The organism is Clostridium sp. AM29-11AC (assembly GCF_003480545.1).
Taxonomy (GTDB): Bacteria; Bacillota; Clostridia; order Lachnospirales; family Lachnospiraceae; genus Otoolea; species Otoolea saccharolyticum_A.
The window spans coordinates 115,343-173,013 of sequence record NZ_QUJI01000001.1 but is presented as its reverse complement, the minus strand read 5'-3'; the positions used below and the strand labels follow the sequence as shown (position 1 = coordinate 173,013).

Sequence of the window (57,671 nt, the reverse complement as noted above, 5' to 3'; positions counted from 1 at the left end):
TGTAGCCGTCCCTGTTTAACAGGCCCAGCATCATTTCCGTGTCCACCAGGTTTTTGTCGCAGCCAAGGGAAACACAAAGTATTTTCATAGTTCATCTCCTGATTCTGTTTGATAGGTTCCTAGGGAAACTTTTCCAGAAACTTTTCCCATAGTAAAAACGCCATCTCACGACCTGAAGCCATGAGACGGCCCTCTTTTCCTTAAAATTGAATATCATCCTCAGAGCTGTCGTCCTCGCTGACAATCTTTACCTTGGAATTGTAAAGCTCATCGATGGCAACAGACAGAGGCTTTCTGCTGGCAGATGCAATAGACGGATCCTCCTTGGCAATAAGCTGTCTGGCACGCTTTGCCGTGGCAATCACGATAGAATAGCGGCTCTGGATAATCGGATCAGCGCCCTCCTCCACTCCGCTGTTTACAACCTCCATCAGGTCGGTATAGGATGGTTTTAACATCATAATTATCATACTCCTTTTACTGTTTCATACTGTTTATTTATATAGATTACTGCTGTCTCTCTGAATAACCGAAAGTCAGGCCCAGGGCCGTGACTCTTCTTCTCAGCCCTCATCCGATGTGAGATGCTTTACATCCTTCTGGACTCTGTTGATAAACTCCCTGTGGTTTCCCACCCGCGCCCTCTGACTCTGGATGAGGGTGTGAAGTTCCTCCACACAGCGGTCAACTGTGTCATTCACAATGACATAGTCGTACTTTGGAATATCCTCGGCTTCCTCCCCGGCTCTCTTCAAGCGGGCGTTGATGGTGTCCATATCCTCTGTACCCCGTCCGATCAGCCGTCTCTTTAACTCCTCTGCACTCGGCGGCATGATGAACACAAGCATCGTCTCCGGGAATTTTTCCTTCACCTTCAGAGCACCCTGAATCTCAATCTCCAGCAGCACGTCCTTTCCTGCCTGGATATTGGAAAATACATACTCCTTCGGAGTCCCGTAATAATTATTCACATACTGGGCGTACTCAATCAGCTCATCCCGCTCAATCATGTCCTCAAAGGCCTGGTGCGTTTTGAAGAAATACTCTTTCCCGTCCGTCTCTCCCTCTCTGGGAGCCCTGGTAGTGGCGGAAACGGACAGCGCATAATTATCATATCTGGAAATGAGCGCCTTCATCACAGTTCCCTTGCCCGCGCCTGAAAAGCCGGACACTACCACTAATGATCCCTGATTGTCCATAGCAACTCTCCTGTCTGTTCTTTATGGTTAAAGCCTTTTTGGGGCTTCTCTATTCAATGTTCTGAATCTGCTCCCTGACCTTTTCGATCTCTGTCTTAAGGGCAATGGCCCTGTCGGAAACCTCCAGATCGTTGGCCTTGGAGAGTATGGTGTTTGCCTCCCGGTTCATCTCCTGGGCGATGAAATCCAGCTTCCGGCCCACACTGCCTCCGGAAAGAAGCTCTGCCCTTGTCGCCTCAATGTGGCTTTTTAAGCGCACCGTCTCCTCATCCGTACAGATCTTGTCTGCAAAGATCGTCACCTCCGTGGCAATTCTCGCCTCATCGATAGCTGAGCCCTGAAGAAGCTCCTTCACCTTATCCTCCAGCTTCGCGCGGTATTCAGCTACAATCTTCGGAGATCTCTCTTCTATCTCCGCCACAAGTCTGTCCATATAGTCAAGTTTTCCCAGAAGATCTGCCTTCAGATTTTCCCCTTCTGTGACCCTCGTCTCCACAAACCGTGATGCTGCCTCCTCGACCGCTCCCTTAAGAATCGCCCACATATGTTCCTCATCCTCAGGGACCTGCTCCATCACCAGCACATCCGGGTATCTGGCCAGATCGGAAACCGTTATGTCATTTTCGATGTGAAACTGCTCTGCCATTTTTGCAAAGTACTCCATGTATTCGGATGCCAGGGAACGGTTGTACTTGAGAGCCATCTTCTCTTCTGTGTAGTCCTCATAGGTAATAAATAAATCTACCTTGCCCCTCTGAATGTACTGCTTGAGCAGGCTTCGGATTGAGGCCTCAAAATAGTTGAACTTCTTGGGCATCTTGATGCCCAGATCCAGATAACGGTGGTTCACCGCCTTCATTTCTACGGAAATTCTGTACTCTTCCGTAGTGATCTCGCAGCGTCCGAAACCCGTCATACTTCTTAACATGGCTGTACCTTCCTTTGTCCATAGATAATGGTATTATAATCCATATAAAAAATCTAGTCAACAATAAATCAGGAGGGCGCTGTCATCAGCCGGCATCCCATTGTAATTTTGCCCGTAAGATAGTATGATAAATACAATGCTGAAACAGCAAAGATAAGGAAACCGTCAGACATTCAAAGGAGGCTTTCGTGAATCTGAAGCACGCACAGTACATTATGACCATATTGCAGGAGGGCAGCATCACCGCAGCGGCGAAGAAGCTTTTTATCTCCCAGCCCTCCCTGAGCCAGGTGGTGAAGCTGGCCGAGACAAACCTGGGAGCCCCGGTCTTTAACCGCTCCACAGATCCTATCTCTCTCACTCCGGCCGGGGAAAAATACGTGGAGGCCGCCAAGCAGATCCTCGCCATCCAGCAGAATCTGGAAAGGGAAATCGAGGAAATAAGGACGGAGGAGCACGGAAAAATCCGGTTCGGCATTCCGGTCCAGAGGGGGATGCAGCTTCTGCCCCTGGCCCTCCCTCCTTTTTTTGAGAAATACCCCCATGTGGACATCGAAATTCTGGAACAGGGCTCCAGCCGCATGGAGGATCTGGTTCTGAACGGAAGCGTGGATCTGGCCTGTATGACAACTGTGGCCCGACGTGAGGAGCTTTCCTACCACCTGCTGGAGAGCGAGGAGCTGGTGCTTCTGGCCGCAGGGACAACTGATCTGGCAAAGCGGATTCCAAGCGGAACCCCCATCTCCATCACCGAGGCCGGACACGAGCGTTTTATCTCCAATAAGCCGGGCCACAACGTGCGGACCATTCAGGACAGTCTGTTTATCGCAAGCGGCATCCATCCGAAGATCCTGCTGGAAACCGGCAGCATTGAGGTGGAAAAGAAGGTGTGCCTGGCCTGCGGCGCCGTGATGCTCTGTCCCAGAAGCTATCTCGACGACATCAGAGCGTCCGGATGCCAGGCAAGCATCTATCCCGTTTTAAACTCCGCGACGGAGCGGCACTGCTATATCTGCCACAAAAAAGAACTGTACCTGACGAAATATATGCGTGATTTCATCGGGATCCTTCTCTCCTGCGTAAAGAGGGAGCAGGAAGTCCAGGACTCAAAGCCCGGCACTGTTTCTGCAGTCTGAACGTCCCGGCCAGGAGCGTTCCGGGAAACTTTTCCGGAAATGTTTCCGGAAAAACTGCAGAAATTTTTTCAGACGGACTGAAAAAGAAACAAACTGGAAAAAGAAACGAGCTAGAAAAAAGACGGACTGGAAAAAGCCGGAAAGCAGAAAAGCACTCCCTCGAAAATCCGGAGAAAATCTCCGACCTTTCCGGGGAATGCCCTCTTTCAGGCTTCTGTCCTCAGGCTCTGGCCCTGGACGTACCTTCTTATCTTCTTTATTTATATTTATTTATAATTCAAATTCTGTTTAAAATTCAAATTCTTTAACCTTTCTCACCACATCCATAATGGTGCCGTCCCGGCTCTCGATAATTCCCACCACACGATCGTCAAACTGAACCGGCTCCGGCTTTCCGGTGATGGCGTAGGCTCTGTCCCGCAGCTCCTCGATGGTGCAGAACGGCAGCTTTACCCTGCTCTCCCTCATGCAGTCGATGAGATCCTGGCGCCTTGGGTTAATGGCAATTCCGTAATCAGTGATTACCACATCCACCGTTTCCCCGGGAGTCGTAACCGTCGTCACATCCGTGCAGACAGCCGGTATTCTGCCCTGTAAAAGAGGAGTGATGACAATGGTGCACTTGGCCCCTGCTGCCGTATCGGGATGTCCTCCCTGGGCCCCTGTAATGACTCCGTCGGAGCCGGTCACCACGTTGCAGTTGAAATTCACATCCACCTCAAGGGCAGCCAGGATCACAAAATCCAGCTTGTTGACATAGGCCCCCTTGTTAAAGGGATTGGCATACTCAGACGCGGAGATCTCCACATGGTTCGGATTTTTCTTGATGGACTCGATGGCTCCCAGATCAAAGTCCTGGGTGTCCACCAGCGTCTTTATGAGCCCCTTTTCCAGAAGCTCACACATGGGGGTTGTAATTCCTCCCAGGCCAAGTCCCATGGTGATCCCTCTCTCCTCCATGATTTTTCCCAGAGAAATCGTGGAGGCGATGGACGCTCCCCCCACTCCCGTCTGATAGGAAAAGCCGTCCCTGAAATAGGGCGTGTGGATGACAAACTGGGTGCAGTAGTCGGCCATCATCAGCTTTCTCACATCTGTGGTGGGCTTGGCCGCTCCCGTGGCGATCTTAGCCGGATTTCCAATGGCATCCACCACGCAGACATAGTCCACATTTGTCATGGAAATGCTGGCCGGAATGTTGGGGAAGGGCACCAGACAGTCTGTAACTGCCACAACCTTGTCCGCATACTGGGCGTCCACCATGGCATAGGAAAGCACGCCGCAGTCGCTCTTTCCCCCGTTTGGCCTGCAGTTTCCGTACTCATCGCAGGTGGGCGCGCCGATGAAGGCAATGTCAATGTGCACCTCGCCGGACTCAATGGCCCGCACACGGCCGCCGTGGGAGCGCATAATCGCCAGATCTCTGAGCTTTCCCGAAGATATGGCCTGTCCGATTTTTCCCCGCACGCCGGAGGACTGAATGCCTGTCACCGTCCCGTCCTCGATGTAGGGCACAATCGCATCATTGGCCTTACCCATGGAGCTGGCGCAGATGGTGATGCCCTTTACTCCCATCCGGTGAACCTCTTCCATGACCATGTTCAGCACATAGTCGCCTTCACGGAAATGATGGTGAAAGGAAAGTGTCATATTGTCACGAAGCCCGCATTTTTCCAGGGCCTCACGGATGGAGTCCACCATCTTCGACCGCTTCGGATCTGACAGGGCCCGCACTGTGGGAGCCGCTTTTTTGTACTCATAATTGTCGTAGGCATATGCGCCTTCAAAGGGCTTCTTTCCAGTAGCCTTTAAGATTTCTTCCGGTATCTCTCTGCCTGCTTTATTGATCATCTTACAAATCCCCCTCATAAACGCCTGACGCCTTTGCCAGGGCCAGAGTCCTCCTTGCCCCGTCATAGAAGGCAATGTCTATCATCTTTCCGTCAACGGTAAACACGCCGATTCCCTTTGCTTTCTTCTCGTCAATCTCCCTGACTACCTTTTCGGCAAAGATGATCTCTTTCTGGGTCGGAGTAAAAATCTGGTGAACGACTGCTATCTGCCGCGGATTGACCAGCGATTTCCCGTCAAAGCCCATGCGCTTAATCATCTCCGTCTCCCTTGCAAACCCTTCCATATCGTCCAGGTTCGTGAATACGGTGTCAAAGCACTGGACGCCTGCAGCCCGGGCGGCCATGATCATGTGCTGTCTGGCCCCCATAAGTTCCACGCCCGTGCCGGTGATCACTGTCTGCAGATCCTTTGTGTAATCGCCGCCGGACAGGGCAATTCCGATCAGGCGGTCGGAAGCCTCGCAGATCTCCAGGGCATTCAGCACACCCCTGCAGGATTCCAGAGCGGCCATCAGAAGGGTGCTCCCCTCCGGCCGTCCAAATTCTCTCTCTGCCGCCAGCACATGCTCCTCCACTGCCCGGACGTCCTCTGCCCGCTCTGTCTTGGCAATCCGGATCGTGTCAGCCCCTCCGGCCACGCAGACGCGGATATCCTCCTTCCAGTGGGGAGTGTCCAGTCCATTAATGCGGACGACCCGCTCCACACCGCGGTAGTCGATCTCCTTCAGGGCGTGAAACAGGGAATATCTGGCCGCGTCCTTCTGGTTTTCCGCCACTGCGTCCTCCAGATCCAGCATAATGGAATCAGGGCCGTAAATGTACGGATCCTTGATAAGTCCCGGCTTCTGGCAGTTTAAAAACATCATGGAACGCCTCAGGCGTTTTTTATTCGGATGACTCATTACCGGATCACACCTCCCCATGGAAGATTTTCCGAGATACCGTTTGCCCGGTATACGGCGCACTCTACCCTGGCCTTGAGGGTACAGTCTAAAGCCCCCTTATCCACTACCGTCACGCGGGCGTTTGTCACCTCCAGCCGTTCCAGGGTTTCCAGAACCACCGCCCTGATCTGCTTTCCAAACTGATGAATCACGCTGCTCTCAATGGTCAGCTCAATTCCTTCCGTTCCCGGTTCTACTGTAATCTGCGCGTCGCTGGACTCCAGGGTTCCGGCAACTGCTGCTCTCTCAATTTTCATGGCATTTCCTCCTTTGCAGAGCCAATCTGTACAGTTTTCGCTGTATCTGATACTGCTATGGTATCACCGGCCTTCCCTAAGGGCAAATACATAAAGGCCTATGAAGCACATAGGGAAAATCCTATCTGCGCCCGCACAAAAGCAGCCGGAAAAAGGTTGTACTTCTCTGAAAGTTTCATTATAATAGGGGAGATTGATCTTAACGGGCGGGTATTTCCCGCATCTTTCACTTTCAGGAGATTTTATGAAAACAGACCATACAAGCGCGGAGAAAACACTCCGCTTTTATGAAGTTACCGTCGAGGATATGATGAATGCCAGAGAGCGGAGGGCCGCCGTCCAGGAAAGGCTCATCGGCCTGTACGGCCTTCCGGTAGTGAGCTTTACCCTGAACATACCGGGGCCTGTCAAGGTGTTTCGCGGGGTTCCCGGCTTTTTTGAGCGGGGTGTGCAGGCTGTGAAGCAGGCCCTCTCTGACGCCGGGATCTCCATCCTGTCACAGGAGAGCATAGAGGAACACACAGGACTTGAGCTGATCTTCTGCGCAGACGGGACACCGGAGGAGCTAAAGCGCATTACCTCGGTCGTGGAGGAGGCAGAGCCGGCCGGAAGGCTTTATGACATCGACATCATCCGGACAGACCGAAGCAAGGTTTCCAGGGAGGACATCGGACTTCCCGGGCGCCGCTGCCTCCTCTGCTCAGAGCCGGCCCAGGCCTGCGCCAGAAGCCGCCGCCACTCGCTAGAAGAGCTGACAGCCTGCGTCAGACGGCTCATTCTCGAGGACAGCTTTCTGAACCGCATTCTCCAGTCTGCCAGGATGGCCCTCATTGACGAGGTTTCAGCCACTCCCAAGCCAGGTCTTGTGGATCTCCGTGACAACGGCTCCCACAGGGACATGTGTTTTCAGACCTTTCTTGACAGCACAGAGGCCGTCGTCCCCTATATCCGGGAAATGGCTTCTGAGGGACTGCACTGTGAGGATCCCTCCCTCCTGTTTGGGCGCATCCGCAGAACAGGGCTGCAGGCAGAGAAAGCCATGTTCCGGGCTACAGGCGGAGTCAATACCCACAAGGGAATGATCTTCTCCATGGGACTTCTGGCGGCTGCAGCCGGATATCAGTACGGCAGGCAGCTCTCAGAGAGGATTTCCGGGCAGCTTCCTCCATCTGCTTCAGGAGAGTGGGACCTTTCTGTCCCGGACCTTCTCTCCCTGGCAGGAGAGCTCTGCAGAGAGGAGGCAGAAAGAGACTTTGAGGCGCTGAATAAGTGGGCAGAAAGCAGAGGGGAAGACCCCCTTTGTCTCTCCCACGGGGAACGGCTCTATCTGAAATATGGCTGCCGGGGCATCCGGGGAGAGGCAGCTGACGGCTTTCCTTCTCTCAGTCAGATTGCCTGCCCCGCTCTTACAGGTGCGGCCGCGTATGCAGGGCTTCTGCGTCCCTTTCCAAAGCCTTCCCTCTCCCTTTCGGACAGAGTCTCACAGCCGGACCGCGGCTCTCTTTCTGACAGCGGACTGGACGGGAAGTGGAATCTTGTAAGACTCCAGACCCTTCTTCACCTGATGGCCCGGGCAGAAGACACCAACGTGCTTCACCGGGGAGGCCCTGAGGCTGCCGCCTATGTGAGGGAGGAGGCTGCCGCCCTCCTGTCCGGCGGCGGCGTGTTTGCAGAGGGCGGGCTTTGCAGACTGGCACAGCTGAACCGTGATTTTATCTCCAGGAACATCAGCCCCGGAGGGTGTGCGGATCTGCTGGCCCTCGCCGTCTTCCTCCTTCGCCTTTCGGATCCCGGGGAGGACAGCTTCCAGGTTCTAAAAAGTGTCCGGCACAGTAAAACAGCTATAAACGAAACGGAAAGGAGACTCTTTTATGGCATTTGACGGAATTGTCATCGCATCTTTGGTGCATGAGTTTAACCGCACCATTGCCGGCGGAAAGATCGCCAAGATTGCCCAGCCGGAAAAGGACGAACTTTTATTTACCATAAAAAATAACAGAGAAAACTACAGACTGCTTCTGTCTGTCAACGCAAGCCTTCCTCTGGCATACCTGACGGACGGGAATAAGAACAGCCCTCTCACAGCCCCGAATTTCTGCATGCTTTTGAGAAAGCACATCGGAAACGGGCGTATTGTCTCTGTGACCCAGCCGGGACTTGAGAGGGTCATTGAATTTGAAATTGAACATCTGGACGAGATGGGAGATCTCTGCCGCAAAAGGCTCATGGTAGAGCTGATGGGAAAACACAGCAACATCATTTTCTGCACCATGGACGGGGTCATTATCGACAGCATTAAGCATATCTCTGCCCAGGTAAGCTCTGTGCGGGAGGTCCTGCCGGGCAGAGAATATTTTATCCCCCAGACCACCGACAAGCTCAATCCCCTGGCCGTGGACGAGGAGGAGATCCGGGCTGCCCTCTCAGGGTTTGCAGGTCCTGTGGGAAAGGCCGTTTACTGCCGCCTGACAGGAATCAGCCCCGTAATGGCAGAGGAATTCTGTCATCTGGCAAGCATTGACTCCTCCGTCCCCGCTGCTGACCTGTCTGAGGCAGAGCAGATCCATCTGAGCCATACCATTGCGCTTGCCATGGATTCGGTGAGGGAGGGACAGTTCTCCCCCTGCATTCTCTTTAAGGGAGACGAGCCTTCCGAATTCTCTGCCCTGCCCTTTACAGCTCTGGCGCCGGGATTTTCCCTCAGAGAGTATCCTTCCATGAGCCAGGTACTTGAAACCTACTACGCTTCCAGGAGCACCATCACCAGAATCCGCCAGAAATCCTCTGATCTCAGGCGCATCGTCCAGACCGCCCTGGAGCGAAACTACAAAAAATACGATCTTCAGCAAAAGCAGCTGAAGGATACGGAAAAGCGGGATAAATTCCGCATTTACGGGGAACTCTTAAACACCTACGGCTATGAGCTGTCCGGCGGGGAAAAGGAGCTGTCCTGTCTCAACTACTACACAAATGAGACCATAAGGATCCCTCTGGATGAGACGAAAACGGCTCAGGAGAACGCCAGAAAATATTTTGAGAAGTACAATAAGCAGAAGCGCACCTTTGAGGCACTGACGGAGCTCATACAGGAGACGAAGCGGGAGATCGACCATCTGGAATCCATCAGCGCCTCCCTGGACATCGCTCTGAAGGAGGAGGATCTGACGCAGATCAAGATGGAGCTGACCGAATACGGCTTCATAAAAAAACACGGCCCCAACATGAAAAAGCAAAAAATCACAAGCCGTCCCTTCCACTACCTCTCCTCCGACGGCTTCCACATCTATGTGGGAAAGAACAATTACCAGAATGAAGAGCTGACCTTTAAGTTCGCCACGGGAAACGACTGGTGGTTCCACGCAAAGGGGATCCCCGGTTCCCATGTCATCGTAAAGAGCGAGGGCAGAGAGCTCCCTGACCGGGTATTTGAGGAGGCCGGGGCTCTGGCAGCCTTCTACTCCAAGGGACGGGAAAATGAGAAGGTGGAGATCGACTACATTCAGAAAAAAAATATCAAAAAGGTGGCAGGAGCCGCCCCAGGCTTTGTCATCTACCACACCAACTATTCCCTGATCGCCGAGCCGAGCAACCATTTCACAGAGCTTTAATCAATGGGAAAGCCGGGCGCGGCTGTAAAGCAGGTGCTTTCCTGTCAGGCAAAAAACAGAGCAGACGAAGTTCCTTCCCGAAACCTCGTCTGCTCTTTTGCTGTTTATGGCTCTGTTTCTTCCCTTCTGCCACAGAGCTTCCTCTGCTTCCACAGGAAACGAACCAAATAGAGGGCGAGAAGCAGAATCCAGGAAATTCCCTCTGCATAGGCAATCACCATATTTCCCCAGACGGAAACGCACAGGTAAGAGATGAGAATTCTCGAAGCCAGGGCTGCTATGCCTGCAATACTTGAATACAGTACATCCCCGCAGCCTTCCAGAAATCCCCGGAAAGCCATGGCAAAGCCGTAGACAGTGTAGAAGCCTGCAATACTCCTGAAAAAGGACGCCCCGATGGCCGTGGACTCCTCTGTCACACCGAACAGGGCAATCAGAGGCCCTCCCGCAGAAAGGATCAGAAAAGTCAGGCAGATGGACACGCAGAGCATCATGACGGAGCCTGCAAAAAGCACCTTCTTTGCGCGGGCTCTGTTTCCGGCCCCCATATTCTGGGCTGTCACAGTGGAAATCCCGGAGCCGAGATTGATGATGGGAAGCAGAAGGATGGAATCTACCCGGTAGGCAGTTGTGATGGCAGCCACCGTCTGGGTGCCGAAGCTGTTCATAAAATTCTGCAGCAGCAGGTTTCCGCAGGAGTTGACACTGGACTGGATTGCCGGCGGCAGTCCCAGCTGGAATCCCTGCACAAGAATCTTTTTATCCACCAGCTTCTCTTCCCTGGAAAAGCGCAGAATCTCATATTTCCTGCCGGCATAGCACACAATGAACACAGTCATCAGAGCCTGTGAGATAACCGTGGCAGCGGCAGCTCCCGGCGCTCCCATCCTGAGTCCTCCCACAAAGGCCAGATCTAAGATCACATTGGCCGCCGCTGACACCAGCACAGACAAAAACGGCGCCCGGCTGTCGCCAAGGCCTCTCAGGACGGCAGAATACACGTTATAGATGGTGATAAAAGGAATTCCCGTGAGAATAATCCGAAGATACCCCTCTGAAATATCGAAAATATCCTCCGGCGTGTGGAGCAGCCGGAGAATCCCGTCTGAGAGCCAGAGCCCTGCGGCGGCAGTCAGAAGAAAGAGAACCCCCAGGACAATGGAGAAGGTGGAGAGAATCCTCCTCAGGGACTCCCGCTCCCCTCTCCCGTACTTCTGGGCCGCCAGAATGGAAAGTCCCAGCGTCAGTCCGGTGATCACCATAACAAACAGATTTGTGATGGTTCCCGTGGCTCCCACTGCGGCCAGCGCCAGCTCCCCCTCAATATTTCCCACAATGAAGGCATCCGCCCAGTTGTAGAGCTGCTGCAGCACTCCGCTCAAAATCAGCGGAAGACTGAAGCCTGCCAGCGTAAACACAATATTTCCCTTCGTCAGATCTCGTTCCACCTGCTTCCTCCCAAATGTAAGCGGCGCCCTTCCTGCGGCTGTCGTTTCTTTCTTATGCTGTTTCTTCCTTATGCTGTATCTTTCTCATGCCGTTCCTTTCCTTTGCGCCGCGGCTGTATATGGAATTTTAGCACAGAGGGACGGAAACGGTCAAGCAGTCAGCAGTCCCTGCAGGAGGGGAGCCCCGGGGCCCGCAAAAAAATCGGTACAGAGGGGCATGATTTTTTTTACAGAATGTGGTATGATGAAAGAAAAAGAAAAACAGAAACGCAATCATATTGAACGCAGAAAGAGGCTTCCCCTCCGAACGTCTTGCCTAGTAAATGACTTCCTATCCGTCGTCAGGCTGGCAGTCTCATACAAAAGTGAAATACTGAAATTTGAGGAGAAAATTATGAGAAAAATTCCGTTAAAATATGTGTGTATCATCTCCTGGATTTCCTGGGCGCTGGGAATTATACTGATTCTTTTGGGCTGCTGGCTGAAACTGCTTTGGCTGGTTATCGCTGCCATCTTTGAATTACTGGCTGCCATTGTTTTTATCGCCGTTTTCAACCGCTGTCCCCATTGCGGCTGCTTTTTAGGACACTCCGGCGGCTGCTCATTCTGCCCCCATTGCGGCGGGCCGCTGAGAGGGCAGCATTGAGATGAGAAGGCAGCATTGAGATATAAATAGATTAATATCCGAAAATGCCGGCAGGCAGGACAGCTTACCCAGCCATAAGCCCTATCAGAAAAGCTGCCGCCGTAAGCGCCGCCAGAAATATCACATTCCACTTGGTAAATACCTTCAGAAACTCTCCCTTCTGCTGCGCAAATTCCCTCGTATAAAACTTATATGTAATCAGACTTGCCAGGGAGGCAATCAGCGTCCCGAGCCCTCCCAGATTCACTGCAGTGAGCAGAGGCACAATCTGCTCCGTAAACCCGGAGAGCAAAATAGCCGCAGGCACGTTGCTGATAATCTGGCTGACCAGAATGCCTGTGAGGAGCTCCCTGCCCTGGATCATGGACATCAGAAGGGAGCTCACCTGGTCAATGCGCTTTACGTTTCCGATGAATACGAAGAAGCAGAGAAAGGTCAGAAGGAGCATATAGTCGATCTCCTTCAAAATTTTCCGGTCGCACAGGTACACGGCCGCGGCCACGACACCCAGAACCGGCAGGTAGGGAAGCACCCGAAAGACTACAAGGAAGCAGAGAATCAGAAGTCCCAGATACAGCCCCAGCCGGCGAAAGAAGATCTTTACCGGAAGATTCAGGGCCCCCATGCTCACCTCCACCCGGATTCTCTCCTTCTTTTCAAAAAAGAGAACGGCGCAGAGCAGGGCTGCCGCCAGAACCGTGTAGGGGAGCACCGCCCCCAGAAACTCGCTCATGGAGATGCCGGAGATGGAGTACAGGTACAGATTCTGCGGGTTTCCCACCGGCGTGGCCATGCTTCCCAGATTGGCCGCGATGGTTTCCAGTACCGTGATCTTTAACAGGTTTTTCTCCTTTCCCGTCATCCGGAACACCAGAATGGTGAAGGGTACGAAGGTGATAAGCGCCACATCGTTTGTGATGATCATGCTGGAAAAGAAGCACAGAAACACCAGCACAGAGGAAAGCCTCCTCACGTTCCCTGCCCCGGCCAGGAGCTTCTGGCCAAGGAGGGTGAAGACTCCGATGGACTGGAAGCCTCCCACCACCGCCATCAGACAGAACAGGAGAGCCAGAGTCCTGTAGTCCGGGTAGGACAGGTACACCGCGTCCGGCGGCACGAAGGCCATGGATGCCAGGGCCAGGACAGCCGCGCAGCAGAGAACCGTTTCTTTTTTGAAAAATTCAAGACACGCTTTCATATATTTTCCTCATTTTCTGAATTTCCCTTGTTTAAGTTTAGTTATTTTTTTGGGGGCCTTATTTTTTGAAATATCTGATTCAGGCAAAGTTCAGCCTGGATTCAGCCAGTTTTACGCCGAAAAGGACTGCCGAAGCTTCACTCCGGACAGTCCTCCTAATGTTTGTATCGAATTGTAATGTCTTATCTCAGCTCTGTCTTTCCGCCCATGTACGGTCTTAAAACCTCCGGGATTCTCACAGAACCGTCAGCCTGCAGATTGTTCTCCAGGAATGCAATCAGCATACGCGGCGGAGCCACTACCGTATTATTCAGAGTGTGGGCAAAGTATTTGCCGTTCTCTCCGTTTACACGGATCTTTAGCCTGCGCGCCTGAGCGTCTCCCAGGTTGGAGCAGCTTCCCACCTCAAAGTATTTCTTCTGTCTTGGGGACCATGCCTCCACGTCCACGGATTTCACCTTCAGATCAGCCAGATCGCCGGAGCAACACTCCAGTGTCCGCACAGGAATATCCAGAGAGCGGAACAGATCGACAGTATTCTGCCACAGCCTGTCAAACCACATCTTGCTGTCCTCCGGCTTGCAGACAACGATCATCTCCTGCTTTTCAAACTGATGGATTCTGTATACGCCTCTCTCCTCGATTCCGTGGGCGCCCTTCTCCTTTCTGAAGCATGGGGAATAGCTTGTCAGCGTCTTTGGAAGCTCTTCCTCCTTCAGAACCGTGTCGATAAACTTTCCGATCATGGAGTGCTCGCTGGTTCCGATCAGGTAGAGATCCTCTCCCTCGATCTTATACATCATGGCATCCATCTCTGCAAAGCTCATAACGCCTGTCACCACATTGCTGCGGATCATGAAAGGCGGAACGCAGTAGGTGAAGCCTCTGTCGATCATGAAATCCCTTGCATAGGAGATCACGGCAGAGTGGAGTCTTGCAATATCCCCCATCAGGTAGTAGAAGCCGTTTCCGGCAACCTTTCTGGCGCTGTCCAGATCGATTCCGTTGAAGCGCTCCATAATCTCTGTATGGTATGGAATCTCAAAATCCGGCACAACCGGCTCGCCGTACTTCTGAACCTCCACATTCTCGCTGTCATCCTTTCCGATCGGAACAGACGGATCGATAATGTTCGGGATCGTCATCATGATCTTTGTGATTCTCTCGGAGAGCTCCTTCTCCTTCTCCTCAAGCTCAGCCAGACGTGCCGCGTCCTCGCCCACCTTCTTTTTGAGCTCCTCGGCCTCCTCTTTCTTTCCCTGAGCCATCATGGCTCCGATCTGTTTTGCAATCTTGTTCTTTCCTGCGCGCAGATCGTCTGCCTCCTTCTTGGCAGCGCGGTTTTCCGCATCCAGGGCAATCACCTCATCCACTAACGGCAGCTTGCTGTCCTGAAATTTATTCCTGATGTTCTGCTTTACAATCTCAGGATTTTCTCTGACAAATCTTAAATCTAACATATTTTCCTCCTGCGGCGGTTCTGAGAAGCCACCTCTGTTTTCATAGAACTGTCCTCGATTATACTACAGTTTTCTTTTTATGAAAAGACTATTTTCCCCTTTTCCCTGCTTTTTGACAGCGGTTCAGCCTCCCGCCGGGCAGCTACCCTTTCGTCCGCTGCCCTGCCATGCGCAGAAGGGACGGCAGACACTCCTCAATACACAGGCCCTCTTTCTCGGGAATCTGAAGCTCCTCTGACCGCTCCACACATTTTCGTGTAAAGGAGGCGGCCTTCTTCACACATTCCGTAAGAGGGAAACCTCTGACCATCAGGGCAGCTGTCACGGCGGAGAACACATCCCCGGTTCCATGCCTGCGGCTCTCCACATACCTGGAGCTTAAGAATACCGGCTCCCGGCCTTTCTCGAGAACCACGTTCAGAATGGAATGCCCCTTCTCAACGCCGGTCAGCACCACGGCTCCGGGCCCCATAAACAGGAGTTTGTAAGCCAGGTCGGAGAGCTCCCGTCTGCTCCACCCCTTCTCCCTCCAGGGAGTTTCTGTGAGAATGCAGGCTTCCGTCAGATTCGGCGTAATCACATCTGCATACTGGATAAGTTCCCGCATCTCCTCACAGAGTTCCGGCGTACAGGTGCAATAAAGGCTCCCATTGTCCCCCAGCACCGGATCCACAAGAAGCTTCGTTCCCTCCTGTTTAAAGTGGCTGATAAAATCTGCCACAATCTGCACCTGCCTGACAGAGCCCAAAAATCCTGTGGCAATGCTGTCGAAGGCAAAGCCCTGCTTCTTCCACTCATCCATATAGGGCACCATCCGCTCTGTATAATCATCAAAATAACAGCTCTGATATCCGGTGTGATTGGACAAAATGGAAGTGACCACCGGGCAGCACTGGATTCCCAGAGCGCTGATCACAGGAATAGCCGCTGTAAGGGAACAGCGGCCATATCCTGCCATAGAATTAATCATTGCAATTTTTTTCTGTCCTGTCTCGTTCATCTCGTACTCCTTATGAAAGCCTTAAGAGAAGGCCTGAGGTTCTGAGCACCGGGCGGGCAGCCATATAGATGAAAACAGAAGCCACAGCGGAAACAACCGCATTGATGGATGTGGAGGCCACGTTCCAGACGAGAGCCAGCTCTGCGGCCGGCTTTCCGATAATCAGCAGCTTATAGTAATAGCCAAACAGCGGATCCGCAATCACATTAAAAATCAGGCCTGCCGCTGATGCCAGAATAACGTATTTCAATACATGCCTGCGATCGGTGCTGGCAGTTATTTTTCCTATCCGGTGCGCCACAAAGCCTGTGATGAGGCCGATGCAGAGCTTCAGGATAAAGGTCTTCGGCGCATACACCACGTAGACCGGGTCAAAGAGATCTCCTATGGTCATGCCGATAGCTCCTCCCAGCCCTCCGTAGAATCCGCCGATGAGAAGCGCTCCCAGCACGCAGACCGCATTTCCCAGATGGATGGATGTGGCGTCGCCTCCAGGAAGCGTCAGACGAATCTGGCCAAAGGTGAACACCACATAGGAGAGGGCTGCCATGAGCCCCGTCATCGCAATTTTGTAGGCTGTGTCATTTTTTCTGTTCATAATTTCTGTCCCTCCTGTCAGCCGGCTCCCCGGCTGTTCCCGTTTCCGGAACAGCTGCCGGGCTCCGGCATTCCTTTCACTGATAATCTGTATCTTATCACAGGTCTGTACCTATTCAAACATGCAGTTTTCAGTTTTTATAAGAGGTCAGTTTTTGCAGAAACTCGGTCAGCCGGAACGCTCCCTCATGATGGTCAGAAGCTTTTTAATCATGGCTCTCCACACAGATCAGGATCCCCTTCCGGAAGAAGAGAGTTCCCTCCTCTTCTGCCAGCTCATTGCTGATGCACAGGCTTGTGCCGATCCGGATATCCCGGTCGGAGAGAGGATACTTAAAGCCCTTAAGGGTGATTCCCTCCACCGACTCAGTCAGAGGGAGAAAGGAAATATATTTGCCGTAAATCCTGTCCCTGAAAAACGGTGTGCAGCCGGGGCCTGCCAGATAGATTCTGTTCCTTTCGTCGTAGATTTCCGCTCTGATTCCATCCACAAAGGTCTGGAAAAGAAGCTGAATATTTCCCAGGGCGTGATCCATCCTCCCGCCCAGGGCGCCCAGAATGTCTATCCTGGTAAATCCCTTCCGCTTTGCCATCCAGAGAGCCAGCTCCGTATCCGTTTCGTCCTTTTCCGGCCGGTGAATCTCAAGCTCCACCTCCGGCTGCTGCCGGTAGCTCTCAAACAGACGGCGATCCACGGTGTCCAGATCCCCTACAATCTCATCCGGCGTAATGCCCAGAGCCGAGGCTCTCTCGAGGCCTGCGTCCACCGCGATCACACAGCCGTATCTGCGTGCAGCGATAAACTGTCTGGCAAACGCCAGATCCATGCTGCCTCCGGTGAGGATGAGACATGTTTCATCCAAGGCGCTGTCTTTTGCCTGAGCCCCGCTTTCCCTTTCCGGAAAGTCCTGCATCCCAGACTCCGGCGCTGCCAGGCTTTTCTTCTTAGTATTCTCTGAATCTGCCACGCGTATTCCTTCTCTCTTCCCGCTGTCCTTCACTCGTTCGATGTCCTTCACTCTTCCTCTGTCTTTCATTCTCCTGCTCTTTTTGCAGCCGCTTGGGCACAGCTTACCAAATCTTTCGGATCAGTCGTACTCCCTGAAAATTTCCAGAAATGCCCTGGTGTTTGCAGCCGCATCTCCCTTAAAAACTGCGGAGCCTGCCACAATCACATTGGCGCCCGCCTCAATCACCTGGCGCACATTGTCAAGGCCCACGCCGCCGTCCACCTGAATATCCAGGTCAAGTCCCCTCTCATCGCTCATTCTGCGGAGCTCTCTCACCTTTTCCAGAGTATAGGGGATGAATTTCTGACCTCCGAATCCCGGGTTTACCGACATAATAAGCGCCATGTCGATCTCTCCCAGAATGCAGGAGAGGGTGGACACAGGGGTAGCCGGGTTCAGAGCCACAGCGGCCTTCAGGCCCAGCTCCTTAATCTGGTTCACTGTCCGATCCAGGTGACAGCAGGCCTCCTGGTGCACACAGATCAGATCGGCCCCCGCCTTTTTCATATCCTCCACATAGCGGCCCGGCTCCTCCACCATCATGTGGACGTCAAACACCCGTTTTGTGATTGGACGGAGTTTCTGAATCACAGGCATTCCGAAGGAAATGCTGGGCACAAAGGCCCCATCCATCACATCCAGATGAATATACTGGGCTCCGGCCTCATCTACAGTCTGAATCTGCTCCCCCAGACGTGAAAAATCCGCTCCCAAAATTGACGGTGCTAATCGTATCATAGTCTAATATCTCCTTTTATCCTTCAGCTCCTTATACAAAAGCAGGTAATTGTCATAGCGGCTGCGGCTGATCCGTCCGGCCTTCACTGCCTCCTTCACTCCGCACACCCGCTCTCCCACGTGGACGCAGCCCAGAAAACGGCAGCCATCCTCCTCTGCGGCAAATTCCGGGAAATATTCCTTCAGCTCCTCCGGCTTTATGTCCTCAATATACATGGAGCTGAACCCCGGCGTGTCCATCATGTACGTGTTTTCCTCCACGAAAAACAGCTGGCAGTGACGGGTAGTGTGTTTTCCCCTCTTGATCTTTTCGCTGACCACGCCTGTCTCCATGCAGGCATCAGGCTGAATGAAATTCGTCAGGGAGGATTTTCCCACTCCCGACGGCCCTGCCAGAACCGTTGTCTTGTGGCGGATCAGCTCATGGATCTCCTTCAGCCCGGCCTCTTCGTAGGTGCTGATAAAGTGGATCTCATACCCGGCCGGGCCATAAATAGCCCGCAGTTTCACCATCTCCTCCTCCGAGGAGAGATCAATTTTATTAAAGCAGATAACAGCCGGTATCTGCTGGCGCTCCATCATCACAAGAAAGCGGTCCAGCAGATTGAGGTTTGGCATAGGCTCCGTGATCGCAAAGACCACAAGCGCCTGATCCACATTGGAGACTGCGGGGCGGATCAGGGAATTTTTCCGTTCCAGGACTGAGACAATATTTCCCGTTGCCTCCCTGTCATCGAGAATCTCAAACTCCACATTATCTCCGACTAGCGGCTTGATCTTCCTGTTTCGGAACACACCCTTTGCCTTGCATTCATAGACTCTCCCCTGTCCGTCATGGACATAGTAAAAGCCGGCAATTCCCTTGATTATCTTTCCTGTCATCCCTATGCGTCTACCTCCATAAATTCCAGAGGATAAGTCTTCAGCACTCTGTCGTTTGTCACATCGCGGATCTGAAGCTCTCCTGTGAGAACTCCGTCCTCTCCTGTAAGCTGATAATGTACCGGAAGCGTGACGTCTCCCTTCATCTCCCTGGCATCCATAACTGTCGTCGTTCTCTTCTGTCCATTTACCGTCTGCACCATAACAATCTCAACCGTGATTGTGGTGGAAGCGCCTCCCGGGCCGAAATTGTCCTTAAGGGGATAATCGTCATTGACAATGGCCACATACTTTGTCCCCTTGCCGATGCTTACCACATAGCTGACTGCGCTGCCCTCCGGCACCTCCTCATCCTTCAGCGGAATCTGGCTGATGATCTTTCCCCTGGAAACCGTATCACTCTTCTGTGTGAGAATCTGCTCCTTTGGCGCTACTGTAAGGCCTGCCGCTTCCAGAAGCTGTGCCGCCTCCTCCTCTGTTTTTCCGGTCAGATCAGGCACCGGCACCATAGTAACAGCAGGGCCTGAGCTTACATACAGACGGATCTCGCTTCCGGGAGAGGCACTCGTCGGCTCGTACCGGATCACCTGATCCTTTATGATGGTGTCGCTGTTTTCAGACTGAAGCGATACCTTAAGGCCTTTGGCTTCAAGAAGGTTTTTGGCATTTGTTCCATCCAGAGCCTCAAGTCCCAGGGCAGTCAGATCGATCTGTAACGCATCTGTCTCTTCCTCTGTGGAGGACTCCATTCCGCCCTCACCTACGACAACTCTGATTGTGGACTGCTTATCCACCACAGTGCCCTCTTCTGTCTTCTGCTCCACCACGAGCCCTTTCTTCTCCTCTTCCGACGCAGTATAGCTGTAGCTCAGCTTCAGATGGCTCTCCTTCGCCTTCTCCTCCGCCTCATCCTCTGTCATTCCAACGAAGTCCGGAACCCTTGTTTCCGTGTCCTTAAGTCCTGAATCGCTTTCGCCGGACTCCACCGCCGGAAGCGTCAGCTCTGTGTGGGAACCGGAATTAAAAATCCCACCAAGCTTTGCAAAGATGACAACCAGCACTGCCACGATAATGATGGCCACTGCCACGCCGACCGTGGTGAGCAGTTTTTCAATCTGGGGGTTTACATCTGCGCTTTTTCCTCCTCTGCCGCCCTTTTTGCCTCCGGAAGTCCGGCTGGAGCCGGAACCGCCGTAGCCTGAGCTGCGGCCCCTGTCATAGCCGTAGTCCTCCTCATAGTCATAGTCCAGGTCCCTTCCGTTCTCCGCAGCATCCTGGCGTCCGTAGCCGCCGGAGTGCCCCCGCTCGTAATCTCTGTCATAATTCTTATCATAGCCGCTGTGTTTCAGTTCGCGGCCGCTTTCCGGCTCCTTCCTTCTGTCATAGCCGTGCTCCCTGTCTCCTCTTCTCTCATGCTGTCCGCCGGACCCCGGCACATCCCGGAGACTGTTGCTCTGGCCGCTCATGACAATGGGGCCGGTACTGCGCCTGGGCGCGCTCTTAATCTGGCTCAGCTCATCCCCGGAGATCACCATCGTAGGCGAGGAGGTATCCACCTCCGGCTCCTGAGCCACGAAGTCGTCATCCGGATCCACAAGGGCATGGCGCAGATCGGAGATCAGCTCATAGACATCTGCATACCGCTTTTCCGGCTTCTTCTGGGTGCATTTCATGATAATGCGCTCCAGGCTTACCGGTACCTCGGGATTCAGCCTGGAAGGCGGGGTGATGGGCTGTTCCAGATGGGCCAGCGCTATGCTCACCGTATTGTCTCCGTCGAAGGGAACGGTTCCCGTCACCATCTCATACATGGTAATTCCAAGAGAGTAAATATCCGTTCTGGAATCGCTGAAGCCTCCTCTCGCCTGCTCCGGCGAGATATAGTGCACAGAGCCCACAGCCGTCGCCCCGATGGTCTGGGTGGTGACAGCCCTGGCAATGCCGAAATCTGCCACCTTTACCTTCCCGTCCCTGGAGATAATCATATTCTGAGGCTTGATGTCCCGGTGGACAATATGCTGATCGTGGGCGGCTGCAATTCCCTGAGCCACCTGGAGCGCAATCCCGATGGCCTCCTTGGAGCCGAGCCTTCCCTTTTTCGTAATATAGCTTTTTAAGGTGATCCCCTCAATCAGCTCCATGACAATGTAATGGATGCTTCCCTCGTCCACAACGTCATAGACACTCACAATATTCGGATGGGAGAGTCCTGCCGCCGCCTGGGCTTCCATCTTGAACTTCTTCACAAAGCCTGCGTCGGAACTGAATTCTTCTTTTAAAACCTTGATGGCCACCAGCCTGTTGAGCTTGTGGCACTTCGCCCGGTAGACCTCTGACATTCCGCCGGATCCAATCTGTTCAAGAATCTCATATCGATCCTGAAGGTACATTCCCGGTCTAAGCATCATAATCCGTCCACCTCACTTATCTGGGGATCGATCAGGACCACTGCAATGTTGTCCTTTCCCCCGTTCTGATTGGCTAACGCAATAAGCGCTCTGGCCTTGCTCTCAAGAGGGCCGGGAAGGAGCACCAGACGGAAAATGGCAGAATTGTCCACCATGTTGGAAAGCCCGTCAGAGCACAGGAGAATATAATCTCCCGCCTTCAGGCTCACCTCAAAAAAGTCCACATCCACATGGTCTGCAATTCCCACTGCCCTCGTGATAATGTTTTTCTGTTCTCTGTACGCGGCGCTTCCCCGGTTCATCTGCCCCAGGGAAACCATCTCCTCCACATAGGAGTGATCCCGTGTTACCTGGCGGATCCCCTCTCTCTCAATCAGGTAGAGACGGCTGTCCCCCACGTTGGCCACATAGAGGGTAGACCCCTCTATGGTAGCTGCCACCAGAGTAGTTCCCATTCCGCTTAAGCTCTGGTCTGCCGCAGCTGCCTCATAGATTTTCCGGTTGGCCTCGGCAATGCCGTTATTTAAAGCCGCCACCGCCGTCTGGTCGCCGCAGTTTCCTATGTAATCCGTCAGGCTGTCAATGAGAAGCCTGGATGCGCGGTCGCCGGCCCTGTGGCCGCCCATGCCGTCTGCAACGATAAACAAATTTGAAAGTGGTCCAATCGGTTCCGTTGTGGCAAAGCGCGAATCCTGATTCACTGACCGCACCCGCCCGATGTCCGTCAAAGCGCAGGCTTTCATCTTCCTTACGTCCTTTCCTTCTCAATATAACTTTTGCGAAGCTGCCCGCAGGCCCCGTCAATGTCGCGGCCCATCTCCCGGCGCACGGTCACATTGATGCCCCGCCTTTCCAGATAATTCTTAAAGTCCTCTATGGCCTTCCGGTCAGACTGCTTATAATCTCTCTCCTTGATCGGGTTTACCGGAATCAGGTTTACGTGGCCGTGCTGGTCTTTTATAAGCTCTGCCAGAGCCCTGGCCTCTTCCAGGTTGTCGTTGACACCCTTTACAAGGCTGTACTCGAAGGTCAGTCTTCTGCCGGTCTTCTCAAAATAGTAATGACAGGCATCCAGCACATCCCGGAGGGCATAGCTCTTTGCCACAGGCATCAGGGTCTTTCGCACCTCGTCGTTCGGCGCGTGAAGAGACAGGGCCAGAGTCACCTGCAGCCCCTCCTCGGCAAACTGGCGGATGCGCGGCACAATGCCGCAGGTGGAAACCGTCACATTTCTCTGGCTGATATTCAGACCATTCTCATCAGTCAGAAGATGGATGAAGCGAATCAGATTGTCGTAATTGTCCATAGGCTCTCCTGAGCCCATCACTACCACATTGGAAACCCGCTCTCCCGTATCCCTCTGTATCCTGTAGATCTGTTCCAGCATCTCGGAAGGCTTCAGATTTCTCTCCAGGCCGTCAAGGGTTGACGCACAGAAGCGGCAGCCCATCCGGCAGCCCACCTGAGAGGAAATACAGACAGAGTTCCCATGCTTATAGCGCATCAGCACGCTCTCGATCACGTTTCCGTCAGAGAGCTCAAACAGGTATTTTCTGGTTCCGTCCACAGCCGAGATACGCACATCCACCGGCGTCAGTGAGGCGTAAAAACACTGCCTTCCAAGCGTCTCCCTCAGTCCCTTGGAGAGGTTCGTCATCTCGTCAAAGGAGGCTGCCAGCTTGACATGCATCCACTGGTAGAGCTGCTTTGCCCGAAAGGGCTTCTCTCCCATCTCCTTCAGATACGCTTCCAGCTCCGGAAGCGTCATGGATTTGATATCTGTCTCTGAAACCGTTCTGCCTTCGGACTCCTGTTTTTCGTTTTTTTGTCCTTCTTTCAGAAATCCTTCTGCTAAAATTTCCTTCCTGTTCTCACTCATCTTTTCTACCTGTCCTCTGTCCGTCTAAATGCGGCAGGCCTTAAGTCCTGCCGTTTACCTGCCCTCTTCCTTCCGCCTGAATACGGAGATAAAAAAGCCGTCTCCCGGGTAAAACCCAGGAAGAAGCTGCACATATCCCTCTTTTCTCGTATCGCGGCAGAGGGTTTTTGCCAGCTCCTCCCCGATCCGCCCCGTCAGATCCACCGGCTCAAAGGGCAGATTTTCCAGTATCCAGGCCGCATTTTCCTCATTTTCCGCCCGGTCAATGGTACAGGTGCTGTAGACCATCGTCCCGCCCGGCTTGACATAGCGCCAGACAACCGACAGGATCTCCCTCTGAAGCCCGGCCAGGGCAAGGGTCTGCTCCCTGTTCATATTGTAGCGGATGTCCGGCTTGCGGCCCATAATTCCAAGTCCGGAGCAGGGCAGATCCGCAATAAGCAGATCCGCTGTCTCCTCAGAATCTCTGTCAAATTCCAGGGCATCCTGAACCCTGGCCTCTATGTTGAAAAGTCCGGAGCGGCGGATATTATCCTCCACCAGCGCAATCTTTGACTCACTCAGGTCCCGGACCTCCACCATCCCTGTACCGTTCAAAAGCTCCGCGATATGAAGGCTTTTCCCTCCCGGAGCTCCGCAGACGTCAATGACATGGCTGCCCTCCTTAACCCCTGCCGCGTCCCCGGCCAGGGAGGAGCTGAGATCCTGTACCTGCAGAAAGCCGTCTGCAAAAGCGTCCAGCCCTTCCAGATAATCCACATTTTTTAAGAATACCACCTGATCTGAGTAGCCGCTCTCAATGACCTCCACCCCCTGTTCCCTCAGGGATTCCAAAATTTCCTCTCTGGGGGCCTGGTTCAGATTCATCCTCACTGTGAGAGGTCTCTCTCTCAGGAAGCTCTCCGCCATCACCTGAACAGCCTTCCTGCCGTATTCCGGCTCCCACTGGCCGAGAATCCACTGGGGCAGACAGTATCTGACGCTGTCGTCCGGCCAGCTTATCTCCTCTTTCTTCCGGGCAATATTCCTGAGAACTCCGTTTACAAAGCCCTTAAGACCTGAGAAGCCTCTTTTTACTGTCAGCTTCACCGCCTCATTGCAGGCCGCCGAATCCGGAACCCGGTCCATATAGCAGATCTGGTACACCCCCATCCTGAGGATCGTGCGCACGGTCGGTTTCATCTTACGCAGAGGGGTGCTTGAAAATGACTCAATGATAAAGTCTATCTGCATCAGCCGCTCCAGCGTCCCGTCTACCAATCTCTTGATAAAGGAGCGCTCCTGCTTTTCCAGATACTGATATTTTTTCAGGGCATTCAGGAGAACCACGTGGCTGTACTGTTTCTTTTCCAGCACCTCCATGAGAATGTCGGCGGCAATCTCTCTTGCATCCGGCATTCTCTGCGGGCTCCCGGCCTTCTTCCCTTCTCTCTGCTTTCCGTTTTCCGGCTTCCTGCTTCCCGGTCTAGTCATTATTTCTTCTTCCTCCAAACAGTATGATAAGGCGCATAAGCTGGAGAATCGAACCTGCCGCTGCCGCAACATAGGTCAGGGCAGCCGCTCCCAGAACGCGTCTTGTCCCGTCCACCTCATTTCCGGAAAGAATCCCTGTGGAGTCCAGCAGCCTGACTGCCCTGGAGGATGCGTTGAACTCAACCGGAAGGGTGACAAGCTGAAACAGAACTGCCAGCGAAAACAGGATAATTCCCAGCTGGACGATAGGGGAACCAAAGCCTCCGATAAGGATTCCAATCAAAATCAGCGGCCAGGAAATCTGTGAGCCGAAATTGGCAATCGGCACCAGCGCGCTTCTGAAATTTAAGGGGGCGTAGCCGACTGCATGCTGAATGGCATGACCGCACTCATGGGCTGCGACTCCGATAGCTGCCACTGAGGTGGAGCTGTAGACGTCATCTGACAGATTCACCGTTTTGGTCCGGGGATCATAGTGATCCGACAGGCTTCCCGGCACGCGGCGGACTGTCACATCGTAAATCCCCTGGCTGTTTAAAAGCCTCTGGGCCGCCTCCGCTCCCGTCATCCCTGTCATGGAGCGCACCTTCGAATACCTGGCAAAGGTGCTTTTGACCTTGGCCGAAGCCGCCAGCGAGAGGATTACGCCAATTAAAACCAGTATCATTGTCGGATCAAAAAACGGGTAATACCCATAACCATAGTACATAGATGAAAGACTCCTTTTCTCAACTAAATCATTTACTGCCGCCTGCGGCCCTGCTTTCCCAGCTTTCTACTCATTTTCCCCTATGGCTCAAAATTTATCCCTGACAGAGGATCTCCCCTTCTTCTAAGGAAAATCCCCGAAGGAAGGACGCCGCGTCCATGCGCTTCTTGCCCTCGAGCTGAAGCTCCTTTACTGCCAGAGCGCCATCTCCCGTCCTGACGAGAAAGCGCTCCTTTTCCACCTTTATAATCTCTCCGGGAACTCCCTCAAATGTCCCTTCCAGCACATCAGCGGCCCACAGCTTCATGGTTTTTCCCTTGTAGCCTGTATAAGCGCTGGGCCACGGATTCAGCCCGCGGATCAGGCGCTCAATCTTTGCCGCGCTCTGCGTCCAGTCAATATTGCCCAGGGACTTGTCAAGCATGCCTGCGTAGGTCGCCCCCTCCTCAGGCTGCTTCGTGCGGACAGCCGTTCCGTTTTCCAGGGCTTCGAGAGTTTTTAAGATCAGCGGCCCTCCTGCCCTGGAGAGCTTTTCAAACAGGCTTCCTCCCGTCTCATCCTCCGCCAGGGGAATCACTGTCCGGTCCAGCATATCGCCTGTGTCAAGGCCTACATCCATCATCATGGTGGTAATGCCGCTCTCCTTTTCGCCGTCAATCACCGCCCACTGAATCGGGGCCGCTCCTCTGTATTTGGGGAGCAGAGATGCGTGGATATTGACACAGCCATATTTCGGAAGCTCCAGGATCTCCTTTGGCAGAATCTGCCCGAAGGCAGCCACCACGATGGCGTCCGGGTTTATCTCTCTGAGCGTCTTTAAAAATTCTTCGTCTTTCTTTACCCTCGCCGGCTGGTAGACCGGAATCCCGTAGGAGAGAGCCTTCTCCTTCACGGGAGTCATCAGGACTGCCTTTCCTCTGCCCTTTGGCTTGTCGGGCTGTGTCACCACAGCCGCCACCTCATGCCCCGCCTCTACCAGTGCCGTAAGGGGGGGAACTGCAAAGTCCGGCGTTCCCATATATACAAGTTTCATAAGCTTACCAACTCCTTAGCCTTCTGTCAGGTTCAGTCCGGGATTTTCCCCGTCCTGCCTCTGCTTTATTCTTCCTCGAAATCTGCATTTACATCCTCAAGCTCTCCCTCTACCTTGTCCACATAGAGGACTCCATAGAGGTGATCGCATTCGTGGCAGATGGCTCTTGCAAGCAGTCCCTCTCCCTCCAGCACAAACTCCTCCATCTTTTCATTGAGAGCCTTCACCTTCACATAGTCAGGCCTTGTGACGGTGCCGGATTTTCCCGGAACACTCAGACAGCCCTCAGGCCCTGTCTGGCTTCCTGACGTCTCGAGGATCTCCGGGTTAATCAGCACATACTGATTTCCGTCCTCCACATCAATGACCACAATCTGCTTTCTGACGCCGACCTGCACAGCCGCAAGCCCCACGCCGTTTGCCTCGTACATGGTGTCAAACATATCCTCGATAAGCTCTGCCGTATGGGGGGTCATCTCCTTTACCGGCTTGCACTCTTTTCTGAGGATTTCATCGCCAATGGTTCTGATTTCTCTGATTGCCATATCTAAACTCTCTCCTTTTTCTGCTTTATCTTATCTGAATCTTGTCTGGAACATAGATCCTACCATACATCATACTGCACGGACACGGAGCTGAACCGGGGATTTGATTTCTGCAGGGAATCGATACATTCCCGTATCCCGCCGATTTCGCCGTACACAGGCTCAGACGGCCTCTGTCCGCAAACGTCCATCCCGTCATGCACTCCGGATGCAGGTTCTCCCGCGAAACAAAGCCCCCGGCCTTCAGCCGTAACCTCTGAGGCCGGCAGGCGCAGATCGAATGACCGCTCTGCGGCCATTATATCATATCCTCCGGATATGTATCTCTCCGAGGGATGCGCACTCGCCGCAGGAGTGTTCAGGCTCCTTTCGGGCGCCGGCGGCTCGGCGCAGATATAATGCCGCTCTGCGGCCATTATATCATATCCTTCGGATATGTATCTCTCCGAGGGATGCGCACTCGCCGCAGGAGTGTTCAGGCTCCCTTCGGGCGCCGGCGGCTCGGCGCAGATATAATGCCGCTCTGCGGCCATTATATCATAACTTTGACTCTTAATATATAAAATTTTTCTGTATATATCATTAACTTTGTAAACCGGCGCGTTGACCGGGCCGATCAGCTGGAACGGCACCCGGCGGCTGGAGAGAAGCTCTTCGGCCCTGCTTAGAGCCGCCTCTGTGAAGGCTTCAAGGAGCGCCTCGTCCCTGGCTGCAAAGAGAACTGCCGACATCCGGCAGGCGGGCGGATAATTCATCATCCTCCTGTAGGCCATCTCCCTGCGGTAGAAAGCCTCGTAATCCTGTCTGGCCGCCGCCTCAATACTGTAGTGGTCCGGACTGTAGGTCTGGATTACCACATTTCCTCCCCGCTCTCCCCGTCCGGCCCTTCCGGCCGCCTGCACCAGAAGCTGGAAGGTGCGCTCGGCGCAGCGGTAGTCCGGCGTGTTCAGGGACAGATCCGCTGCCATGATTCCCACCAGAGTCACATTCCTGAAATCGTGGCCCTTCACAATCATCTGGGTTCCGATTAAAATATCTGCCTCTCCGCCGGCAAAGGCCGAGAGAATCTCTTCATGGCCTCCCTTTTTTGACGTGGTATCTGCATCCATTCTGAGTACCTTTGCCCCCGGAAACAGTCTCTTTGTCATCTCCTCCAGCTTCTGAGTTCCCGTTCCAAAGCCGGCGATATAGGGAGAGCCGCAGGACGGGCATTTCTCAGGCATGGGAACGGAGTAGCCGCAGTAGTGGCAGCAGAGTCTTCCGTTATTGTGAAGGGTCAGCGACACATCGCAGTGAGGACATTTGACGGCCTCCCCGCAGGAGCGGCAGGACACAAAGCTGGAATAGCCTCTCCGGTTCATAAAAAGCATCATCTGTTCCCCGCGGCCAAGCCTGTCCTCCATCAGCTCTGTCAGCCGCCTGCTGAACATGGTCTTGTTCCCTGCTTTCAGCTCCTCCCGCAGATCCACCGTCTCCACCTGCGGCAGGCGGCTGTTTTCTGCCGCCCGCCTGGTAAGCCTTAAAAGCCCGTACTCTCCCTGAAGAGCCCTCGTAAAGGATTCCACAGAAGGAGTTGCGGAGCCTAGCACTACATCTGCTCCGCAAAGGCGGGCGCGCAGTCCGGCCACCTCCCTGGCATGGTAGCGGGGCATGGTTTCACTCTTATAGGCCCCCTCGTGCTCCTCGTCAATGATAATCAGTCCCAGGTTGGAAAAGGGGGTGAAGAGAGCCGAGCGGGGGCCGATCATAATGTCCACCTCTCCCTTCATGGCCCTCTCCCACTGATCATACCGCTCTCCCTGGGACAGTCTGGAATTGATAATGGAGATCCTGCTGCCGAACCTCCGGTAAAACCGCATAACCGTCTGGTAGGTCAGGGCAATCTCCGGTATGAGCACAATGGCCTGCCGCCCCATGGCAAGAACTCTCGACAGCATTTCCATATACACTTCCGTCTTGCCGCTTCCTGTAATTCCATAGAGCAGCCACGTTTTCTCCCGTCCCTCTGACGGTGCCTGACAGTCCCCGTGTCTTTCCCGGTAGGAACCCCAGAATTCCTCCACGGCTCTTTTCTGTTCTTCGTTTAAAGGCAGGATATTGGAGGAAGTCCCTTCTCCCTCTACGGGATTTCTGCTGATTTCCTCCCTCACCACCTCCACCACCCCCTTCTCAATCAGAGGCTTCAGGGAGGACGCAGTTATATTTAACTGGTTTTCCAGCACCTGCGCCGGAATCTCCGGCTCCTCCAGAAAGGCCTCATAGAGGCGAATGCGGGCGCGGTAGCTCTTTTTTCTGGCCTCGGAGAGGGCTCTTAAAAGCTCTTCTCTCGAAAGCAGGCAGCGAATGGTCCGCTTTTCTCTGGCCTTAATCTTCTGCTTTACCGGAAGCACGGTTTTCAGGGTCTGATTCATGGTGGCGCCGTAGAGGCGCTTCATCTCCCAGGCAAGCTCAATTAGCTGGGATTGGACTGACAATCGGTCAGCCGAAACCCCAGCTATCTCCTTCATCCGCGAAATATCAAATTCCGGTGTGTCCGTCACCTCCACCACAAACCCCCGGCGGATAGAATTTCCCTTTCCGAAAGGGATTTCCACCTGGACGCCGGCCCTGACAAGGGACTTAAGCTGCTCCGGGATGATGTACTGAAAGGTGCGGTCTACCTTTTCATGGGAAATATCGATGATAATGTTTGCGAAGGTGTGCTTCATATGCTCATCAGCCTTCCGTCTGCTGTCTGCCGCCGTCATTCTCCCCGTAAAAGAGAAGAGCCGTCTCTCCCAGTTTCATGCTGTTGGAGCCTTTAAAGAGAACGCAGTCCCCGGCAGATAGCTCCCTCTTTAAGAATTCTGTCATCTTCTCCCTGTCCGTAAAGGCTGCCGTTTGGAGAGAGGGCCTTCTCTCCCTGGCTCCCTCACCGATCTCCCCGGCCAGCTCTCCGAAGGTGACGAGAAGCTCCACCTTCTCCCCGGCCAGAAACTCTCCCACCTCCCGGTGGAACCTTCTCTCGTCGGGTCCAAGCTCCTTCATATCGGCCAGCACAGCCACCCTGCGCCTGGCCTGCCCGAAGGAGGACAGCACGCGAAGGGCCGCCTTCATGGAATCGGGGCTTGCGTTGTAGGTATCGTCGATGACCGTGATCCCCTGCTTTTCCCTGATCTGCTGGCGGTTTTTAAAGCCGGTAAACTCCCTGAGCTTTTCCGCCGCGGCCTCCAGGGGAACTCCGTTATAGTCCGCCACAGCCAGAGCTGCCAGGGCGTTCAGAACATTGTGCTCTCCCATAACAGAGAGGGTGACGGGAATGCGGCGCTCACCGTGAACCATGGTAAAAGACGGGCAGCCCCGCTCCAGCCTGATGTCCACTGCCCGGTAGTCGGCATTCTCTCCCGTTCCGAAATACACGGTTTTATGGCCCTCCCTGGCCCTGCTTATGCCCAGCAGATCATTGTCCCCATTCAGGAAAACAGGGCCGTCTGCCCTCATGCCGTCCTGGATCTTCAGCTTTTCCCTGAGGATGTTTTCCCGGGTGCCGAGATTTTCAATATGGGTTACCCCCACGTTTGTAATCACAGCCATATCTACCGCGGCAATCTGGGCAATCACCGTCATCTCTCCCGGCTCGCTCATGCCAAGCTCCAGAACTCCGATCTCGTCTGTGTCTGAGATCTGGGAGAGGGTGAGAGGCACTCCCACCTGGCTGTTGTGATTGGCAGGGGTCTTAAACACGTGAAAACCCGCAGAGAGAGCCGCTGCCACCATCTCCCTGGTTGTTGTCTTGCCGACGCTTCCTGTGATTCCCACTAACGGAATCGTCAGGCGGCTCCTGATATAGGCTCCCAGCTCCTGTAGAGCCCTCCTTGTATCATCCACCTGGATAAAGGCTGCCCCGGGCCACCTTTTGGCTGCAGCCTTCACCTCCTCGGATTCCTCGCTGTGTTCTGAGGTAAATACGGCAGCCGCCCCCTGCTCAAGGGCCGCCATAATAAAGCGGTGGCCGTCCTGCTTCTCCCCGATCAGCGGAACGAACAGAGCCTTCTTTCCGGCTGTGCGGGAATCTATGCTTATGTAAGCAAGCTGTGCGTCTGCATCTCCGGAAAGCAGCCGTCCGTGGCTGGCCTTCACCGCATCTCTGACAAATATATTCTGCATCGCTTCTACCATCCTGTATCATAACCTGTAAAGACTCTGCCGGGTTTCCGGGCAGAGCCTCATAAATCCGCCTACAGTCCCAGCTTCTCAACCGTCTCCAGCACTACCTGCCTGTCTAAGAAGGGATAGCGGACACCCCGGATCTCCTGGTAGTCCTCGTGTCCCTTTCCGATAATGGCGATCATATCCCCGTCATGGGCATGGGAGATGGCAAATTCAATGGCCCTTCTCCTGTCCGGGATCTCGATATACGTTCCGCTTGTCATGGAAAGCCCTACCTTAATATCCGTCAGGATGTCATTCACATCCTCATATCTGGAATTGTCCTCTGTGATAATGCAGAAATCTGCCAGATTTCCGCCGATCTCCCCCATGGAATACCGCCTCTCCTTGGCCCGGTTTCCGCCGCATCCGAAGACGCAGACCAGGCGTTTCGGCTTATAATCCCGGAGGGTTTTAAGCAGGCTCTCCATGCTGACTGCGTTGTGGGCGTAGTCCACAATCACCGTCATCTTGGAGGACTTGTAGACGATCTCCATCCTGCCGTCAATCTTTAAATGCTCAAGCCCATGGGCCACCTTCGGCTTCGGAAGATCTAAGAAGCTGCACAGGGCAACGGATGCCAGGGCGTTGGCTGCATTAAAGCGTCCCGGCACGTTCACTTTGACCTCCATCTCATAATTTCCCATCACCTGGAACACAAGGCCCACAAAGTCGCTTCCCGACACATAGCGGATGCCGGAAGCCTCAAAGTCTGCCGGCCGCTCAAGGGAAAAGGTGTGGATTTTGGCCTGGGCTCCCCTTATGATCTCCTCAAAATGCTCGTCATCCTCATTGACAATGGCCGTCTTGCAGTTCTTTAAGAGCTGCTTCTTATAGTGAAGGTACTCCTCAAAATCTGCGTGCTCTCCCGGACCGATATGATCATTGGAGATATTTAAGAACAGGCCGTAGTCGAAGGTCAGGCCGTCCACCCGGTGCATCAGATAGCTCTGTGAGGAGACCTCCATCACCATGTATTCACAGCCGGCCTTCACCATCTCATCGAAATACTGCTCCAGCAGATAGGACTCAGGGGTGGTATTTTTTGTGGCGTAGTGTTTGTCTCCGATCACTGCCCCGTTTGTGCCGATCAGACCCACCTTTTTTCCGCAGGCCTCCAGAATGGATTTAATCATGTAGGTAGTGGTAGTTTTTCCCTTTGTGCCCGTCACACCGATGGTGACCATCTTCCCTGCCGGATAGCCAAAGCGGGCGGCTGAGAGGAGAGCCAGGGCATTCCGTCCGTTCTCCACCCGGATAACCGTCACATCCTCCGGAATTTCAGAAACCTCCCTCTCAACCACCAGGATCTTTGTCCCTGCCTTCAGAACATCGGGGATGAAGTCGTGAGAATCCACATTGGTCCCCTTCATGCAGACAAAAACCGTATCCTTTCCGGCCTTCCTGGAATCGTAGACCACATCCTCTGCCGGCACGTCCAGCTCTCCCTGAACCAGCTCATATTTCAGTTCCTTTAACCAGTCGCAAAACATCTTTTTTCCTCCCTTTTTATCATACGCGGGAATGCCTCATAAGGCGCACGTGTGAATGATATTCTATAAACCTAGTAGCCCTGCTCCAGGAGCTCTTCGAACTGCTCCATGCTCATCAGAACCTTCCGCGGCTTCGTGCCTTCATCCTCTCCCACTACTCCGGCCTCAGCCAGCTGATCCATGATGCGGGCCGCCCGGTTAAATCCGATCTTTAACATCCTCTGAAGCATTCCGATGGAAGCCTTGTCCTTCTCTATAATGAACCTGGCCGCCTGCTCAAAATAGGCATCTCTGTCATTTGCGCCGTCAGGCCCTGCCCCGGCTGCCGGAGCATTCATCTTCTTTTCCACCTCGGGATCGTACTCTGTAGTCATCCCCTGCTCTGCCAGAAACTCCACAACTCTGGAGACCTCCTGGTCAGATACAAAGGCGCCCTGGACACGCTGAGGCTTCTGGATTCCCTGAGGATAGAAGAGCATATCGCCCTTCCCCAGGAGCTTCTCGGCCCCGTTCATATCGATGATCGTCCTGGAATCCACGCCGGAGGACACAGAAAAGGCAATTCTCGACGGAATGTTTGCCTTGATCAGTCCGGTGATGACATTGACAGACGGTCTCTGGGTAGCGATTACCAGGTGGATTCCGGCTGCCCTTGCAAGCTGGGCCAGACGGCAGATGGCATCCTCCACCTCTCCCGGAGCCACCATCATCAGATCGGCAAGCTCATCCACGATAATGATAATCTGCGGCAGCTTTTTCGGCTTGTTTTCGTCCTCAATATCCTCAATGGATTTGATTTTTTCATTGTAGCCCTTCAGGTCACGGACATTGTACTTTGCAAATTTCTGGTAGCGCTCTGTCATCTCGGCCACTGCCCAGTTGAGGGCGCCGGAGGCTTTCTTCGGGTCTGTGACTACCGGAATCAGGAGGTGGGGGATTCCATTGTATACGCTTAACTCCACCACCTTCGGGTCGATCATGATCAGCTTCACATCCTCCGGATCCGCCTTATAGATCACGCTCATAATCAGCGTATTGATGCAGACGGACTTACCGGAGCCTGTGGCTCCCGCGATCAGGAGGTGAGGCATTTTTGCAATATCGGTCACAACTGTCTGCCCCGCAATGTCTTTTCCCACTGCAAAGGACAGCTTGGAGGACGCCCGCTTGAATTCCTCTGATTCCAGAAGATCTCTTAAAAGCACTGTTTCCGTTTCCTTGTTCGGAACCTCGATTCCCACTGCCGCCTTGCCCGGAATGGGAGCCTCGATTCGGATGTCCGCGGCAGCCAGGTTGAGCTTGATGTCGTCGGACAGGGACACGATCTTGCTGACCTTAACACCCTGTTCCGGGTGCAGCTCATATCTGGTGACAGCCGGCCCGCAGCTGATATTGGTAACTGTAACACCGACGCCGAAGTTTCTCAGGGTCTGCTGCAGCTTGATAGCGGTATCCTTATACACCTGCTCGGAGCGTCCCGCCAGGGGTTTTCCCTTCTTTAAGAGATCAAGCGGAGGAAAGACATACGGCTTTTTCTCCGGCTCTTTCTTTGGCGGCGCCGCAGCTTCCCGGCTCTTTCTGCGATCCATCTGCTCCCGGACACTCAGTTCTTCATCCGGGATGCGGCTGTATTCCGCCCGCTTCTTTTCGATGGTTTTTCGGATCTCCTCTGTGTCTGTCTCTATCACCTTGCCGGATGCCGTAACCACCGGCTCTGCTTCCTCCGGAATGAAAAAGGTACTGCGCGGCTGTGAAGCGGCCCCGTCAGACTTCGCCTCTTCGTTCTCCCGGCTCAGATGATCCCGGACAGCGAAGAGCGCATCCCTTCCGGCCAGATCCCCGCTGTCAAAGTCTGTCTCCTCTTCTCTGCTGCTTTCCGGTTCTTCGTCTATCGGTTCGTAGCAGACATCCTCCCCGCCGGAATATAGGGTATCGTCCGCAATACTCATCTCAGCGAAGGTTCTGGTGTCTCTGTCTGCATAGATACTCTTTAAAAGCGCTTCCTCTCTGGCGGGAGTGTCCTGATAACGGGCATCCGGGTATGAAGTGACTGTATCATCCTGGAAATTCTCCGCCTCGTTTTCCTGCATCTCCTTAAATAATTCCCTGGCATGAGGAGAATCCTTTCTCCGGCTCATCAGAGGCCTTGAACTGGCTTCCTTTCTCTCTCTCTCTCCGGACTCCTCATGGCCGGGGCGCGTTTTCTCTTCTGGTTCAAAGGCCGGAATATCCTCTCTGTCTTCCCAAGCCTCCTGTCTTTCGCTGCCTTTAAGCGGCCTGAAGGCGTTTTCCTTCTCTTCCTCCTGTATGTAAGAGTCTGTCTCCCTGTCCGGCTTTCTGTCCTTCTCCGAGAAGGCCTCCACTCCGCCGAAAGCTGCCGGCCTGTCCGCCTGCTGCCCCGGCATGGTAATACTTCCCCGGAAAATATCGGCTGAATCTAAAGGTTCCCGTTCCTCCGGCTCCAGGATGTAATCCTCCGGCTCCTCTTCATAGCCTCGGCCGTATTCAGAGTCATATTCCTCTTCATATTCAGGGCTGTATCTGTCTGCCCGTCCTTCGTACTCCTCTTCCTGATCACCGCCGTAGTCCATATGCTCCGGATAGCCTGTGAGGGTAACGGCATCCAGGTCAATGCCCCGGGCCTTCTCCTCCCTCATGCGTCTGCGCTCTTCCCTGCGCTCCTCCCGTCTTTCCTCATAGAGCTCCAGACGGCGGTCCATATCATCTCTCGCATACCTGTAGGCACGCCCGCTTCCCTTTTTCACAGCTCCCACCAGGGATTTCTCCGTAATGCACACCACGCCGATGGCAAACAGAACCAGCAGAATAAGGTATGCGCCGATGGTTCCCACCGTAGACCCCAGCAGCAGAACAAGGGCGCCTCCCACAAGGCCGCCGCCCTTTCCTGAAACTGCATCCTGCTTAAAATAGTCGAGAAGTCCCAGCTCTTTTGCGTAGCCTCCGCCAAAGATCATCTGGGCCAGACCGCAGAGGGCAACTAAGGTCAGCACGGAGGCCGCCAGCTTGATCGCGGCTCTCCTGTTTCCCCTGTTGGAAGCATAAAAACAGCTTCCCACGCACAGAAGGACGGGGAACACATACCCCAGCTTTCCGAATATTCCCAACATGGCCTCCCGGCAGAAATCGCCCACCACGCCGCAAAGGTGAAAATTGCTCAAAAACAGAAGCACCGATACCGCAAATACAGCGATAATCGCCACTTCTGTCACAATAAAACTGTTTTCCTCCGGTTCCTGCTGCGCTCCCTTTCGGCGGCTTGTCCCCCTGGCACCTGAGTCTGTTTTGGAGGAAGAGCCCCTGGCTGCGCGCCCTCCTGTTTTCTTTCCTGTCTTTCTATCTGTTTTTGCAGAGCTTTCCCGGCCGGACGATCCCGCCCGCCCTCTGCTGTTTTTCGCTCTCGATCTTGGACTTTCTGATGTCTCCTGTCGTTTCCTGCTCGTACCTGCCACTTATCTAAGCCTCCAGATTCTATTTCTTTATCATTTCCCTCTGCTCCAGACTGCAGCATTTTCGGGAAACCGAGCCAATTTGCTGCGGCTCTCTTCTGTGAATGCTCACACGCTTAAATAAGTATACATAAATTTAGGCGAAAATGCAACGCATTAAAATTTTTTCTTTTTTTCAATTAATTCATTCAATTTTGTCAATGCTTCATGGATTCCTCCAACCTCATCGATCAGCCCTTCCTTCACTGCCTCCTCGCCCACCAGGACTGTTCCCAGATCCTTGGTCAGCATCTTCGTGTTCAGCATCAGCCCTTTCAGCTGGTCATAGGCAATCCTTGCATGCTCTGACACAAAGCTCAGGATCCGGTCCTGTATCATCTCAAAATAGTCATAGGTCTGGACTGCCCCGATGACCATACCCGTCATCCGCACCGGATGGATCATCATGGTTCCCGTAGGCACAATAAAGGAATAGTCGGAAGCCACAGCCAGGGGCACTCCGATGGAATGGCTGTCCCCGATGACCAGGGACACCGTAGGCCGGCTGAGAGATGCGATCATCTCCGCCAGAGCCAGGCCGCAGCTCACATCCCCTCCCACCGTGTTGATCAGGATCAGCATCCCGTCCACCTGATCGTCATCCTCAATCTCCGCAAGCTTTGGCAGAATATGCTCGTACTTGGTAGTCTTCGTATTGCTGGACAGATTCTCATGTCCCTCGATCTCCCCTATCACAGAGAGCAGGTGAATTCTGTTCTTTCTCCTGTTGTCGCTTAAGAGCACCTGTCCCGTTTCCTGTATCCGCTCCTCCTCTGTTTTCAGCTGTTCGTCCAGGCTGCTCCTCTCCTCTGAATCTGAAACGGACGAATCCTGCGCCCGCATCCTCTCTCTGCCCTCTTTTCTGCCCGGCAGGCAGATAGTTTCCCTCTCGTTTAAGTAGTCCATTTCCATCCCTCCATTTTTGTTTTCTTCAGCTGAATGGAGCTGGCCTGTTTTTCAATTACAGCATCCTTTTTCCTCTCAGCCTTCTAAGCTGAAGCGAAACTTCTGCTGCCTCAGCTTTTCCGGATTATTCTTCCCCGCAGATTTTTTTTTATTCCCATATGACATCAGGTATACTGCAGCTTTTCTTATGGGAGGCATAGGGATTTTCATATTCGATCTTTTCAGAAGATTCCGATATAATAGGAAGAAACAGCTTTAAAGAAGGGAGATAACCATGGCAGAATACCAGATCAGCGAAATCCGCCAGACAGACAGCCGTGCTCTGGCTCAGTTCGACTCTCTGCTGCAAAAAGAGGGGATTCGGAGAGATAAAAATCTTGACTACATCGCCGGGCTCTATGATGAGGACTATCACCTGGCAGCCGCAGGAGCCTGCTTCGGCAGCACACTGCGCTGCATGGCGGTGGATTCCGCATTTCAGGGAGAGGGGCTGTTAAACCAGCTTGTCACCCACCTTGTGGATTATCAGTACAGAAGGGGGAACATCCGCCTTTTTTTATACACAAAGTACAGCAAAGCCGCCTTTTTTGAAAGCCTTGGCTTTTACGAAATTGCACGGGCCAGAGGGGAGGCCGTGTTTATGGAAAACCGGCGCAGCGGCTTTAAGGGCTATCTGGAAAATCTGGTCAGGGAGACAAAGGAAGCCCTCGCGGCTCTTCCTGCACAGACACAGGCTTTTCAGAAGCCTGGAGAGCAGCTGCCCGCCGGAGCCGTTGTCCTGAATGCCAACCCCTTTACGCTGGGGCATCAGTATCTGCTGGAGCAGGCCAGCTCCTCCTGCGGCGTCCTGCATGTGTTTGTAGTGTCAGAGGATGTGTCCCTCTTCCCCTTTTCTGTCCGGTACCGGCTGGTAAAGGAGGGATGCTCCCGCCTGGGCAATGTGATCTTTCATTCCACAGGCAGCTATCTGATCTCAAACGCCACCTTTCCCTCCTATTTTCTGCAGGACGAGGAGAGTGCCATACGTTCCCACGCCAGGCTTGACGCAGAGCTGTTTTCCTCTATCGCCGATGCTCTCTCCATTTCTGTCCGCTTCGTAGGAGATGAACCCCTCAGCCATGTGACCGGAATCTACAACGAGGTTCTTCTGGAGGAATCACGGTGTCAGGAAAAGGCGGGAAAAGGCTGCCGCCTTGTGATCCTGCCCCGCCTGGAAAGCGAAGGGGCTCCTGTGAGCGCATCCCAGGTCAGGAGCCTGATCAAGGAAGGCCGGTTTCAAGAGCTTCAGAGCCTTGTGCCGGAAACCACTCTGCGCTACCTGCTCTCCCCTGAGGCAGCCCCCGTCATCCAGGTTATTCAGAGCGCTGCACAGGTCAGGCATTATTAAGAAACCGTCTGCCGTAACTGAAGAAGCCGGAGCTAAAAAAGCTCCGGCTTCTCTCTTTTCTGCATATTCTCTTTCAGCTTTGCGTCTTTTGCCGCTCTGCTGCCTGTCTTCTCTCTCAGCTTCTTTTCCTTTAGTCTCCAAGCACGTTGACAATCTTTGCAGGCGTGCGGTAATTCCAGTTGGAGATCTTGATTCCGCTGCTCGGGTTGGATGCATGGACTACCTGTCCATTGCCGATATAAAGAGCTACATGGTTGATCGTTCCGCTGCTGTCAGTGTAGAAGATCAGATCGCCCGGTCTCTTTTCCGAGGAAGAGATCGCTCTTCCGCAGCTTGCCTGTGAACCGGAGTGGTGCGGCAGGCTGACACCGAAGTGTGACATAACCGCCATGGTAAATCCGGAACAGTCGGCGCCGTTTGTAAGGCTGGTGCCTCCCCATACATATGGATTTCCCAGGAACTGAGTTGCATAGTTGGCAATCTGTGTTCTCTTTGAGGAAGTAGTGCCTGAACTGGAACCTCCCTTGCTTCCCGAGCTGCTTCCGCCGGAGCTTCCCTTGCCTCCGGAGCTTCCCGAGCTCTCCTCCATAGGAGTGAATTCAATGGCTTCGTTTAATGCATAGCGCACATCCACATATTCGGTCGCCACGTAGGCGGAGGTTGTATCCAGCTCGATTTCCACCCAGCCGTCCTGCTGGCTTAATACATTATACCTCTCACTGTTGGAAATCTGGGTCCAGATAGGAGCGTCCGTCGTCGGCTCTGTTCTGGCATTCAGCCTGTCTGTGGAGACAATGGCCATCAGCTTGGCCTCCTGCAGGGCCTCATCCTTGGCAGCCTGTCCTGTGAGAATGTACTCGGAGCTTACATATCCTGTTACCGGGCCGGATTTAATCTTGTACCATTTTCCGTCCTCCGTGGACTCCAGGATTTCACCGGCGGATTTGCTTGTCATCTTACCGATGATCTTTCCGTCCTCCTTCGGCTCCTGTCTGATATTCAGATAATTGTTCACATTGGAAATACCAATGTTGTCATACATATTCAGAACCATGGTGCGCAGATCCAGCTTTCTCGCCTCATTGAGGGCATACCGCTGCTGCACATACTCGGAGGAAATATAGCCGGCCGGAATCTTGATCCACCCGTCCTGCTCCTCCTCTATGGTGTAGCGCTCATTTCTCAGCACCTGTTCCAGCACCTGAGCATCCTGATTCGGCTCGCTTCTCACGTTCAGCTTATCTGCCGTGATCACGGCCATCTCGTCTACCAGATCAAAGGCCGCTGTCTTCGCCTCCTCCCCGGTCAGCACATATTCAGAGCTGATGTACCCGGTCAGCCCGCCGGAAGTAACCTGATACCATCCTTCTGTGGAATCATCCAGAATCTCGCAGGCGCTTCCGTCCAGCAGTTTTCCGATAATGTCCGCATTCTGATCCGGGCTCTCCCGCATATTCAGATAGCCGGTTACCTGGACAATTCCCAGATTTTCGTAGGACTCTACGACGGAGGCCTTCTGCTCGTCAATTTTCTTCTGCTCCTCGTCCTCCTCCATCAGCTCGCCCTCTAAAGCTGCGGCCTCTGTTTCATCCGTCCCCGCGCTCTCGAAGACTCCCTCAATGTTCGAAGTGTCAGCCGAGCGTCTCGTCCCCAGCTCAATCCTTCCTCCTTTTGCAATCTTGCCTGCCAGCACAATGAGCAGGATCACAATCACACATCCCGCTGCAATCAGAAAGTATTTAAACGGATCTTTTCCGTTTCTTTTCCTCCTGGCTTTCTTCAGCCTGGCAGCGTAGTCATCCGGTTTGTTAATTCCCATTCTTATCGCTCCATTTACTGTAGTCTTGACTATCGAGCCATCTCGCGGCCAATCCTGCGCGAAAGGCCAGAAGCGCTGCTTCTGTTTTTTAATATGTTACGAAATTATTACAATCTCAAAACATCTACAGGGAATTATATCATATCTTGTCGATAAAAGCGACTGTAAAAAAATAAATTTATTATAAACGCCGCTGTCTCTCCGGCACCTTACCGCAAAACAGACGGCACAGGCTCAGTCTCCCCACGGAATCAGTCTCCCAGCATATTCACAATGCGGTACGGAGTTCTGTAATTCCAGGTGGAAATCTTGATTCCGCTCCTCCTGCTGGCTGCGTGGACAATCTGGCCGTTTCCGATGTACATGGCCACGTGGTTGACAGTTCCTCCGCTGTTTGCATAAAAAATCAGGTCTCCGGGCCTCATCTGGGAAGACTTGATGGGCGTGCCCTGTCTTGCCTGCTCCCTTGAGGTTCTCGGAAGCGTAATTCCCGCCACATGGCTGTAGACATACTTTACGAAGCCAGAGCAGTCGGCTCCCGTATGGGGATCGTTTCCGCCCCACACATAACGGTTTCCCACAAACTGCAGCCCGTAGTTTACCATCTTGTTTCTCAGGGACTGGTTTCCGTCCAGAGGGCTGAACTTGACTGCCTCCGGCAGCGCATAGCGCACATCCACATAGTCAGTGGAAACATAGGCTGTGGAGGTATCCAGCTCGATTCCCACCCAGCCGTCTAACTGCTCTGTGACAGGATATCTCTCGTTGTTGGAAATCTGCGTCCAGATTTTAGAATCCTGAGACGGCTGTTCCCTGACATTCAGGCGGTCCGTGGAGACGATGGCCATCAGCTCCGCCACATTTAAAGCCTCATCCTTCGCCGCCTGGCCTGTAAGAATGTAGTCGGCGCTCACATAGCCCGTGACGGGGCCGGATTTGATCTTATGCCATTTTCCGTCCTCTGTGGTTTCCAGGATTTCACCGGCTGATTTGCTGGTCATCTTGCCGATGATCTCGCCGTCCTCGCTGGGCTCCTTGCGGATGTTCAGATAGCTGTCCACGCTGGAAATTCCCAGGTGATCATAGAGGTTTAAAACCATGGATTTCATATCCAGCTTTCTGGCCTCATTGAGATCATAGGCAACTGTCGCATAGTCGGCAGAGATATATCCGTTTGAGATCTTAATCCATCCGTCCTCCTGACTTTCCACCAGGTACCGCTCATTTTCAAGGGCCTGTCCCACCACATCGGACTCTGTGCTGGGCTCTTTCCTGATATTCAGCGAGTCTGCGGTAATTGTAGCCCGGAGCGCAACCTCCTCCATGGCTTTCTTCTTTGCCTCTTCTCCGGTCAGCACATACTCCGAGCTGATATATCCCTCAATCCCGCCGGAAGAAATATGATACCAGCCCTCTGTGGAATCATCCAGGATCTCGCAGGCTCCGCCGTCCTGGAGCTTGCCGATTACATCGGCGTCTGTGCTGGCCGTCTCTCTGACATTCAGGTAACCGGTTACCTGAACCATACCCAGGTTCTGGTAGGATGCAATCACTGCCTCTTTCAGTGCCTGCTCCTCCACTTTTTTTATCTCCTCCTGCGAGAGAGTCTCCTCTGCAGCATTTCCCCCTGGGTTTACCACCTGACCCTCTCTCTTTCCCAGAAGGCGGCTTCCTGCAAACAGAATTCCCGCCAGAATCACGACAGCCGCAATCCCGATGAGGGCATACTCCCGATACAGTCCCCTGCGTTTTTTATTTTTCTTACTGATGCTGCGGTCCATGCTCTGAAGGATGCCGGCGCTGCTCTCTGAGGACTGACCGCCCAAATCCTCCTCTGCAGGACGTTTGAAAATCCGGCGCTCCGGCCGGCCGCCGTTAGGGGCCGTCTCCTCTTCTCCCTCCAGATCCAGATCCTCCAGAACCAGAGTGTCCAGATCCAGCTCGTCTGTGCTGCTTTCCTGCTCATTGATGCCTGATGCACTGCCGCCTGCTGCATCCCCCAGCTTTCCTGACTCCTCCGGCTTTCCTGACTCCTCCTGGATTGTTTTCTCTAAATTTTCCAAATCCTGTTTATCATTCATTTATATTCTCCGTTCCTGTCTCAAATTGGTCCACGGTTTTTCTTTTCCCTGCACTCACAGGGCAGATTGCTGCGTATGATTATATCATTAATCCGGCCTGTTGCCAACAAAAAAGAGGAGGATTTTTCCCTCCTGCATCCCGGCAGTGATTCTTTTTCCCCAAAAGATTCGGAGCGGACAAAGACAGGTCCGGGAACGTCAAAACAAGGGCGGCCGGAAACCCCCGCCTCTTTTCCTCTGCGTGGTTTCCGGCCGCCCCTTCCAGTAGGACCTGCATTTTGCGCTTTAATCCTTCGAATGTCTTTCATCTGCTGCAGTTTTTCTGCGCCTTCCCATTCCCTATCTGGCCAGCATCATCCTGTCATTTGCGAACTCGCCGCCGCTGGCCTGCTCAAACTTCCTCAACAGGTCCTCTACCTTTAAATGTTTCTTTTCTTCTCCCGCCACATTGTAAATAATCTTTCCCTCATGCATCATAATCAGGCGGTTTCCGATGTGGATGGCGTCCTTCATATTGTGGGTTACCATCATGGCAGTCAGCTTCTGACCTGCCACCATCTGCTCTGTCAGCTCCAGCACCTTGGCCGCCGTCTTGGGATCCAAGGCCGCTGTGTGCTCATCCAGAAGAAGGAGCTTTGGCCTCTGAAGCGTAGCCATAAGAAGGGTGAGAGCCTGCCTCTGTCCGCCGGAAAGAAGTCCCACCTTGCTTGTCATCCGGTCCTCAAGTCCCAGACCGAGCTGAGCCAGAAGCTCCCGGTAGAGCTCCTTCTCACGGCTCCTGATCCCCCAGCCAAGGCCTCTCTTCTGCCCTCTGCGGTAGGCCAGAGCCAGATTTTCCTGAATTTCCATGTTGGCCGCCGTCCCTCTCATGGGATCCTGAAACACGCGGCCGATATATTTGGCCCGCCGAAACTCCGGCTCCCTGGAAATATTCACCCCGTCAATCACGATCTTTCCGCAGTCAATGGGATACACGCCGGCAATCATATTGAGCATAGTAGATTTTCCGGCTCCGTTGCCGCCGATGATTGTACAGAAATCTCCCTCGTCCAGATGGAGATCTATGCCGTTCAAGGCCTTTTTTTCATTGATTGTCCCTTTGTTGAAGGTCTTTCTCACCTTTGTGATGGTCAGCACTCTTCCTCTCCTCCTTCCGTGTAGGCCATTTTCTGCCTGTATCTGGCCATCAGGACGGGGATCGCCAGAGCGACCACCACGATAATGGCTGTGAGGGCCTTCATATTGTCCGAGTCAAAGCCGAGTCTCAGAACGACAGCCCTGATAATCTGGTAGATAACAGAGCCTGCCACCACGGCGATCAGCTTCCAGTAGAACGGCACCAGCCTTCCGAGAAGCACCTCTCCGATAATAATGGCCGCCAGGCCGATGACAATGGCTCCTGTTCCCATCTGGATATCCGCATATCCCTGTCCCTGGCAGACAAGGCCGCCTGAAAGGCCCACCAGGCCATTGCTCACCGTCAGGGCCAGCAGCTTGTAGCGGTTTGTGTTGCCCCCCAGAGCCCGCACCATATCCTCGTTGTTTCCGGTTGCCCTCATGGCGCTTCCCAGCTCTGTACCGAAAAACCAGTAGAGGAACACAATGACTAATACCGTCACTACCAGTCCTGCCAGAATCATGGACTGGCTCTGGCTGATCCCCAGAGTCTCCTTCAGCCAGGAGAACGGCGTTTCTGCCTTTCCCAGGTTCATGTTGCTCTTTCCCATGACCTTCAGGTTTACCGACCAGAGAGAAATCTGAGTGAGGATTCCCGCCAGAATCGCCGGTATCTCAAACACCGTATGCAGAATTCCCGTCACCGCTCCGGCAATCATTCCGGCAATCAGGCAGATAACGAGGGCCGCCACCGGATTCATCCCCTTATCTGCCACCATGGCTGCGCAGACGCTCCCTCCCAGAGCGAAGCTGCCGTCTACGGTTAAATCCGCAATGTCCATCAGGCGGAAGGTAATATAAATTCCAAGAACCATGATTCCCCACAGAATGCCCTGTCCCACCGCTCCCTGAAGGGATGAGAGAATACCTGCCATACTACTCTTCCTCCAGCACAGACATATCGATTCCAAGCTCTGCAGCCGTGTCCTCGTTAATCTTCAGCTCACAGTCTGCATTGTCCATGTATTCAATCGGCATGGAAGCAATGTCTGCCCCGTTTGCAAGGATGTCAACTGCCTGCTCGCCTGCCATATAGCCCAGCTCATAGTAATCTACTCCGTAGGTGACAAGGCCGCCCTCATCCACCTGACCGCTCTCTCCGCAGATCGTCGGGATCTTGTTCTCATTGGCAATCATGGCTACCGTCGCATATCCGGAAGCGATGGTATTGTCCGTTGGCGTGTAGATAGCATCCACATTTCCAATCATGGACTCCACCACAGTCTGGATCTCATTGGTGCTGGAAACTGTGTAATCCTTGTACTGGATTCCCGCCTCCTCTAAAGCCTCCTTTGCCATCTCTGCCTGAATCTCGGAGTTGGCCTCTGCGCTGCTGTAGAGGATTCCCACTGTCCTGGCATCGGGCAGGAGCTTCTGGAGCAGATCGATCTGGGCCTTTACGGGAGTCAGATCGGAGGTTCCTGTCACGTTGCAGTTTGGCTTTTCGTTGGATTCCACAAGACCCGACTCTGCCGGATCTGTCACTGCGCTGACCACAATCGGGATCTCGTCCGTCATTCCTGCCACAGCCTGTGCCGCAGGAGTCGCAATGGCAAAGATCAGATCGTTTCCGCTGTCCACCAGCATCTGCGCAATCGTCTGGCAGGCAGACTGATCTCCGGAAGCATTCTGCTGATCGAGCTGCACGTTGAGCCCTGAATCCTCAATGGCTGCTACAAAGCCTTCGTTTACTTTGTCAAGGGCCGTATGCTGGGTGAGCTGAAGCACGCCAATCTTGAACTCCTCACCTGAATCAGAGGCTCCTTCCCCTGCCTTGCCCTCAGACGACGCCTCCTGCTTCGTCTCCGGGGCGGCGCTGCCGCTCTCTGTGCCTGAACCTGTATTTCCCGAACAGCCCGCCATAGAAAGAGCCATCACTGCCGCCATGGCCGCCGCAAGCATTTTTCCTGTTTTTCTCATAACATCTCCTCCATTCCAACTGGCATTCCCAGTTTCTTTTCTCCAGAATTCTTTTTTCGTTTTCAGGCTTACCGCAATCTTACTACACATTTTCCGCCGCGTCAATTTTATTTCTTTAATATCCCACGAAATCAACGCGTTAAAGCACAAAATCAGCATTTTGCATAATTTCAGGTGCCTGTTTTTGTGTAAAATAACAACAGGTTTTATGTACCTGCCCCACCGCCTCAGATTTTGCCCGCCCCTCTGCAGCCGTCCGGGATCTCATATCCTGAAAATCCCCGGTACAAACCATAAAAAATCCCGAAAAGTTCAGACGAAGTTCTTACACCTGATAAATCTGCCGGGTCAGCTCTGGCAAAAAAGGGAAGAAATCTTTTGGCAGCTGCTGTTGCTGTGAAGCCAAAAACTTTCTTCCCTCTCCCTGTCTATTCTTTTGCGATGGGAAGCCGCACAATAAAGCTGGTGCCTCTCTTTCCCTCCTCCTGACTGGAGACAACCTTAACAGTACCGTGATAAAAATTCACAATGTGTTTTACAATGGAAAGGCCGAGACCCGTGCCGCCCTGCTTGCGGCTTCTTCCCTTGTCCACCCGGTAGAAACGCTCAAAAATCCTCCCAAGGCTCTCCTTCGGAATTCCCACTCCGTTGTCTGAAACGATCAGAACCATATCCTTCCGCTCTTTTTTCAGGGAAAGCCACACCCTTCCCCCGTCCAGATTGTATTTGACCGCATTGCTGAGCAGGTTTGTAAACAGTTCTTCCATCTGCCTTGCATCGGCACAGATCAGGAAGTCATCTGCATCTGTCTCCACCTGAATCCGCCTCTCTTTGGCCATCCCCTCCACAGAGGAAGCTGCCTCCCTGGCAATTTCCAGGGTACGGATATCTTTAAGCTCCGCCTGCGCTCCCCCCGACTCCAGGCGGGAAATCATGAGAATATCGTCAATCAGACGAGTCATGCGGACTGCCTCTTTCTTGATCCTGCTAAGGAAATCCTTCCGCATTTCCGCATTGTCAGCCATGGGAGTGTCCAGAAGCTCCACATACCCGCGGATGGAGGTGATCGGCGTTTTCAGCTCATGGGACGCATTGCTGAAAAACTCCTGGCGAATCTGCTTTTCCTGTTCCAGGCGGTTGAGATACTCCCGAACATTTGTCGACATACGGGTCGTTGTGTCCGCGATCACATTGATCTCCGGGTATTCGCATTTTTCAAAATGAAAATCCGTGTAATCTCCGTTCACCTTTATCATCTCTCTGGATATTTCCAGAAGGGGCTTGGTGATGGACTGGGAAAACCGGTCCGCCTCCAGCACAGAGCCTATGAGGGCAACCGTAAAGCTCAGAAGAATAGCCGGAAGAAGCATGATCGTATACTCCCTCATTCCCGTATAGGGAACTGCCAGTCTGAGAATACAGTCTGAGTAAGAGGACTGAATAGCTACATAGAGCATTTCCTGTCCCAGGGTTTTGGAGCGGCGTCTTGCGTCTCCCACCCCATCCTGCAGGGCTTCCTGAATCTCCTCCCTCTGCATGTGGTTGTCCAGCTCTGATGCATCCCTTACCCCAGTGTCAGCCTCGACCACGCCATCGGGCCGGATGATCGTCAGACGGCTGTTGTTCAGACTGGCGGCCCTCGTAAATTTCTCTGCCTGAGCCTTCAGATCTCCCTCATACTCCAGGGCGCTGTCCATGGTTTCCAGAGTGAATTCCATATCTTCCCTGCTGTTTTTCAGGATTACGCTGCTCGTCACTATGTAGAGAATCACGCTGTTCAGTGCCAGAGCCATTATGAGAAGCTGAATAAATTTTCTGAATATCGCCGTTTTCATTCTGTCTTTCCCCCGATTTTCCCGCACTTCTGCAGTCTGCCGTCAGCTGATCCGGTACCCGACGCCCCGGACCGTCTTTATACTGTGTCCTGCCTCCCCCAGCTTCTGCCTGAGAGTCTTAATATGCATGTCGAGCGTTCTCGTCTCTCCGTCATAATCATAGCCCCAGATTCGATCGAGGAGCTCCTCCCTTGTCACAACTCTGCTGGTATTTTCCATCAGATAGCAGAGAAGCTCGTATTCCTTCAGGGTGAGCTCCACCTCCTGGCCGCGCATCCTGACCTCCCGTTTCTCCAGATCGATGGAAATATCTCCCACAGACAGGTTTTTTCCCTCCTGCTTGTCGTCGCTGAAACGTTTCAGCAGGTTCCTGATACGCGCAGAAAACTCCAGAATTCCAAAGGGCTTTGTCATATAGTCGTCTGCTCCCCCGTCCAGTCCTGCCACCACATCCAGCTCGCTGTCCTTGGCCGTCAGCATCATAACGGGAATTTTCTTTGTCTCTGCAGCAGCCTTAAGTTTCCCCACTGCAGCCATCCCGTCCATTCCCGGCAGCATCCAGTCAAAGACAAAGAGGGAGGGGAGATCCCCCTGGGCCTCCTTCACCGCTTCCAGAGCCTCCTCAGCTGTTTCGAATGAGCGCGTCTGGTATCCAAAGCTCTCCAGCGCCACGCAGATCAGGTTTCTGATATTTTCGTCGTCTTCTGTCACATAAATCAGGTGCTTCATTTTACTGTATCTCCTCTTTCACATAGCCTGCAATATTTCTGGCATGATCGGCAATTCTCTCATAGTTGCTGATAGCATCGAGGAAGATCACTCCGCTCTCGGTGCTGCATTCACGGTTGGAAAGACGCTCCATGTGAAGCTCCTTTAACTCTTCCTCAAGGCTGTCCACCGCCTCCTCATACCGTGCGGCCTGGCGTACTTTTGAAAGCTCCTTGTGTTCTCTGGATTCCACAGCCGTCTCGACAGACTGCAGGGCTGCTCCGGAAATCTTCTTTAAATCCTCCTCCCCGCTCTCTGAGAAGGGACTGCCTGTTCTGATGACTGTCTGGGCCAGCTCTGCCAGATTTTCCGCGTGATCGCCGATACGCTCAATATCTCCGATTGTGTAGAACAGATTCTTTACCAGCAGGTGCTGGCTGTCGTTCAGGGAAAGATTGTTGATCTTAACCAGGTAGTCTGTGAGAACCGTATCCAGGTGGTTCAGCTTTTTCTCATTTTCAAAAACCTCGTTGCAGAAGGCCTCGTTCCTGTCTGTCAGGGCTGCCGTGGCAATCTTAAGGTTAGCGATGGCAACCTTTCCCATATTGATAACTTCCTTCTCAGCCGTGTCAATGGCAAAAGACGGAGACTCTAACAGTCTGTCGTCCAGATGGCGCAGAATATCTGTCTCCACATCGTCCTCGGTCCGCTCACTCTTCTTTTCCTTGACAATGGCGCAGGCGGTCTTTACGAGAAGCCCTGCAAACGGGAACAGGATAATCGTGTTGGACACATTGAAAATGGTGTGAAAAATCGAGATTCCCACGCTGTCCGCACTGGAAGCCGCAAAGGACGGGTTCAGGAAGAACACAATAAACATGATCGTTCCAAAGAGGATCGTTCCGAACACATTAAACAGCAGATGAATCACTGCTGCCCTTTTTGCCGTACGGCTGGCTCCCACTGAGGAAAGCAGAGCCGTGACACAGGTTCCGATATTCTGGCCCAGGGTAATAAATACGGCTGACTGCCAGTTTACCATCCCGTTCAGCGCCAGAGTCTGAAGGATTCCCACAGATGCGGAGCTGCTCTGGATAATAGCGGTTACCACAAGACCCACGAGAACCCCCAGGAGAGGATTCTGTCCAAGGGTCTGAAAGGCCTGAGAAAAAACAGGCGCATCCCTGTAGGGCTCAATGGATGAGGACATGAAGGAAAGGCCGATAAACAGAAGGGCAAACCCTATCAGGATCTCACCGCCCTCCTTCTTTTTGTGGCTTTTCGTGAACATCACAAGGAAAGCTCCGATGAAAAATAAAAACGGAGCAAAAAATTCCGGTTTCAGCACCTCCCCCCACTCGCTCATGGATACAATCCAGCTGGTGATCGTGGTGCCGATATTGGCACCCATAATAATTCCAGTGGCCTGGAGCAGATTGATGAGCCCTGCATTTACAAATCCCACTACCATAACCGTAGTGGCAGAGCTGCTCTGGATAATGGCGGTCACGATTGCTCCGGCAAGCACTCCAAGCAGCCGGTTATTTGTGAGGACTCCCAGCATGTGCTGCATACGGCTGCCGGCAGTTCTCTGAAGGCCGTCGGCCATGGTTGCCATTCCGTAGAGGAACATCCCAAGGCCTCCGGCAAATTGAAACAGCATCCCCAAATCTGATATGGACATGATTTTTCTCCCCTATTGTAAAACTTTTATTGTAAAATCTATTGTAAAAAGTATGTTCTAACTATATCAGTTCTATGTAAAGTCCGCTCACAGCTTAATGTAAAATTTCTGTAAAAACGCGTCTGGCGTTCCTGTAAAACACCGACTCGATCTCAGAAGCCGCAAATCCCTGGCGGTGCATCTCATCTGCAATTTTCCAAAAGGCCGCCGGCGAATCCACTTCCAGTTCTCCCGTGATGCCGTCAAAATCTGATCCAAGGCCGATGCACTCAATTCCTCCCACATTCCTGATATATTTCATCTGTGACACCATATCCCTCACAAAGCTCTGCCCGCCCCCTTTTTGCATAGACTGGCTGGCACTTAAAAAGGCCGGACAGAAATTGATTCCCATAACCCCTCCCCGGTCAGCCAGGAGACGTATCATCTCATCTGTCAGATTCCTCACATTGCCAGCCGCCCCCCTGGCATTGGAGTGGCTGGCGATAAAAGGTCTTTTAGTGTGCTCTGCCATCTCAAAAAAACCCGCATCTCCCAGGTGCGACACATCGATAATCATTCCCAGTCTCTCCATCTCCTCCAGAAAAGCGATGCCCTTTTTAGTCAGCCCCTTCTCTGTCTCCGGCTCCATGATTCCTCTCTCAAAGTCAATCCTGTTTGGCCAGGCCAGATCGTTGGGGTAATTCCAGGTCAGAGTCATCATCCTGGCTCCCCTTTCGTAAAATTCCCGTAAAATCTCTGTCTCTCCCCGGCACACTGCTCCCTCCTCTATAGTCAGAAGGGCGGACATCTTCCCCTGATTCTCGTTTTTTAAAAGATCCTCAGCCGACAGGACCGGAGAAATCACATCCCTGTTTTTTTCCATCTCCCTCCAGAACAGATCACAAACGGCCATACTGTATCTGTAGGGATCCGGCTGGGTTTTCAGATTCGTAAAAATCGCAAAGCACTGAATAAGCGCTTCCCCAGCCCTCATCCTTTCCAAATCCAGATGGCCGCTGTTTTTTCTCAGTGATTCCCCTGTATTTTCCGCCCCAAGATCGTAGAGACGTGTAAGGGTATCACAGTGCATATCAATATATTTCATACGTCCTTCCTCCTGTTCACACTATACACTGATTGTAGCATGAACAGCCGGGAACGGCAACCAGAGACAGGCTGCAAGATCGCCTTTTCTGGTCTGACGGACTTTTCAGCCAAGGGCTCAGCCGATCTCCAGGTAGGCGCGGAGCGCAGGAAGCCTCTTTTTTGCCGTCTCGATCCCTTCTCTGTGAAGGGCCCGCAGCTTTCCGAGATTCTGCTCAAGCCTGGAGACGCGCACCGGCTGCTCCGGCCGGATCACAAAGATTCTCCCAGTTTCCTCCAGCCGGTCAATTTCCTCCTGCATCCAGTTATAGCGCTCCGGCACCTCATAGAGGGAATCCAGAAGTTTTGGCAGAGGCGCAAAATAGCGCTCATAGGCGCGGATAGTCATCCGGCTCAGGGGCTTTTTTCTGTATCCTTTGTTTCTCGTAAGCACGAGAACCACTTTCTCATACCCCAGGTCCATGGCCCTCTGATAGGCGATGGGAAGGGAAATTCCGCCGTCCAGATACTTTCTGTGGTTCACTGTCACCATCCGCGACAGAAGCGGCATGCTGGCGGAAGCCTGCACTGCCTTTATCATCTCCCCGCAACGGCTTTTCTCGAAAAACTCCGGTTTTCCCGTCCTGCATCTGGTGGCAACCGCCTCGAATTTCTGAGGCGAGGCAAAAAATGCCTGGTAATCAAAGGGAATCAGCTGATTAGACAGCTCCCCAAAGACAAAATCAAAGTTAAAGACCAGCCTGTTTTTGAGCAGGCTTCTCATCCCCATGTACCGCTTATCGTGGAGAAACTCCTCATTAATCTGAAGCATCCTTCCCTTCTGTCCGGTAATGTAGTTCATGCCGGCCATTGTCCCGGCAGATACTCCGTTTACATAGGACATCACAATCTTTTCTTCTGTCAGTACGTCCAGGACCCCGGCGGTGAACATGCTGCGCAGGGATCCTCCCTCCAGTACCAGTGCTCCTTCTGTCATTGTCATCTTCCTCTAAGCTCTCCAGTCTTTCATTTCCTTCCATCTGCCCGCCCGGCTCCCAGCAGGCTCTCACCGCCATACTATGAGGCAGGAAGGCATATGGTTCATGGTTTTACATAAGAGGTGCAGCCAGCCTCAGAGCCTTTCCCGCAAACCTCTTGATAAAAGGGTAATTATGGCAGTCAGCCACTGTAATTTCCCTGCATTTTTCCAGAGTACGTTTAAAATCCGTCTCCACCTCAGCCACTACCGGATGCTTGTAGAAGTAGGAAGCACACTCAAAATGAAGGTAAAGGCTTCTGAAGTCCAGATTGATAGTTCCCACCACAGCTTTCTCATCATCGGAGGTGAAAACTTTCGCATGTACAAAACCAGGCGTGTACTCATAGATTCTCACCCCGGCTCTCAGAAGCTCCTCATAATAGGAGCGGGCCAGCAGGTAGGCCGACTTCTTATCTGGTATATGAGGCATAATAATCACGGTTTCCACGCCTCTCTTGGCCGAATACTGCAGGGCATTGATCATCTGGTCATCCAGAATCAGATACGGCGTCATAATGTGCACATACCTCTTGGCATGCCCCAGTATATCCAGGTACACCTGCTCTCCCACATTCTCTTTGTCAAGAGGGCTGTCGCCATAGGGGATGACGAAGCCGGAACGGTCGAGATTCGGCGGAAATTCGTACTCAGGCTTCCTCAGATAACGATCATAATCTTCTTTCTCCCACTCCGTCACATTCCACATCTGCAGAAACATCATCGTAAATCCTGTCACCGCCTCGCCCTTCAGCATGACGGCCGTATCCTTCCAGTGACCAAACCGCTCCTTCCTGTTGATGTATTCGTCAGCCAGGTTTACGCCTCCCGTAAAAGCCGTATGGCCGTCAATCACACAGATTTTCCGATGATCCCTGTTGTTCTGATGGGTGGACAGAGCCGGACGGATAGGAGAAAACATCTTGCACTTGATTCCTTTCTCCCGAAGCGTCTTGGGGTAGGCATAGGGAAGCAGCATCAGGCAGCACATGCCGTCGTACATAACCCGGACTTCCACTCCCTCCTTCACCTTCTCCTCCAGGATTTCCAGAAGGCTGTTCCACATCTCTCCCCGCTCCACAATAAAATATTCCATAAAGATAAAGTGCTCAGCCTGTTTCAGCTCCCGCTTCATCTCCTCGAACATGTCCTCTCCGAGAGGAAAATACTTGGCAGCCGTGTCGGCATATACGGGAACGCCGGCATACCGGTTCATATACTTCACCAGATTTCCCTGGCTGGAGCTTATCTCATTAAAGCGCAGTGCCGTGGCCTCATCCTGTTTCAGATAGGGAGCTGTCTCGGCTGCCGTCACCTGGAGCCTGAGCCCTATCAGTTTGGTACCCACCTGCAGCTTCACAAACAGATAAAACAGAACTCCGAACACAGGAAACACCAGGATAGGCACTACCCATGACAGCTTGATGGTGCTGCTCTCATCTGCACTGATAATATAGATCAGAACCACTGCGCTCAGAATCACCGAAGCTCCATAGAAATAGAGCGTATAATCTTCCAGCCACGAAATTCCCAAAAGCAGGACAGCCACCTGAATCAGCAGGAACAGAACCACAAGGGTCGTTCTTCCAAACACGATTCTCAGCAGTTTTTTTCTCTTTTTCATCTCTCTTTTCTCCTGTATATCCGCCTTTCTCCTCAGGCCCTTCCTGTGCGGAAATTCAAAGGAACGGGGCGCGCCTTAAAGCCGCTCCCCGTTCTCTCTGCTTTACTCCTCATATCTTCAGCTGAGAATTTTCTCCCTGCTCCCCTCCTAGTCCTCAAGAGCCTGGCGAATATCCTCAATAATATCGTCTGCATTTTCAATGCCTACACTGAAGCGGATCATAGCCGGATCCACTCCCGCCTCCACAAGCTGCTCGTCTGTAAGCTGGCGGTGTGTATGGCTGGCTGGATGCAGGACGCAGGTGCGCGCATCAGCCACATGTGTCACAATCGCTGCCAGCTTTAATTTATCCATGAAGACAGCCGCTGCCTCTCTTCCTCCCTTTAACCCGAAGGAGATTACGCCGCACGTTCCGCCTGGCATATATTTTTTCGCCAGCTCGTAATACTTGTCTCCTTCAAGCCCCGGATAATTGACCCAGGCCACATCCTCTCTGGATTTTAAGTATTCAGCCACCTTTAAGGCATTTTCACAGTGGCGCGGCATTCTCAGGTGAAGCGTCTCCAGGCCGATATTCAGCAGGAAGGCATTCATCGGAGCCTGAATGGAACCCAGGTCCCTCATCACCTGTGCGGTAGCCTTTGTAATATATGCGCCCTTTCCGAATTTCTCCGTATAGATAATTCCATGGTAGGAGGCATCCGGGGTGGTAAGGCCCGGGAACTTGTCCTTGTGAGCCTCCCAGTCGAAATTTCCGCTGTCCACGATACAGCCGCCCACGGTCATGGCGTGGCCGTCCATATATTTCGTGGTAGAGTGTGTGACAATATCGGCTCCCCACTCAAAGGGACGGCAGTTGATCGGCGTGGCAAAGGTGTTGTCGATGATCAGCGGAACGCCGTGGCTGTGAGCCGCCCTGGCGAACTTCTCAATGTCCAGCACCACCAGGGCCGGATTGGCGATGGACTCGCCGAAAACGCACTTGGTATTGGGGCGGAAGGCTGCATCCAGCTCCTCCTCAGAGGCATCCGGATCCACCAGTGTTACATCAATGCCCATTTTTTTCATGGTGACAGTGAAGAGGTTTGAGGTGCCTCCGTAAACGGTAGCTGCGCAGATAAAATGATCTCCTGCCGAGCAGATATTGAATACAGAGTAGAAGTTTGCCGCCTGTCCGGAAGAAGTCAGCATAGCAGCCACGCCGCCCTCCATCTCGCAGATCTTGTTTGCCACTGTATCATTCGTCGGGTTAGCAAGCCTGGTGTAAAAGTATCCGTTCTCTTCCAGATCGAAAAGACGTCCCATCTGTTCGCTGGTGGAATACTTAAATGTCGTGCTCTGGTAAATCGGAAGGATTCTTGGCTCTCCGTTCTCCGGCTGCCATCCTCCCTGAATACACGTTGTCTCGATTGAACGCTTTTTGCTCATACTTATGTCTTCCTCCTCTGTCCGGCCCTAGGGCCTTTCTACTTCCTAGCGCAGTCTGAACCCTCACTGCCCGGAATACCTGGTCTTCCTGCCCCTTTGCCAACAGGCGTCATCCTCCGTCTGCGGCGCAGAATCGGCCGAAATGAATGTTCAAACTTGTTTTAGTCTATCACAAAATGCAGTTGGCGGCAAGAGGGGATTCAGAGGAGATGCCCCGGGGCTTTTTACTGCTTTCCCTGCCGCTTCAGCTTATTGTACAGATCAAAAATCAGGGAACCCGTATTTTCATACTCAGCCGGGTATTCCTCCGGCCCGATCTCCACCCTGCAGGACTGATAGCCGTTGATAATTCTCGTATCGTTCTTTCTGTTTTCCCTGGTCCCAGAGCCGTAATTCAGATGCTGGTGTCCGTGAAACATATATTTGGGATGGAACTCGTCCAGGATCTCGTGAAAGCATTCAAAGCCCCGGTGAGGGAAATCCTCTCCGTCCCCCAGCCCCCTGGCAGGGGCATGGGTCAGGAATACGTCGATCCCGTGGTATTTCTGAATCTGGCGCTTCAGCTTCTGAACCCTCTTTTTCTGCTCCTCCTCCGTGTACATGTAAATGCCGTCCGGCTTGTACCGCAGGCTTCCCCCCAGTCCGGCAATGCGAAGCCCCTTATAGTTGAACACCCGCTCCTCCACGCAGATGCAGCCCTCCGGCGGATGTGCGCGGAACCGGTCGTCATGGTTTCCCATAATGTAGACCACAGGGGCATGTCCCATTGTCACAAGAAATTCCAGGTAGGAGGCGCTCAGATCCCCGCAGGAGAGGATCAGGTCCACATCCCGCAGCCTGGAACTGTCATAGTGATCATAAAGCGCCCTGGACTCCTCATCCGCGATAATCAGAACCCTCATTATTTTTGCTCCTTCCTGCCTCCCGGCTCTGTGCCGCATCATTTCCGTCTGTCTCCTCCGGCTCCTCCACCTCTACTCCGAGAGCCTCCAGAAATGCTCTTGCATCATCCTTGAATTCGTCCACTGAAGGGATCCGCCCGACTACATTTTCATTGAGCCAGTCCATCTTGACGATCTGAAAAGCGCTCAGGGGACCGCTTCCCTCTCCTTTCAGCTTTCCCTTTCTGGTGCGTATCTCCCCGTCAAAAGGCGACAGATTCCCCTGCACAATCTCCTTTTCAAACAGATCAATCATTTTTTTCGTCCCGTAGGGGATTCTTGATGAGAGAAGGACGCTCACTACGCCGGCAGACATTCCAAGGAAATAGTTGACAGCCCTTCCGCTGCCTGTGATCTCCTTTGAGTTAAAATTCCCATCCATCACAGAGTCCACAAGCAGGGAGTAATACCTTCCCCAGTCGATAAACGGCATGGCCAGGTTTTCAAATACTTCCTTTTTCCGGTTGTACCGCAGAAGGCCGAACATGCGGCTCTCCTCTGCGGGCAGCTTGAGATCCGGGCCGGATACAATCGAAAATCTGCCCTTTCGGATCTCCCTCTTCCACCCGGTTTTCTTAAGGTTTGACCATTTCAGGTAAACCTTTGCATCAGGCCGGATCATCTGGGCTCCGATGGCAAAGGCATTGATATTCGCCACAGCTCCGTAAACGGGATAGTCTGCCACATAGGCGATCCGGCTGTCCTCAGCCATGGATGCGGCGATCATGCCAAGGATAAATTTGGCCTCATACATTCTCGCATAATAGCTTCTGATGGAGCGGTAGGAAGCATTGACCGAACAGTTCAGGATCTTAACCTCCGGATGGTTGACCGCGGCCTCCAGAGCCTGGCTGCGCATCTGCGCAGAGGTGGTAAAGATCATATCGTTTTTCTGGAGCACCGCCTTTGCCAGCGCATCTTTGACCGCCTCTTCGCTGCCGCAGTTATTAAACACTGAAACGGATATTCGGTTTCCGTACTTTGCCTTCAGAGCCTGCCAGCCCAGCTCATGCCCATAGGCCCAGGCTGAGGTTTCCGGCTCCTTGTCGTTGATAAAGGCGACGCGGAACTCCTTCTTCTGCTCTGCGCCGGGGAGCAGATAGCCGAAGAGGCCTCCCCTGTCCCTCTCGCGCTTTCCGTCCCGTTCCACCACCTCCTCATCTTCGATAAGGGCCACCTTTTTTTCCTTCTTTGCAAGCTCCAGCTCCTGCCATACCCTCTCAATTCTTGCCCGGATCTCCCCGTCGCTCTCCTCCAGAAGACCGCTGTAGCCAAAAATCTGCAGATAGGTTATGAATGCATCGCTCTCCTCGCTCAGTTCCTCTTTCCCGGCCTTTTTCTGATAACAGCTGCAGAACCGGGCAAAGGCAGCGCGAAGCTCCTTCACATGGGCCTCCTTCCAGTTGCTCACCAGATCCTCATCGAACCAGTCTGCCAGTCTCCGGTAGGACTCCGGCTCCGAAAAGAGAAGATCAAAAATCCCTGTCACGCGGTTAAATTCCGCATACTGGTAAAAGGCTTCCGTCTCCTTCTTTCCGTCCCTCTTAGGCAGAATGCGGATAATCTCGGCTGTAATTCCCGCGGCACCCACATACTTCATAACGCTGGCCCGCTTATTTCCCTCCCGGACATAGAAATGGTTCATATACTCGTAGACTTTAATGGGGTCGCGGATTCCCTCTGAAAGCTGAGCCATATAGAGCTGCTCCCATTTGCTGGAAAACTCTGTCTTTTCCGACAGTATCGGCATAAAATTGCATGCAAAGCTCTCCGAGCGGGCTGCCGTCTTTGTGCCCGTCACCCGGGAAAGGGGAATCTCAAACACACCTATGGGTATTCTTCCGGCTGTCTTCGTGTGGGCGAGCATCTCGTCCAGAGCCGGCAGATAGGGATACTTTCCCTTTCCGGCTGCCTCCCGAAACG

46 protein-coding genes (2 of these 46 running past the window's edge) are annotated in these 57,671 nt (G+C 53.1%); 5 read left to right on the top strand and 41 right to left on the bottom strand.

Going from position 1 to position 57,671, the window contains the following annotated elements; genetic code table 11:
- From rimO to DW757_RS00780, 4 genes are all read right to left on the bottom strand, one after another.
- A protein-coding gene (gene rimO / locus DW757_RS00795; RefSeq protein WP_118750712.1) for a 30S ribosomal protein S12 methylthiotransferase RimO crosses the window boundary here: on the bottom strand, positions 1–88 show its 5' portion. 1,253 nt of this gene lie to the left of the window's left edge; the window shows 88 of its 1,341 coding nt (coding positions 1–88); it begins with the start codon at positions 86–88; its stop codon lies beyond the left edge, outside the window.
- A 112-nt stretch (positions 89–200) separates the two neighbouring features.
- Positions 201–461, bottom strand: coding sequence for a DNA-directed RNA polymerase subunit omega (gene rpoZ, locus DW757_RS00790; RefSeq protein ID WP_015574225.1), 261 nt, complete (start codon positions 459–461; stop codon positions 201–203).
- 102 nt (positions 462–563) lie between these two features.
- Complete coding sequence (gene gmk, locus DW757_RS00785) at positions 564–1,199, bottom strand: guanylate kinase (protein WP_118750711.1); 636 nt, start codon at positions 1,197–1,199, stop codon at positions 564–566.
- A gap of 49 nt (positions 1,200–1,248) precedes the next feature.
- A complete protein-coding gene (locus DW757_RS00780; RefSeq protein WP_015574227.1) occupies positions 1,249–2,127 on the bottom strand; it encodes a YicC/YloC family endoribonuclease in 879 nt (292 codons plus the stop codon).
- A 188-nt stretch (positions 2,128–2,315) separates the two neighbouring features.
- Between DW757_RS00780 and DW757_RS00775 the strand changes: the two genes are divergently transcribed.
- Positions 2,316–3,263: a LysR family transcriptional regulator gene (locus DW757_RS00775; RefSeq protein WP_021966567.1), complete on the top strand. Its 948-nt coding sequence runs from the start codon at positions 2,316–2,318 to the stop codon at positions 3,261–3,263.
- A gap of 288 nt (positions 3,264–3,551) precedes the next feature.
- Here DW757_RS00775 and citF read toward each other — a convergent pair whose 3' ends face one another.
- From citF to citD, 3 genes are read right to left on the bottom strand one after another with little or no spacing between them, the layout of a single operon-like run.
- Positions 3,552–5,114 carry a citrate lyase subunit alpha gene (gene citF, locus DW757_RS00770; RefSeq protein ID WP_087381605.1) on the bottom strand — a complete coding sequence of 521 codons (1,563 nt, stop codon included), beginning with the start codon at positions 5,112–5,114 and terminating at the stop codon, positions 3,552–3,554.
- 1 nt (position 5,115) lies between these two features.
- The gene (locus tag DW757_RS00765; RefSeq protein WP_008398106.1) at positions 5,116–6,018 is read right to left on the bottom strand and encodes an aldolase/citrate lyase family protein; all 903 of its coding nucleotides are present in this window, start codon (positions 6,016–6,018) and stop codon (positions 5,116–5,118) included.
- Complete coding sequence (citD, locus tag DW757_RS00760) at positions 6,018–6,317, bottom strand: citrate lyase acyl carrier protein (protein WP_008398105.1); 300 nt, start codon at positions 6,315–6,317, stop codon at positions 6,018–6,020. Before citD ends, DW757_RS00765 begins: the two co-directional genes overlap by 1 nt.
- A gap of 244 nt (positions 6,318–6,561) precedes the next feature.
- Between citD and citX the strand changes: the two genes are divergently transcribed.
- Positions 6,562–8,199, top strand: coding sequence for a citrate lyase holo-[acyl-carrier protein] synthase (gene citX, locus DW757_RS00755; protein ID WP_118750710.1), 1,638 nt, complete (start codon positions 6,562–6,564; stop codon positions 8,197–8,199).
- Positions 8,189–9,925, top strand: coding sequence for an NFACT RNA binding domain-containing protein (locus DW757_RS00750; RefSeq protein ID WP_118750709.1), 1,737 nt, complete (start codon positions 8,189–8,191; stop codon positions 9,923–9,925). The genes citX and DW757_RS00750 overlap by 11 nt, the downstream gene beginning before the upstream one ends.
- A gap of 104 nt (positions 9,926–10,029) precedes the next feature.
- Here DW757_RS00750 and DW757_RS00745 read toward each other — a convergent pair whose 3' ends face one another.
- Entirely contained in the window at positions 10,030–11,373 is a 1,344-nt protein-coding gene (locus DW757_RS00745) for an MATE family efflux transporter (RefSeq protein ID WP_118750708.1), read from the bottom strand.
- 394 nt (positions 11,374–11,767) lie between these two features.
- Here DW757_RS00745 and DW757_RS00740 point away from each other — a divergent pair, with 394 nt between their 5' ends.
- A complete protein-coding gene (locus tag DW757_RS00740; RefSeq protein ID WP_015574233.1) occupies positions 11,768–12,019 on the top strand; it encodes a hypothetical protein in 252 nt (83 codons plus the stop codon).
- A gap of 64 nt (positions 12,020–12,083) precedes the next feature.
- On the opposite strand, the gene DW757_RS00735 is transcribed toward DW757_RS00740, so the two are convergent.
- The 19 genes from DW757_RS00735 to DW757_RS00640 form a co-directional block, all read right to left on the bottom strand.
- Complete coding sequence (locus DW757_RS00735; protein ID WP_118750707.1) at positions 12,084–13,217, bottom strand: SLC13 family permease; 1,134 nt, start codon at positions 13,215–13,217, stop codon at positions 12,084–12,086.
- A gap of 182 nt (positions 13,218–13,399) precedes the next feature.
- Positions 13,400–14,677: a serine--tRNA ligase gene (gene serS / locus DW757_RS00730; protein WP_008398096.1), complete on the bottom strand. Its 1,278-nt coding sequence runs from the start codon at positions 14,675–14,677 to the stop codon at positions 13,400–13,402.
- A gap of 142 nt (positions 14,678–14,819) precedes the next feature.
- Complete coding sequence (locus tag DW757_RS00725; RefSeq protein ID WP_118750706.1) at positions 14,820–15,677, bottom strand: pyridoxamine kinase; 858 nt, start codon at positions 15,675–15,677, stop codon at positions 14,820–14,822.
- Between the two features lie 10 nt (positions 15,678–15,687).
- Positions 15,688–16,275 (bottom strand): ECF transporter S component, encoded by a 588-nt coding sequence (locus tag DW757_RS00720; protein ID WP_118750705.1) that lies wholly within the window; start codon positions 16,273–16,275, stop codon positions 15,688–15,690.
- Positions 16,276–16,480: 205 nt separating this feature from the next.
- Positions 16,481–17,311, bottom strand: a complete 831-nt coding sequence (locus DW757_RS00715) for a thiamine diphosphokinase (protein ID WP_008398093.1) — start codon at positions 17,309–17,311, stop codon at positions 16,481–16,483.
- 51 nt (positions 17,312–17,362) lie between these two features.
- Positions 17,363–18,022 (bottom strand): ribulose-phosphate 3-epimerase, encoded by a 660-nt coding sequence (gene rpe, locus DW757_RS00710; protein ID WP_118750704.1) that lies wholly within the window; start codon positions 18,020–18,022, stop codon positions 17,363–17,365.
- A gap of 3 nt (positions 18,023–18,025) precedes the next feature.
- On the bottom strand, positions 18,026–18,904 hold the full coding sequence (gene rsgA / locus DW757_RS00705; protein ID WP_118750703.1) for a ribosome small subunit-dependent GTPase A: 879 nt from the start codon (positions 18,902–18,904) through the stop codon (positions 18,026–18,028).
- A gap of 2 nt (positions 18,905–18,906) precedes the next feature.
- Positions 18,907–21,312, bottom strand: a complete 2,406-nt coding sequence (locus tag DW757_RS00700) for a protein kinase (protein WP_118750702.1) — start codon at positions 21,310–21,312, stop codon at positions 18,907–18,909.
- Positions 21,309–22,055: a Stp1/IreP family PP2C-type Ser/Thr phosphatase gene (locus DW757_RS00695; protein WP_015574237.1), complete on the bottom strand. Its 747-nt coding sequence runs from the start codon at positions 22,053–22,055 to the stop codon at positions 21,309–21,311. Before DW757_RS00695 ends, DW757_RS00700 begins: the two co-directional genes overlap by 4 nt.
- A gap of 5 nt (positions 22,056–22,060) precedes the next feature.
- The gene (rlmN, locus tag DW757_RS00690; protein ID WP_118750701.1) at positions 22,061–23,191 is read right to left on the bottom strand and encodes a 23S rRNA (adenine(2503)-C(2))-methyltransferase RlmN; all 1,131 of its coding nucleotides are present in this window, start codon (positions 23,189–23,191) and stop codon (positions 22,061–22,063) included.
- 54 nt (positions 23,192–23,245) lie between these two features.
- Positions 23,246–24,664, bottom strand: a complete 1,419-nt coding sequence (rsmB, locus tag DW757_RS00685) for a 16S rRNA (cytosine(967)-C(5))-methyltransferase RsmB (RefSeq protein ID WP_118750700.1) — start codon at positions 24,662–24,664, stop codon at positions 23,246–23,248.
- Positions 24,657–25,373: a zinc metallopeptidase gene (locus DW757_RS00680; RefSeq protein WP_118750699.1), complete on the bottom strand. Its 717-nt coding sequence runs from the start codon at positions 25,371–25,373 to the stop codon at positions 24,657–24,659. Before DW757_RS00680 ends, rsmB begins: the two co-directional genes overlap by 8 nt.
- Before the next feature lie 94 nt (positions 25,374–25,467).
- On the bottom strand, positions 25,468–26,406 hold the full coding sequence (gene fmt, locus DW757_RS00675; RefSeq protein WP_118750698.1) for a methionyl-tRNA formyltransferase: 939 nt from the start codon (positions 26,404–26,406) through the stop codon (positions 25,468–25,470).
- Positions 26,407–26,471: 65 nt separating this feature from the next.
- The gene (def, locus tag DW757_RS00670) at positions 26,472–26,951 is read right to left on the bottom strand and encodes a peptide deformylase (RefSeq protein ID WP_008398084.1); all 480 of its coding nucleotides are present in this window, start codon (positions 26,949–26,951) and stop codon (positions 26,472–26,474) included.
- Between the two features lie 59 nt (positions 26,952–27,010).
- A complete protein-coding gene (gene priA, locus DW757_RS00660; RefSeq protein WP_243033249.1) occupies positions 27,011–29,698 on the bottom strand; it encodes a primosomal protein N' in 2,688 nt (895 codons plus the stop codon).
- Positions 29,667–31,097, bottom strand: a complete 1,431-nt coding sequence (gene murF / locus DW757_RS00655; RefSeq protein ID WP_015574242.1) for a UDP-N-acetylmuramoyl-tripeptide--D-alanyl-D-alanine ligase — start codon at positions 31,095–31,097, stop codon at positions 29,667–29,669. The genes priA and murF overlap by 32 nt, the downstream gene beginning before the upstream one ends.
- A gap of 71 nt (positions 31,098–31,168) precedes the next feature.
- Positions 31,169–32,632 carry a UDP-N-acetylmuramoyl-L-alanyl-D-glutamate--2,6-diaminopimelate ligase gene (locus tag DW757_RS00650; RefSeq protein WP_008398081.1) on the bottom strand — a complete coding sequence of 488 codons (1,464 nt, stop codon included), beginning with the start codon at positions 32,630–32,632 and terminating at the stop codon, positions 31,169–31,171.
- A 71-nt stretch (positions 32,633–32,703) separates the two neighbouring features.
- Positions 32,704–35,862 carry a DNA translocase FtsK gene (locus DW757_RS00645; RefSeq protein WP_118750811.1) on the bottom strand — a complete coding sequence of 1,053 codons (3,159 nt, stop codon included), beginning with the start codon at positions 35,860–35,862 and terminating at the stop codon, positions 32,704–32,706.
- Between the two features lie 393 nt (positions 35,863–36,255).
- On the bottom strand, positions 36,256–37,044 hold the full coding sequence (locus DW757_RS00640) for an ATP-dependent Clp protease proteolytic subunit (RefSeq protein ID WP_347559947.1): 789 nt from the start codon (positions 37,042–37,044) through the stop codon (positions 36,256–36,258).
- A gap of 274 nt (positions 37,045–37,318) precedes the next feature.
- Between DW757_RS00640 and citC the strand changes: the two genes are divergently transcribed.
- On the top strand, positions 37,319–38,431 hold the full coding sequence (citC, locus tag DW757_RS00635; RefSeq protein WP_118750697.1) for a [citrate (pro-3S)-lyase] ligase: 1,113 nt from the start codon (positions 37,319–37,321) through the stop codon (positions 38,429–38,431).
- Between the two features lie 130 nt (positions 38,432–38,561).
- Here citC and DW757_RS00630 read toward each other — a convergent pair whose 3' ends face one another.
- The 14 genes from DW757_RS00630 to DW757_RS00560 form a co-directional block, all read right to left on the bottom strand.
- Complete coding sequence (locus tag DW757_RS00630) at positions 38,562–40,250, bottom strand: SH3 domain-containing protein (RefSeq protein WP_118750696.1); 1,689 nt, start codon at positions 40,248–40,250, stop codon at positions 38,562–38,564.
- Between the two features lie 251 nt (positions 40,251–40,501).
- Positions 40,502–42,331, bottom strand: a complete 1,830-nt coding sequence (locus tag DW757_RS00625; RefSeq protein ID WP_243033247.1) for a C40 family peptidase — start codon at positions 42,329–42,331, stop codon at positions 40,502–40,504.
- Between the two features lie 339 nt (positions 42,332–42,670).
- Positions 42,671–43,468: an ABC transporter ATP-binding protein gene (locus tag DW757_RS00615; protein ID WP_008398072.1), complete on the bottom strand. Its 798-nt coding sequence runs from the start codon at positions 43,466–43,468 to the stop codon at positions 42,671–42,673.
- Positions 43,462–44,382, bottom strand: a complete 921-nt coding sequence (locus DW757_RS00610; protein ID WP_118750694.1) for an ABC transporter permease — start codon at positions 44,380–44,382, stop codon at positions 43,462–43,464. The genes DW757_RS00615 and DW757_RS00610 overlap by 7 nt, the downstream gene beginning before the upstream one ends.
- 1 nt (position 44,383) lies before the next feature.
- On the bottom strand, positions 44,384–45,427 hold the full coding sequence (locus tag DW757_RS00605; RefSeq protein ID WP_118750693.1) for an ABC transporter substrate-binding protein: 1,044 nt from the start codon (positions 45,425–45,427) through the stop codon (positions 44,384–44,386).
- A 428-nt stretch (positions 45,428–45,855) separates the two neighbouring features.
- Positions 45,856–47,262: an ATP-binding protein gene (locus DW757_RS00600; protein WP_008398067.1), complete on the bottom strand. Its 1,407-nt coding sequence runs from the start codon at positions 47,260–47,262 to the stop codon at positions 45,856–45,858.
- A 42-nt stretch (positions 47,263–47,304) separates the two neighbouring features.
- On the bottom strand, positions 47,305–47,991 hold the full coding sequence (locus tag DW757_RS00595; protein ID WP_015574249.1) for a response regulator transcription factor: 687 nt from the start codon (positions 47,989–47,991) through the stop codon (positions 47,305–47,307).
- Position 47,992: 1 nt separating this feature from the next.
- On the bottom strand, positions 47,993–49,654 hold the full coding sequence (locus DW757_RS00590) for a Na/Pi cotransporter family protein (protein ID WP_118750692.1): 1,662 nt from the start codon (positions 49,652–49,654) through the stop codon (positions 47,993–47,995).
- 94 nt (positions 49,655–49,748) lie between these two features.
- Complete coding sequence (locus DW757_RS00585; protein WP_118750691.1) at positions 49,749–50,741, bottom strand: dipeptidase; 993 nt, start codon at positions 50,739–50,741, stop codon at positions 49,749–49,751.
- A gap of 117 nt (positions 50,742–50,858) precedes the next feature.
- On the bottom strand, positions 50,859–51,716 hold the full coding sequence (locus DW757_RS00580) for a patatin family protein (RefSeq protein WP_182433223.1): 858 nt from the start codon (positions 51,714–51,716) through the stop codon (positions 50,859–50,861).
- 112 nt (positions 51,717–51,828) lie between these two features.
- Positions 51,829–53,379, bottom strand: a complete 1,551-nt coding sequence (gene cls / locus DW757_RS00575) for a cardiolipin synthase (protein ID WP_118750689.1) — start codon at positions 53,377–53,379, stop codon at positions 51,829–51,831.
- A gap of 147 nt (positions 53,380–53,526) precedes the next feature.
- The gene (locus DW757_RS00570) at positions 53,527–54,807 is read right to left on the bottom strand and encodes an O-acetylhomoserine aminocarboxypropyltransferase/cysteine synthase family protein (RefSeq protein ID WP_118750688.1); all 1,281 of its coding nucleotides are present in this window, start codon (positions 54,805–54,807) and stop codon (positions 53,527–53,529) included.
- A gap of 224 nt (positions 54,808–55,031) precedes the next feature.
- A complete protein-coding gene (locus tag DW757_RS00565; RefSeq protein WP_008398057.1) occupies positions 55,032–55,709 on the bottom strand; it encodes a metallophosphoesterase in 678 nt (225 codons plus the stop codon).
- Positions 55,684–57,671 carry the 3' portion of a BMP family ABC transporter substrate-binding protein gene (locus tag DW757_RS00560; RefSeq protein WP_118750687.1) on the bottom strand. The gene runs 55 nt beyond the window's last position, so only the last 1,988 of its 2,043 coding nucleotides appear in the window; its start codon lies beyond the right edge, outside the window; it ends in the stop codon at positions 55,684–55,686. Before DW757_RS00560 ends, DW757_RS00565 begins: the two co-directional genes overlap by 26 nt.

Excerpts from the sequence above, each read along its gene's own strand:
- rpoZ (WP_015574225.1), bottom strand. The coding sequence starts at position 461 with ATGATGTTAAAACCATCCTATACCGACCTGATGGAGGTTGTAAACAGC.
- gmk (WP_118750711.1), bottom strand. The coding sequence starts at position 1,199 with ATGGACAATCAGGGATCATTAGTGGTAGTGTCCGGCTTTTCAGGCGCG.
- DW757_RS00780 (WP_015574227.1), bottom strand. The coding sequence starts at position 2,127 with ATGTTAAGAAGTATGACGGGTTTCGGACGCTGCGAGATCACTACGGAA.
- citF (WP_087381605.1), bottom strand. The coding sequence starts at position 5,114 with ATGATCAATAAAGCAGGCAGAGAGATACCGGAAGAAATCTTAAAGGCT.
- DW757_RS00765 (WP_008398106.1), bottom strand. The coding sequence starts at position 6,018 with ATGAGTCATCCGAATAAAAAACGCCTGAGGCGTTCCATGATGTTTTTA.
- citD (WP_008398105.1), bottom strand. The coding sequence starts at position 6,317 with ATGAAAATTGAGAGAGCAGCAGTTGCCGGAACCCTGGAGTCCAGCGAC.
- citX (WP_118750710.1), top strand. The coding sequence starts at position 6,562 with ATGAAAACAGACCATACAAGCGCGGAGAAAACACTCCGCTTTTATGAA.
- DW757_RS00750 (WP_118750709.1), top strand. The coding sequence starts at position 8,189 with ATGGCATTTGACGGAATTGTCATCGCATCTTTGGTGCATGAGTTTAAC.
- DW757_RS00740 (WP_015574233.1), top strand. The coding sequence starts at position 11,768 with ATGAGAAAAATTCCGTTAAAATATGTGTGTATCATCTCCTGGATTTCC.
- DW757_RS00735 (WP_118750707.1), bottom strand. The coding sequence starts at position 13,217 with ATGAAAGCGTGTCTTGAATTTTTCAAAAAAGAAACGGTTCTCTGCTGC.
- serS (WP_008398096.1), bottom strand. The coding sequence starts at position 14,677 with ATGTTAGATTTAAGATTTGTCAGAGAAAATCCTGAGATTGTAAAGCAG.
- DW757_RS00725 (WP_118750706.1), bottom strand. The coding sequence starts at position 15,677 with ATGAACGAGACAGGACAGAAAAAAATTGCAATGATTAATTCTATGGCA.
- DW757_RS00720 (WP_118750705.1), bottom strand. The coding sequence starts at position 16,275 with ATGAACAGAAAAAATGACACAGCCTACAAAATTGCGATGACGGGGCTC.
- DW757_RS00715 (WP_008398093.1), bottom strand. The coding sequence starts at position 17,311 with ATGAAAGACAGAGGAAGAGTGAAGGACATCGAACGAGTGAAGGACAGC.
- rpe (WP_118750704.1), bottom strand. The coding sequence starts at position 18,022 with ATGATACGATTAGCACCGTCAATTTTGGGAGCGGATTTTTCACGTCTG.
- rsgA (WP_118750703.1), bottom strand. The coding sequence starts at position 18,904 with ATGACAGGAAAGATAATCAAGGGAATTGCCGGCTTTTACTATGTCCAT.
- DW757_RS00700 (WP_118750702.1), bottom strand. The coding sequence starts at position 21,312 with ATGATGCTTAGACCGGGAATGTACCTTCAGGATCGATATGAGATTCTT.
- DW757_RS00695 (WP_015574237.1), bottom strand. The coding sequence starts at position 22,055 with ATGAAAGCCTGCGCTTTGACGGACATCGGGCGGGTGCGGTCAGTGAAT.
- rlmN (WP_118750701.1), bottom strand. The coding sequence starts at position 23,191 with ATGAGTGAGAACAGGAAGGAAATTTTAGCAGAAGGATTTCTGAAAGAA.
- rsmB (WP_118750700.1), bottom strand. The coding sequence starts at position 24,664 with ATGACTAGACCGGGAAGCAGGAAGCCGGAAAACGGAAAGCAGAGAGAA.
- DW757_RS00680 (WP_118750699.1), bottom strand. The coding sequence starts at position 25,373 with ATGTACTATGGTTATGGGTATTACCCGTTTTTTGATCCGACAATGATA.
- fmt (WP_118750698.1), bottom strand. The coding sequence starts at position 26,406 with ATGAAACTTGTATATATGGGAACGCCGGACTTTGCAGTTCCCCCCCTT.
- def (WP_008398084.1), bottom strand. The coding sequence starts at position 26,951 with ATGGCAATCAGAGAAATCAGAACCATTGGCGATGAAATCCTCAGAAAA.
- priA (WP_243033249.1), bottom strand. The coding sequence starts at position 29,698 with ATGACGGCGGCAGACAGCAGACGGAAGGCTGATGAGCATATGAAGCAC.
- murF (WP_015574242.1), bottom strand. The coding sequence starts at position 31,097 with ATGCAGAATATATTTGTCAGAGATGCGGTGAAGGCCAGCCACGGACGG.
- DW757_RS00650 (WP_008398081.1), bottom strand. The coding sequence starts at position 32,632 with ATGTTTTGCGACTGGTTAAAGGAACTGAAATATGAGCTGGTTCAGGGA.
- DW757_RS00640 (WP_347559947.1), bottom strand. The coding sequence starts at position 37,044 with ATGGACTACTTAAACGAGAGGGAAACTATCTGCCTGCCGGGCAGAAAA.
- citC (WP_118750697.1), top strand. The coding sequence starts at position 37,319 with ATGGCAGAATACCAGATCAGCGAAATCCGCCAGACAGACAGCCGTGCT.
- DW757_RS00630 (WP_118750696.1), bottom strand. The coding sequence starts at position 40,250 with ATGGGAATTAACAAACCGGATGACTACGCTGCCAGGCTGAAGAAAGCC.
- DW757_RS00625 (WP_243033247.1), bottom strand. The coding sequence starts at position 42,331 with ATGAATGATAAACAGGATTTGGAAAATTTAGAGAAAACAATCCAGGAG.
- DW757_RS00610 (WP_118750694.1), bottom strand. The coding sequence starts at position 44,382 with ATGGCAGGTATTCTCTCATCCCTTCAGGGAGCGGTGGGACAGGGCATT.
- DW757_RS00605 (WP_118750693.1), bottom strand. The coding sequence starts at position 45,427 with ATGAGAAAAACAGGAAAAATGCTTGCGGCGGCCATGGCGGCAGTGATG.
- DW757_RS00600 (WP_008398067.1), bottom strand. The coding sequence starts at position 47,262 with ATGAAAACGGCGATATTCAGAAAATTTATTCAGCTTCTCATAATGGCT.
- DW757_RS00595 (WP_015574249.1), bottom strand. The coding sequence starts at position 47,991 with ATGAAGCACCTGATTTATGTGACAGAAGACGACGAAAATATCAGAAAC.
- DW757_RS00590 (WP_118750692.1), bottom strand. The coding sequence starts at position 49,654 with ATGTCCATATCAGATTTGGGGATGCTGTTTCAATTTGCCGGAGGCCTT.
- DW757_RS00585 (WP_118750691.1), bottom strand. The coding sequence starts at position 50,741 with ATGAAATATATTGATATGCACTGTGATACCCTTACACGTCTCTACGAT.
- DW757_RS00580 (WP_182433223.1), bottom strand. The coding sequence starts at position 51,716 with ATGACAGAAGGAGCACTGGTACTGGAGGGAGGATCCCTGCGCAGCATG.
- cls (WP_118750689.1), bottom strand. The coding sequence starts at position 53,379 with ATGAAAAAGAGAAAAAAACTGCTGAGAATCGTGTTTGGAAGAACGACC.
- DW757_RS00570 (WP_118750688.1), bottom strand. The coding sequence starts at position 54,807 with ATGAGCAAAAAGCGTTCAATCGAGACAACGTGTATTCAGGGAGGATGG.
- DW757_RS00565 (WP_008398057.1), bottom strand. The coding sequence starts at position 55,709 with ATGAGGGTTCTGATTATCGCGGATGAGGAGTCCAGGGCGCTTTATGAT.